The 56,675-nt window shown below is 61.2% G+C and carries 55 protein-coding genes and 1 tRNA gene (2 of these 56 running past the window's edge); 20 read left to right on the top strand and 36 right to left on the bottom strand.

Annotation, left to right across the window (positions count from 1 at the left end; genetic code table 11):
* Positions 1–942, bottom strand: partial view of a DNA sulfur modification protein DndB gene (gene dndB / locus E4S58_RS16725; RefSeq protein WP_136637576.1) — the 5' portion only. Its footprint begins 150 nt before the window's first position; 942 of the gene's 1,092 nt are visible here — the first part of the coding sequence; its start codon is at positions 940–942; the stop codon falls past the left edge of the window.
* 140 nt (positions 943–1,082) lie between these two features.
* Here dndB and E4S58_RS16720 point away from each other — a divergent pair, with 140 nt between their 5' ends.
* Complete coding sequence (locus E4S58_RS16720; protein ID WP_136637621.1) at positions 1,083–2,222, top strand: cysteine desulfurase family protein; 1,140 nt, start codon at positions 1,083–1,085, stop codon at positions 2,220–2,222.
* 357 nt (positions 2,223–2,579) lie between these two features.
* Positions 2,580–3,929 (top strand): hypothetical protein, encoded by a 1,350-nt coding sequence (locus tag E4S58_RS16715; protein WP_136637575.1) that lies wholly within the window; start codon positions 2,580–2,582, stop codon positions 3,927–3,929.
* Between the two features lie 491 nt (positions 3,930–4,420).
* Here E4S58_RS16715 and E4S58_RS16710 read toward each other — a convergent pair whose 3' ends face one another.
* From E4S58_RS16710 to E4S58_RS16685, 6 genes are all read right to left on the bottom strand, one after another.
* Positions 4,421–4,858 carry a DNA phosphorothioation-associated protein 4 gene (locus tag E4S58_RS16710; RefSeq protein ID WP_169052705.1) on the bottom strand — a complete coding sequence of 146 codons (438 nt, stop codon included), beginning with the start codon at positions 4,856–4,858 and terminating at the stop codon, positions 4,421–4,423.
* Positions 4,851–6,893 carry an AAA family ATPase gene (locus tag E4S58_RS16705; protein ID WP_136637573.1) on the bottom strand — a complete coding sequence of 681 codons (2,043 nt, stop codon included), beginning with the start codon at positions 6,891–6,893 and terminating at the stop codon, positions 4,851–4,853. Before E4S58_RS16705 ends, E4S58_RS16710 begins: the two co-directional genes overlap by 8 nt.
* Positions 6,890–7,066, bottom strand: coding sequence for a hypothetical protein (locus E4S58_RS17960; RefSeq protein WP_169052704.1), 177 nt, complete (start codon positions 7,064–7,066; stop codon positions 6,890–6,892). The genes E4S58_RS16705 and E4S58_RS17960 overlap by 4 nt, the downstream gene beginning before the upstream one ends.
* A gap of 7 nt (positions 7,067–7,073) precedes the next feature.
* Positions 7,074–9,167 (bottom strand): DEAD/DEAH box helicase family protein, encoded by a 2,094-nt coding sequence (locus E4S58_RS16700; RefSeq protein WP_136637572.1) that lies wholly within the window; start codon positions 9,165–9,167, stop codon positions 7,074–7,076.
* Positions 9,164–12,259 carry a sigma factor-like helix-turn-helix DNA-binding protein gene (locus E4S58_RS16695; protein ID WP_136637571.1) on the bottom strand — a complete coding sequence of 1,032 codons (3,096 nt, stop codon included), beginning with the start codon at positions 12,257–12,259 and terminating at the stop codon, positions 9,164–9,166. Before E4S58_RS16695 ends, E4S58_RS16700 begins: the two co-directional genes overlap by 4 nt.
* A gap of 620 nt (positions 12,260–12,879) precedes the next feature.
* Entirely contained in the window at positions 12,880–13,320 is a 441-nt protein-coding gene (locus tag E4S58_RS16685) for a hypothetical protein (protein ID WP_136637570.1), read from the bottom strand.
* Positions 13,321–13,377: 57 nt separating this feature from the next.
* On the opposite strand from E4S58_RS16685, the gene E4S58_RS16680 reads away from it, so the two are divergent.
* The 5 genes from E4S58_RS16680 to E4S58_RS18060 all read left to right on the top strand — a co-directional run bounded on the left by E4S58_RS16680 (position 13,378) and on the right by E4S58_RS18060 (position 15,579).
* Complete coding sequence (locus E4S58_RS16680) at positions 13,378–13,836, top strand: DUF2924 domain-containing protein (protein ID WP_136637569.1); 459 nt, start codon at positions 13,378–13,380, stop codon at positions 13,834–13,836.
* Between the two features lie 38 nt (positions 13,837–13,874).
* Positions 13,875–14,411, top strand: a complete 537-nt coding sequence (locus tag E4S58_RS18130; protein WP_338101533.1) for a recombinase family protein — start codon at positions 13,875–13,877, stop codon at positions 14,409–14,411.
* Positions 14,408–15,199: a recombinase family protein gene (locus E4S58_RS18125; protein WP_338101532.1), complete on the top strand. Its 792-nt coding sequence runs from the start codon at positions 14,408–14,410 to the stop codon at positions 15,197–15,199. Before E4S58_RS18130 ends, E4S58_RS18125 begins: the two co-directional genes overlap by 4 nt.
* A complete protein-coding gene (locus E4S58_RS18065; protein ID WP_240789585.1) occupies positions 15,196–15,369 on the top strand; it encodes a hypothetical protein in 174 nt (57 codons plus the stop codon). Before E4S58_RS18125 ends, E4S58_RS18065 begins: the two co-directional genes overlap by 4 nt.
* Before the next feature lie 69 nt (positions 15,370–15,438).
* Positions 15,439–15,579 (top strand): hypothetical protein, encoded by a 141-nt coding sequence (locus E4S58_RS18060; RefSeq protein WP_240789584.1) that lies wholly within the window; start codon positions 15,439–15,441, stop codon positions 15,577–15,579.
* A gap of 12 nt (positions 15,580–15,591) precedes the next feature.
* Here the strand turns inward: E4S58_RS18060 and E4S58_RS16665 are convergent, their stop codons facing one another.
* The 13 genes from E4S58_RS16665 to E4S58_RS16605 all read right to left on the bottom strand — a co-directional run bounded on the left by E4S58_RS16665 (position 15,592) and on the right by E4S58_RS16605 (position 30,412).
* On the bottom strand, positions 15,592–16,536 hold the full coding sequence (locus tag E4S58_RS16665; RefSeq protein WP_240789583.1) for a metallophosphoesterase: 945 nt from the start codon (positions 16,534–16,536) through the stop codon (positions 15,592–15,594).
* A 461-nt stretch (positions 16,537–16,997) separates the two neighbouring features.
* Positions 16,998–17,087 (bottom strand) — tRNA-Ser (locus tag E4S58_RS16660).
* A 178-nt stretch (positions 17,088–17,265) separates the two neighbouring features.
* The gene (locus E4S58_RS16655) at positions 17,266–17,916 is read right to left on the bottom strand and encodes a DUF1236 domain-containing protein (RefSeq protein ID WP_136637567.1); all 651 of its coding nucleotides are present in this window, start codon (positions 17,914–17,916) and stop codon (positions 17,266–17,268) included.
* A 296-nt stretch (positions 17,917–18,212) separates the two neighbouring features.
* Positions 18,213–20,639, bottom strand: coding sequence for a DUF3772 domain-containing protein (locus tag E4S58_RS16650; protein ID WP_136637566.1), 2,427 nt, complete (start codon positions 20,637–20,639; stop codon positions 18,213–18,215).
* Entirely contained in the window at positions 20,636–21,667 is a 1,032-nt protein-coding gene (locus E4S58_RS16645) for a cysteine synthase A (RefSeq protein WP_136637565.1), read from the bottom strand. Before E4S58_RS16645 ends, E4S58_RS16650 begins: the two co-directional genes overlap by 4 nt.
* Before the next feature lie 55 nt (positions 21,668–21,722).
* The gene (locus E4S58_RS16640) at positions 21,723–22,847 is read right to left on the bottom strand and encodes a gamma-glutamylcyclotransferase (protein ID WP_136637564.1); all 1,125 of its coding nucleotides are present in this window, start codon (positions 22,845–22,847) and stop codon (positions 21,723–21,725) included.
* A complete protein-coding gene (locus tag E4S58_RS16635; RefSeq protein ID WP_136637563.1) occupies positions 22,832–23,287 on the bottom strand; it encodes a TrgA family protein in 456 nt (151 codons plus the stop codon). Before E4S58_RS16635 ends, E4S58_RS16640 begins: the two co-directional genes overlap by 16 nt.
* A gap of 48 nt (positions 23,288–23,335) precedes the next feature.
* Positions 23,336–24,544 (bottom strand): SAM-dependent methyltransferase, encoded by a 1,209-nt coding sequence (locus E4S58_RS16630; RefSeq protein WP_136637562.1) that lies wholly within the window; start codon positions 24,542–24,544, stop codon positions 23,336–23,338.
* Positions 24,545–24,634: 90 nt separating this feature from the next.
* On the bottom strand, positions 24,635–26,044 hold the full coding sequence (locus E4S58_RS16625; protein WP_136637561.1) for a cryptochrome/photolyase family protein: 1,410 nt from the start codon (positions 26,042–26,044) through the stop codon (positions 24,635–24,637).
* Positions 26,045–26,197: 153 nt separating this feature from the next.
* Positions 26,198–27,844, bottom strand: coding sequence for a BCCT family transporter (locus tag E4S58_RS16620; RefSeq protein ID WP_136637560.1), 1,647 nt, complete (start codon positions 27,842–27,844; stop codon positions 26,198–26,200).
* Between the two features lie 294 nt (positions 27,845–28,138).
* Positions 28,139–28,648 (bottom strand): DinB family protein, encoded by a 510-nt coding sequence (locus E4S58_RS16615; protein WP_240789582.1) that lies wholly within the window; start codon positions 28,646–28,648, stop codon positions 28,139–28,141.
* Positions 28,649–28,703: 55 nt separating this feature from the next.
* Positions 28,704–29,819 (bottom strand): 3-dehydroquinate synthase, encoded by a 1,116-nt coding sequence (gene aroB / locus E4S58_RS16610; RefSeq protein ID WP_136637559.1) that lies wholly within the window; start codon positions 29,817–29,819, stop codon positions 28,704–28,706.
* Positions 29,816–30,412, bottom strand: coding sequence for a shikimate kinase (locus E4S58_RS16605; RefSeq protein ID WP_276605911.1), 597 nt, complete (start codon positions 30,410–30,412; stop codon positions 29,816–29,818). Before E4S58_RS16605 ends, aroB begins: the two co-directional genes overlap by 4 nt.
* A 76-nt stretch (positions 30,413–30,488) precedes the next feature.
* Between E4S58_RS16605 and E4S58_RS17955 the strand changes: the two genes are divergently transcribed.
* The 5 genes from E4S58_RS17955 to E4S58_RS16585 all read left to right on the top strand — a co-directional run bounded on the left by E4S58_RS17955 (position 30,489) and on the right by E4S58_RS16585 (position 35,263).
* On the top strand, positions 30,489–30,638 hold the full coding sequence (locus tag E4S58_RS17955; RefSeq protein WP_169052703.1) for a hypothetical protein: 150 nt from the start codon (positions 30,489–30,491) through the stop codon (positions 30,636–30,638).
* A complete protein-coding gene (locus E4S58_RS16600; protein ID WP_169052702.1) occupies positions 30,628–32,205 on the top strand; it encodes a hypothetical protein in 1,578 nt (525 codons plus the stop codon). The genes E4S58_RS17955 and E4S58_RS16600 overlap by 11 nt, the downstream gene beginning before the upstream one ends.
* Complete coding sequence (locus E4S58_RS16595) at positions 32,202–33,131, top strand: site-specific tyrosine recombinase XerD (protein WP_136637556.1); 930 nt, start codon at positions 32,202–32,204, stop codon at positions 33,129–33,131. Before E4S58_RS16600 ends, E4S58_RS16595 begins: the two co-directional genes overlap by 4 nt.
* Positions 33,128–33,862 (top strand): hypothetical protein, encoded by a 735-nt coding sequence (locus E4S58_RS16590; protein ID WP_136637555.1) that lies wholly within the window; start codon positions 33,128–33,130, stop codon positions 33,860–33,862. The genes E4S58_RS16595 and E4S58_RS16590 overlap by 4 nt, the downstream gene beginning before the upstream one ends.
* 72 nt (positions 33,863–33,934) lie before the next feature.
* Positions 33,935–35,263, top strand: coding sequence for an HlyC/CorC family transporter (locus E4S58_RS16585; RefSeq protein ID WP_136637554.1), 1,329 nt, complete (start codon positions 33,935–33,937; stop codon positions 35,261–35,263).
* Positions 35,264–35,271: 8 nt separating this feature from the next.
* Here the strand turns inward: E4S58_RS16585 and E4S58_RS16580 are convergent, their stop codons facing one another.
* The 3 genes from E4S58_RS16580 to E4S58_RS16570 form a co-directional block, all read right to left on the bottom strand.
* Complete coding sequence (locus tag E4S58_RS16580) at positions 35,272–35,880, bottom strand: glutathione S-transferase family protein (protein ID WP_169052701.1); 609 nt, start codon at positions 35,878–35,880, stop codon at positions 35,272–35,274.
* Positions 35,881–36,170: 290 nt separating this feature from the next.
* On the bottom strand, positions 36,171–36,776 hold the full coding sequence (locus E4S58_RS16575; protein ID WP_136637552.1) for a biotin transporter BioY: 606 nt from the start codon (positions 36,774–36,776) through the stop codon (positions 36,171–36,173).
* Positions 36,777–36,925: 149 nt separating this feature from the next.
* Complete coding sequence (locus tag E4S58_RS16570) at positions 36,926–37,330, bottom strand: DUF6314 family protein (protein ID WP_136637551.1); 405 nt, start codon at positions 37,328–37,330, stop codon at positions 36,926–36,928.
* A gap of 88 nt (positions 37,331–37,418) precedes the next feature.
* Here E4S58_RS16570 and purB point away from each other — a divergent pair, with 88 nt between their 5' ends.
* The 5 genes from purB (at position 37,419) to E4S58_RS16550 (ending at position 42,139) form a co-directional block, all read left to right on the top strand.
* Positions 37,419–38,726, top strand: coding sequence for an adenylosuccinate lyase (purB, locus tag E4S58_RS16565; RefSeq protein WP_136637550.1), 1,308 nt, complete (start codon positions 37,419–37,421; stop codon positions 38,724–38,726).
* A gap of 55 nt (positions 38,727–38,781) precedes the next feature.
* Complete coding sequence (locus E4S58_RS17950) at positions 38,782–38,937, top strand: hypothetical protein (protein ID WP_169052700.1); 156 nt, start codon at positions 38,782–38,784, stop codon at positions 38,935–38,937.
* A gap of 80 nt (positions 38,938–39,017) precedes the next feature.
* Positions 39,018–40,073 carry a flagellar motor switch protein FliG gene (locus tag E4S58_RS16560; protein WP_136637549.1) on the top strand — a complete coding sequence of 352 codons (1,056 nt, stop codon included), beginning with the start codon at positions 39,018–39,020 and terminating at the stop codon, positions 40,071–40,073.
* A gap of 276 nt (positions 40,074–40,349) precedes the next feature.
* Positions 40,350–41,237, top strand: a complete 888-nt coding sequence (locus E4S58_RS16555) for a DMT family transporter (RefSeq protein ID WP_240789581.1) — start codon at positions 40,350–40,352, stop codon at positions 41,235–41,237.
* Entirely contained in the window at positions 41,237–42,139 is a 903-nt protein-coding gene (locus tag E4S58_RS16550) for a lysophospholipid acyltransferase family protein (protein ID WP_169052699.1), read from the top strand. The genes E4S58_RS16555 and E4S58_RS16550 overlap by 1 nt, the downstream gene beginning before the upstream one ends.
* On the opposite strand, the gene E4S58_RS16545 is transcribed toward E4S58_RS16550, so the two are convergent.
* Positions 42,136–42,849, bottom strand: coding sequence for a DUF1223 domain-containing protein (locus E4S58_RS16545; protein ID WP_136637618.1), 714 nt, complete (start codon positions 42,847–42,849; stop codon positions 42,136–42,138). The two genes, E4S58_RS16550 and E4S58_RS16545, sit on opposite strands and share 4 nt — an antisense overlap.
* Positions 42,850–43,062: 213 nt before the next feature.
* Between E4S58_RS16545 and acnA the strand changes: the two genes are divergently transcribed.
* Positions 43,063–45,837 carry an aconitate hydratase AcnA gene (gene acnA, locus E4S58_RS16540; RefSeq protein WP_136637546.1) on the top strand — a complete coding sequence of 925 codons (2,775 nt, stop codon included), beginning with the start codon at positions 43,063–43,065 and terminating at the stop codon, positions 45,835–45,837.
* Positions 45,838–46,041: 204 nt separating this feature from the next.
* On the opposite strand, the gene E4S58_RS16535 is transcribed toward acnA, so the two are convergent.
* The 10 genes from E4S58_RS16535 to yajC all read right to left on the bottom strand — a co-directional run bounded on the left by E4S58_RS16535 (position 46,042) and on the right by yajC (position 52,913).
* Complete coding sequence (locus tag E4S58_RS16535) at positions 46,042–46,560, bottom strand: DsbE family thiol:disulfide interchange protein (RefSeq protein ID WP_240789580.1); 519 nt, start codon at positions 46,558–46,560, stop codon at positions 46,042–46,044.
* A 13-nt stretch (positions 46,561–46,573) separates the two neighbouring features.
* A complete protein-coding gene (ccmD, locus tag E4S58_RS16530) occupies positions 46,574–46,732 on the bottom strand; it encodes a heme exporter protein CcmD (protein WP_136637544.1) in 159 nt (52 codons plus the stop codon).
* Positions 46,729–47,460 carry a heme ABC transporter permease gene (locus E4S58_RS16525; protein ID WP_136637543.1) on the bottom strand — a complete coding sequence of 244 codons (732 nt, stop codon included), beginning with the start codon at positions 47,458–47,460 and terminating at the stop codon, positions 46,729–46,731. Before E4S58_RS16525 ends, ccmD begins: the two co-directional genes overlap by 4 nt.
* A 40-nt stretch (positions 47,461–47,500) precedes the next feature.
* Positions 47,501–48,157, bottom strand: a complete 657-nt coding sequence (ccmB, locus tag E4S58_RS16520; RefSeq protein ID WP_136637542.1) for a heme exporter protein CcmB — start codon at positions 48,155–48,157, stop codon at positions 47,501–47,503.
* Positions 48,154–48,771, bottom strand: a complete 618-nt coding sequence (gene ccmA, locus E4S58_RS16515) for a heme ABC exporter ATP-binding protein CcmA (RefSeq protein ID WP_136637541.1) — start codon at positions 48,769–48,771, stop codon at positions 48,154–48,156. The genes ccmB and ccmA overlap by 4 nt, the downstream gene beginning before the upstream one ends.
* 118 nt (positions 48,772–48,889) lie before the next feature.
* On the bottom strand, positions 48,890–49,243 hold the full coding sequence (locus E4S58_RS16510; protein ID WP_136637540.1) for an Mth938-like domain-containing protein: 354 nt from the start codon (positions 49,241–49,243) through the stop codon (positions 48,890–48,892).
* A 7-nt stretch (positions 49,244–49,250) separates the two neighbouring features.
* Positions 49,251–50,003, bottom strand: coding sequence for a sulfite exporter TauE/SafE family protein (locus E4S58_RS16505; RefSeq protein WP_136637539.1), 753 nt, complete (start codon positions 50,001–50,003; stop codon positions 49,251–49,253).
* Positions 49,996–50,964 (bottom strand): protein translocase subunit SecF, encoded by a 969-nt coding sequence (secF, locus tag E4S58_RS16500; protein ID WP_136637538.1) that lies wholly within the window; start codon positions 50,962–50,964, stop codon positions 49,996–49,998. The genes E4S58_RS16505 and secF overlap by 8 nt, the downstream gene beginning before the upstream one ends.
* 1 nt (position 50,965) lies before the next feature.
* Complete coding sequence (gene secD / locus E4S58_RS16495) at positions 50,966–52,597, bottom strand: protein translocase subunit SecD (protein ID WP_136637537.1); 1,632 nt, start codon at positions 52,595–52,597, stop codon at positions 50,966–50,968.
* A 25-nt stretch (positions 52,598–52,622) separates the two neighbouring features.
* Positions 52,623–52,913: a preprotein translocase subunit YajC gene (gene yajC / locus E4S58_RS16490; protein WP_136637536.1), complete on the bottom strand. Its 291-nt coding sequence runs from the start codon at positions 52,911–52,913 to the stop codon at positions 52,623–52,625.
* A 283-nt stretch (positions 52,914–53,196) separates the two neighbouring features.
* Between yajC and E4S58_RS16485 the strand changes: the two genes are divergently transcribed.
* Positions 53,197–53,928, top strand: a complete 732-nt coding sequence (locus tag E4S58_RS16485; RefSeq protein ID WP_169052698.1) for an MHYT domain-containing protein — start codon at positions 53,197–53,199, stop codon at positions 53,926–53,928.
* A 57-nt stretch (positions 53,929–53,985) separates the two neighbouring features.
* Here the strand turns inward: E4S58_RS16485 and speB are convergent, their stop codons facing one another.
* Positions 53,986–54,945 carry an agmatinase gene (speB, locus tag E4S58_RS16480; protein ID WP_136637534.1) on the bottom strand — a complete coding sequence of 320 codons (960 nt, stop codon included), beginning with the start codon at positions 54,943–54,945 and terminating at the stop codon, positions 53,986–53,988.
* Positions 54,946–54,947: 2 nt separating this feature from the next.
* Positions 54,948–56,111 (bottom strand): M20 aminoacylase family protein, encoded by a 1,164-nt coding sequence (locus tag E4S58_RS16475; protein ID WP_136637533.1) that lies wholly within the window; start codon positions 56,109–56,111, stop codon positions 54,948–54,950.
* 63 nt (positions 56,112–56,174) lie between these two features.
* Here E4S58_RS16475 and mazG point away from each other — a divergent pair, with 63 nt between their 5' ends.
* On the top strand, positions 56,175–56,675 hold the 5' portion of the coding sequence (gene mazG, locus E4S58_RS16470) for a nucleoside triphosphate pyrophosphohydrolase (RefSeq protein ID WP_136637532.1). It continues 324 nt past the right edge of the window; only the first 501 of its 825 coding nucleotides appear in the window; its start codon is at positions 56,175–56,177; the stop codon falls past the right edge of the window.

Here is a 56,675-nt window from a genome sequence, read left to right as displayed (position 1 = left end):
ACGACCTGCCCATGTCGGACTATTCCGCGACCAGTCAATTTCTGAGAGTGCCCTCAAGCGCTTCTTCCAATCTTTCGGTGCCTCGCGCAATAGTGCCGCGCCTGCCTTGCCAAACGCCTGAAGAACCACGCCATGCGAATGAATTAGATCTTGGCGCACCTCGCCTGATGCCAGGCGGCCACGACGGACTTGGTTCCACTCCGGCAGCTGTTTCCCAACTTCTTCCCAGTAGGCCTTCGCTGTCTTAAGGCTCGCTTCCGAGTCGTCGCTCGCATCGGCCAGGAGTGCGTTGGTTGCATGATAAATCGCGCTGAACGTGAACAGTCGCCGCGAGCGCGCGGAGAGGGTGCTGCGCTCCATCTCTACCAGATCACGAAACGGCTCAGCTTCAAGAACCAGACGCCGTGTCATCTCAGCACCGGTATCGCGGTGGTCATAGAGCAGGGAGATCGAGGTTGAGGGGCGGATCGCATAACGGTTTAGGTCTGCGAACATCTGCTGAGAACGTGCCAAGCCGACATCACTGAAGAAGACGACGGCGATGCTCTCTTCGCCAAGCTTTGGGTTCAATTTCAGCGCCGCCTCAATGGCTGCCCGCCTGTGCTGTCCGTCGTTGATAATGAAGGTGCCTGCCATAGGGATCCGAAGAACCCCCAAGCGGTCGTTTTCTTGCGAAACCGGCTCGAACACAAGCTCAGCATCGACCGACGCAGTAATGGCCGAGAATACGTAGGTGTCTTCCTGCTCGGTAAGGTATCGTGTCATCTCCGGAATCCGCGCCTTGTTCAGAGTACGTTGAGAGCGTAACTCTGGGGTCAGCTCCTCCTCATCAAAGAGAAAAATCTTCGGAATCAGGCGGAGCGGGCACATTGATACGTAGTATTCGCGGCCAGCTTGAACGCCGCGAATCGCAGGAAAAGCGTAATGAAATGCGTCGTCCATGGTCCCTCACAACTTGTCCGGGTTTTGCCAAGTCACAAACAGTTTGTCAAATGGAATAACAAACAGATAACATGCAATTTGAACCGCAAGGAACAACCTGCTAACCCCTCTTGGCAGGCACACTGGAGCTGACGAAGAAGATGCCGATCTACCTAGACAACAATGCCACGACGCCCCTTGAGCCTGAAGTCCGCGAAGTCATGCTGCGCTACTTCGACTTGGAGTATGGCAACGCCGGGAGCCGCACGCATGAATTTGGCTCCCGCGCCAACAAGGCGGTGCAGCTTGCGCGAGAGCAGATCGCTACCTTAGCCAGCGCGGCCCCATCCGAGGTGATTTTTACGTCCGGAGCCACCGAGGCGAACAACCTGGCCATCCTTGGCCTTGCCGACCATGGTCGCCGGACTGGGCGGCAACACCTTGTGACCACAGCAATCGAACACAAGGCGGTCCTCGAGCCAATGAAGGTGCTGGAAAACCAAGGTTTTGAGCTGACTATCGTTGGTGTTGGGAAGTCAGGGCGTGTGTTGCCGGAGGACGTTCTTGCGGCGGTTCGGGACGACACACTGCTAGTCTCTATAATGCACGCAAACAATGAGACAGGCATTCTGCAGCCAATTGGCGAGATCGCGAGCGGTCTAAAGGACCATACCGCCTACTTTCACGTGGACGCGGTTCAAGGCTTTGGCAAGGATCTCGAAGGTCCGCGGCATGCTCGGATCGATATGCTTTCGGTCAGCGCTCACAAGTTGTTCGGCCCCAAAGGTGTAGGTGCCCTCATCGCACGGCGCAGAGGATACGAACGGCCTCCACTTAAGCCACTAATGTTTGGTGGAGGTCAGGAGCGAGCGTTAAGGCCAGGAACACTGCCCGTTCCCCTGATAGCTGGATTCGGTGCCGCAGCCGCCATTGCAATGCGGGATCACTTGTTGCGGCGGAGCGCGTCCTTCACGGAAAGACAATTAGCTCTAAAGGAGTTTGAACCTCTCAAACCCATTCTCATAGGTGATCAATCCCATGCCTTGAGCCATGTCCTGACCCTAGGGTTCATGGGCGTAGACTCCGAGGCTCTCATGCTTGCCCTGCGGGACGATGTGGCAATCTCAAGCGGGTCTGCGTGCACGTCTGCGCGGCGTGAGGCCTCTCACGTTCTGACCGCCATGGGGTTAGATCAAGAAACGATCGAATCGATCGTCCGGCTTTCGTGGAGCCACTTGCAGCCGTCAACGCCCTGGCACGAACTCGCAAAGGCGATCAGGGGTTTGAACATACTGGTATGAATCGGCTCGGGAGTTCGAGGCCCGCGACATGCTAACCTAGCCCGGTGTCCGCGAAGTCGTCAGCAGGCCATCCTGCACTTCCGAAGGCGGATCCACGGCAGGACAGCATCAAGGTTTCTTCTGTCCATGAACATAGGGTGACCCGGGTCCACACTTAGATCGCGAGTCCAAAAAATGCCCTGCACATCATTTTAAGCTATACAAGCGGATTTGGACGTGCTTAAAGACCAGCAGCCAGCCCGGACGGGGTGGCGGTAACTGAAATCTGCCGGAAGGCGGGTTGGAATGCAAAAGTAGGCTCTACAAGCGCCCCGATGCTTCGACCCGTCTCCTGCGAACTCGCAAGGAGACTTTTTTATGTCTAGCGTAATTTTGAAGATTAACGAACCAGCGCACCAGAACCACGGGCTTCGGAAGCTTTTGGGAACGGTGAACCTCTCGAGCCTTGTCGATTTGCTCACAGAGTCAAATCTCGAAGCGAATCCTCGCCTCTCGAAAACCACCAATGTCACTAAGGATATCGAGGAAAGTCTGGAAAAGCAGGGCGAGCTCTTTCACTTCATGTCGAAAGGGATGCTTATCGCAAGTAGCGACGTCGAGGAACTTGAGCGGAACCGCTTCCGATTGACGTTCGACGATCCGGAACTCGAAGGGATTCTCGACGGCGGCCATAATGCACTCGCTGTAGGTCGGTTCATCATTCGCACGGTGGTCAATGCAGTCGAAGGCGAGGAAGCAGCCGAAAATGCCGTAAAGCCAATCAAGAACTGGTCTACTTTCAAGGAACAGTGGGACGTCCTACTGCCGATGATCAAGGATAATAGGGATAAGATTCCCGAGAGCCTCATGCCAGTTGAAGTTATTTTCCCTGCCGATGGACCAGGTGGTTTCGAATTCTTCCAAGATCATATCATCGCAATTAGCGCCGCGCGAAACAACAACGCGCAACTTACAAGTGCGACCATGGCAAACCGGAAAGGCTATTACGAGGAGATTAAAGAAAATCTCGATACCGCACTCATCGATCAGGTCGAATGGAAGTCGAATGACGGTGGTCGCATAAAGGCGCCAGATCTCGTATCTCTGGCGTTGATCCCTCTGTCAAAGCTGGACAATTTTAAAGCATCGAAACGTGTTGCGCAGTCTCCGGCAGTGCTCTTTTCATCTAAAGGTCAATGTGTTGAAATTTTCAACGATCTGATGGCGGAAGATGGCGTCGTAAAGGATGTCAAAGGCAAGATTGTCGAGATCGTGGATCCTGGCGTTAAAAGCGCGCTTGCGCTGATGAAAGACATGCCACGCCTCTTCGACCTCATCTATGAGAAGGTGCCTGAGGCCTACAACGGAGCCGGTGGACGGTTCGGAAAGATCAACGAGGTGAAGAGGCCGAAAACTAGCGTCAAGTTCAAGACCCACTATTATAGGAATCCTTGTGAGTACAAATATGGCGATGGCTACATGTACCCGTTGGTGTACGGGTTGACAGCTCTGATGAAAGTAGAGGAAGGCGAAGTGAAATGGATCACAGACCCTGACGCCTTCGTCAAAGAGAACCTAGAGCGGGTAATGAAAACTTTCAATTCCATGATTTCTGGACAGAACTTTGACCCGGCAAAAGTTGGCAAAGCAAATGGCGCCTATAACGTCGCCGTCAATGAGTTAGCATCCGCCTACAAGGATGTACTTCTTAAAAGTCTCGGCTACTAAACTTGACGCGGTTGGCGCCCAGGCAATAGCTTGGGCGCCTTGCTATTTGCGACGTCATTTAAACTTGCGGGAGGCCATCACTGCAGGCAGGGCCCTTGCCGAGCGCTTAAAGTGAGAAGAGCTGGGCGGGGCTCTTGAACACCCCTTGATATAGGGTTGTCATATGGCCGTACGGGTGTTTGATTATGCAGGTTTGGGCTCGGCCTTGGCCCCTAACATGGCAAACTGCATACAAGCACGCCATAGGCTGAACTAGCACAGGAGATCAGCGCATTGCGCATCAATGCATGATAAATGCATGGGTAAATGAGTTCATTTACCAGAAGTCACAATCACAAATCGCCTTCGGGAAAAACCGCAGATGCTCCCGACGAGATCGGAGGCCGCAGACAGCCCATCACTCCGACCGAAGCCGAAAGAATCTGCTGCCTCAGGTCCAAACATGTAAATAGCGTCACTGGTTGCTGGTGAAGAGTTCAAACGAAGTGAAACTAAACCTCCGACAAGTCAGTAATTTCACTGAGGATGCTGTCATCTTTTTGCTCCTCCAGTACGAGCCTAATCAATCCATCTTCAAGATTAGCCCCCCCCTGGACTACCTCATGGTTAATGATTTCGAGTCCACCACAGGCGTATTCCTCAAAAATCCGAACTCGTTCATCACTACGTTCCGTCGCCATAATCATAGGATCGTCATCTGATGCCGAAATTCCAATTACATCGATCGTCATTTGATCGAATTCATCCCCAAAAGTCTGCATATTGATTGGCTCGGAAGTTTTATCAAATGACACACGTTTATCTCGGCTCAATCCCAAGCAAGCTGCAAACACAATAGCGTCTTTGAGCGTTGGAAAGATGTTCGTTTGCTCCTTCAGCAACCTGAGCAATTCATCGTACTGTTTGGGCCTCCGCACTCGATCAGCCATGATACCCCTCCTCAACTTTTGTATACTCATATTCTGATCCTGGCCGAGCGTAATATGAGTCCAAACCCTCACGAACTTTCGGAGCAAAATAGATTAGAGATTGATGCTTCCCGACACGCTTCTCACATTCTTCCTGAACTTCTCCGTCCCATTGTGACTTTGAAACGAACAAGATAATTTGCTGTGCCAACTCCGGAATGTGCCTCGCAATCAACGTACGATAGTCTGGGTCGAGTGCGCCAAATGGTGAGTCCATAATAATGGGAAAGACGCCACCCTTAAAAAAAGTTGAATCTTTCAAGGACTGTTCATGTGCCAAGCTCACAATGCTTGCAACAAAGCTTAAACTCGTGACTTGGCTTTCTCCAGTCGACTTTTCGTGCACAATCTGAGGACCTACACCGGGTACGTCTTTAATCACCCTAAGGCAATAATCGTCGTCAATTTCCGCTCTGTAATCCTTCTTAAGAATATTCTGGAAGGTTTGGTTTACGCGTTTGCTCAACTTCTGTTTCGTTTGTTCAGCTAGTGCATCGTGCAGTTCTTCCACAACTCGTGCAGTCTCTTCAACGACAGTGTGTCGTTTGGAGGCCAAAGCAACTTTTCCAGACTTTTCTTCCTGGTCTTTTCTTTCCTTTTGAACTTGCTCCAGCTCGGTTTTCGCCTCTTCAAGCCTTCCTCGCAGAAGCCCTCGATGCCCGACGGCGTTGTCACGGTCGATTTCGCATTGTCTCCGACGAGCTTCAAGTTGGGTGACATCTTCAAGTTCGGAATCAGAAACCTTACCACTGATTTCACTCAGGGCGCCTTCGAGTTCCTCTCTTGTGTCATCCAGACTTTTGCGGTCTGCAAGAAGACCCAAAAGCGACTGATACATGTCGTTTCGCGCCCAGCCGAACTGACCTAGAGCTCCGGATGTCCTGGTGAAAGCCTCTTCAATTCCTTCGGGTGAAGCCTTGTCTCGATACCTGTGGACATTTTGGTATGGCTCTTCGCCCTCCACCAAATCGGTGCTACAGATACAGCTCCCCTTATCAAGTAGATCGTCAATAAATTGTCTCTTGATCGCGTATGGAAGCTCACCTTTCTGACGGCGCTCCTCCAAAATTTCGCTCACATGAGGTGCTGCGTCATGCAGGAAAGCCAAGAATCCCCGGGACCCTATAACCTGCTTGATTTTTCGAGAGGCCTCCTGGAAAGCCTCCCTATTTGACGACAGACTTTCATTCAGTCGATTTCGTTCTTCTTGGAGCGCCGCCACGTCCTTGATCGATAGCAACCGCTTTTCGACCACCTGTATAGTATCTTCAAAACCGGTTATATTGTCATCTTCCGAAGTAATATCATTCTTGATTTTCTCAATTTTCTCATCCAGCAAACCTTCCTTCTCTATCAAATCCTTTAAAAGTCCGGATGCTCCTTCACTCATCTGCTTATTAAAATGTTTTCGAACACGTCCGCTCAGATGTGTGCGGCCACGCTCCATAATCTCCAAACCCATCAAATTCCGAATTGCATCTCGGATTTCATGAGAGGCACTCTCATAGGCAAGCTTTTCAATCCGTTCGCCGTTGAAAAAGAAATAGCTGTGCATTCCTTCGGGCAGAATTTGATTGATTTGCGTGCCAGGGTTCTTCGACTTTTCGAAACCACCTCCGGCCGCAATCCAGGATAACTCGAAAACATTACCACCGACTGGTTCAACACTATTGTTTCCCAGCTTCCTATACTCCTGAGATCGATCGGCTTTGTAATTTCGCCCATCGTGCTCGAATTCGACTATAACCCGCAACGAGATAACGCCGCCATCATCATAGGTTGAAATGGCATGCTCGTTTAATATATTTTTCTCACCCGTATCAAAGTCCGTCCTGCCGTAGAAACACCACTTGAAAGCGTTGAGAATTGACGTCTTTCCAGCACCATTTTCACCATGAACAACAGAAATGTTCTCATGCTCATCAACGCTAAAGCTCAACTTCTGCGAACCAACAAATTGTCGGAAATTGGTGATGTCTATCGAGGAGATCTTCAACTTTTTACCTCCTTCTCGACCAAACTAATGATACGATTGCAGATATCGCTTTCCTGGGTGGAGCTAAGCTTTCTGAAGTGCTGATACTCCCTCTCATTTTTCAGTACTTGCTCAACAATCGACCTTATCTGAGGAGTAGTTTCACTAAGGATTTCTTTTGGTGATTTGCTCATGTCATTCTCACAGATGTAGGAGGTGTAGCTTGGACTTTATGTCATTCAGCTGGCTAAGTGCTTCACCTTTGTTTAACGCCATATTGGCAAATTCGTTTACTCGGTCCATTTCTTTGGCCACCAAGTTCCTTTCTAATTTTGAGACCGCACCGTTGCCATCTCTAAGTTCTTCAAGATCCGGCACAGCAATGAAGTCGTATATTGCAGCCTCAGTTTTTCCCGGAGATTTCCTAAGCACTCGCCCTCTTCTTTGGATAAACTGCCGAGGATTTGTCGAAGATGCCAGAATGTAGGCGGTTTCTGTCCGGGGCACGTCAACACCTTCATCAAGGCATCGAATGGCGGCGAGCACTTGAAGCTCGCCGCTGGTAAACTCTTCGAGAAGGACCTTGCGTTCGTCCGTGTTTTCGTCGGCAGTAAACTTGTTTGCCCGCATCTTAAGATCACGACCAACGAGCCTAACCACTTGCTCGATCTGCCGCTCTCCATCCTCTTTGGCATCGCCACAATAGACCAAATTGTATGAAGAGTCAGACCTCTCTGCGAGCAAGCCTTTGAGCAAATCCGTTTTGCTACTTAACTTTGAAACAAGCCTCGCTCTTTTTATCAAGAGAGTCTTGAGAACGTCATTTAGCTCATTGTCGTCACTCGCGCTTCGAGCGTATGCTTTCGCGATCTTATCAGATAAGTCTTTGTACTCAGCCATTTCGTCTTCAGAAAACGGCGAAAGAATCGGATAGTAACGATATGGACAAAGAAATCCACGGCCAATGGCATCCCTCAGACTAAACTCGAAAATTGGTTTTCCAAAGAAGTCTTCAATGGCCTTTGTTCCCACCTCGTCTCCATGGCGAACCGGCGTCGCAGACAAACCCATACGAAACGAACAATTTTCTGGCAGGTGTTGGCTGTAGTAGGGCGCGCCTAAATTGTGAACCTCATCCGCGATCAACAATGAATTTCGAGGTAGTTTTTCGAGAAGTTCTTGAAAAGCTAGGCTTGAAAATGTGTCGTTAACGGCGACAAATACGACAGTGTTTTCAAGATTGGCTTTTTGATTTATGATTTTTTTTTCGGCAGCCCGGATCCATTTATTCACCCCCCCGTAGCATAGAACTGGTGAAAAATTGAAACTTCGTGCCTCCTCGATCCATTGGTCGGCCAAATGCTGATAAGGGACTGTTATGACAATAGCCAAACTATTTCTCGTATCTTCCGCTCGGTTGGCGATACGGGAAGCAGCGGACAGAGCCGTAACAGTCTTTCCTGAACCAGTTGCCATGGCGAACAAGCCGCGCCCCTTGTTTTTTAGCCAAGCATCGACTGCATCTTCTTGATAGTCGCGCAATTTGTCATGTTCGTCTAACAAGTAGCGCGGGGGGCCATAGTGCGGCCAACGTTCTGATCTTATACGATACGGCCTAGATGCCGAGTGGGTATGCTCAATGTATTTTGAGAGCACCTTCTCTGAAGCCAAGTAGATTTGAATGTTAGGGTCCAGTCCAGACCACATATTCTCGAAGTCTTGCTCAATCTCTTCGATCCGCGCAGTAGCCTCTTCAGACCTCTGTCCATCGTATATGTCGATTTTTTCCCAATTGGTTTTTGCAGCAGCGGTGTGGTTATAGCTTCCGCTGAACCCGATTTTGCTACCTTGAGAGTCCGAGAACACCCCCATCTTTGCATGCATCATTCCAGAGAGAGATGATTTTGGGATGGCCACTCGAAATTCCATAATGTAGTCTCGTATCATCCAGGAGATCACGGACCGAGTATCCGATTGGAGCTCTTCAAAAAGGCGCTCAAACGATTGTTCGATAAGACTCTCAGTGTGCGCTTCAGAGTTCCCCGTCTGGAGAACGGAAAAGTCTTCTTCACTCAGAATTGGAGAGACTATCCATCTTACTTTTCCTCCATTTAGCGCGAATTTCGCTATACCGGCTGCAGCATCTCGCACCCAGTTGCTGGAGAAAAAGCCTACCGCCACGTCGTAGGTTTGCGCACACGACAGCACTGGATTGAAGAACGTCACTATTGGGTCCGAGCTGGTCGTTCGAACGGACAAGGGAAGCTGCAGATCTTGAAATAACCGATTGCTCATTCAAAATCCGACAAAATATCCGAAATTAGATCCAGTTCCCCGTCGACAACGTCGCCAGAACTATCCCACTCTTCGCGAGGCATCTTAAAGCGAAAATCGACTTTCTTTAGGCGCTTCTCAAATTCCGAAAGGTTGCTTTCGGCGAGTAAGCTCCCTGAAAAGCTTCCGTTGATTTGGTCCTCAATTGCGTCTTGAAACTTTCGCTCGTACGCAAGCGTAAGCTCATCTACGTCAAGCAGGCTAATCCGGTCTTCGTTTCTAGATATGCAATGTTGTTTTTGAACGAACGAGATCAAAGTTGGCATTGGTATATCGATCCCGATTGAACGCAAGCGCACATTCAAAACAGGGAATGTAGTCTCCCCAGGCAAGAGAGATAGTATGATTGCATTGAGCAGTTTGGTTGCTTTCTCCTCACCTCCCAAGACACGGTCTTGCATGTCAAAGTGCCCACGCGATGAAGCAATAATTTCTGGGTTTTTAATAAGCGAGAATGAAATTGATGTATCCATAACCTCGCGAGTTGACGAAATTCGCCTCTTTATTTCTGAGATGGATAGTGGGCCGTGCGTTCTGACTAGATCTTCGATGGTGTCATCAAGAAGCTCAAACTGCCCCTGAAATTGTGGGTCGAGAAGCCCAATCATTAGGCCACGACGGCAATCAAATCTCTTGTCATCTTGGCAGATGCCTAGAAGCATATAGGGACTTAACACGTTGCAAATTTGATCATCCATGCGCGGCAAAATTAATCGAAACAAAACCTTGGCTGAAATGAAATTGTTTTCCCCTAGAAGAACAGCTTCGCTTGCATCTCGGACTTCTACAATTTCACTGGGCGAGAGTTTGATGTTTTCATAGAGATCATAGGCCCCTCTATCTACGATAAGAGCCTCTTCTAATCTTTGGAGTGACGCGCTTATCGCATGTACGGATATTTTTTCTCTGAATACAATGTTGTGTCGGGCTTCTAGTTCATTCAATTGCAGTGCATGTCCGGCGGTGCGCAACAAGATGACGAGACGGGTAGAGGCGGACAAGCCTGATATTTTTTCAATTTTGTCCCCGAATATTACTGCATTGAAGTTAGTCTGCAATTCTCTTTGAATGGCCTCCCTCGACAAATGTGGGAGGACATTGCTTAGGTAGGTCACGGTGATCGGCCACTTCGCTCCTTGGATTGCCTGCTTAATGCCTTGACTAACTGAGACATCAAGGGAGCTATGTTTCGAAAGATCAGAAACGGCTTCCTCAACCTCGTCCTCAGTAAGTTCAGAAGAAACCCAGATGAGAAGACCACTGGGGAGAGTGCGTTGAGTGGAAAACGCCTGAAGGTATTTTTCAATCTCGTTGAAGACAACGTCTATGGCCAATATCGTTCGGCCAGACAGCTTCCACTGCCAACCTTGTAGCATCTGCTCGGTGACAACATCGCCTGAAGTAGAGAGCTCATTCCAAATACCACTTGACTTAATCCCCAAATACAATTGCATGGCATAAACAATCGCGGGCGTTTCTAGCTTGTGCTTTGCTTTAACTTCAATTTGCCGTATCCTTTCTCGTGTGACGTCATACCGCTCGGCAATTACTTCCAGTGTTTGTTTGGATTGGGTTCTGATGCCAAACCTGCTTTCAAGAATGTCCAATTCTCTGTTAGTCAGAGCATCGTTCAATAGCCTGTCGAAAGTGGCGTTAGGGCGTTCGACCAGTTCAGTATGAACATCATAATCAAATGACGCACGCTGAGCTACTTCGAGGGTTGAGATTTTTCCGTCTTCCCACGCCCGCGAAACTTTGTTTGCTGCGTCCTCAATGATGTCTGGGCTTACACCTGTCGCACTGTTCAATATGATGATTTCGCAGAGCACTTCTGATTGGTCGTCATCAATTCCAACCAATCTGAACACTACAGCGACTGCCTGTTTTACGCGACTTTTCAATTCCCTGACAGTAGACCTTCCGGTACCTTGATGCTGAAGAGCTTGATGCTCTAATTCATTGAGATTTCTAATTGCCCAACCAAGACCTCGATTGTAAGGGGCCAAAGTTTCATCCATTTTTTTTAGGAGCGTCTTAAGTCGTGGTGAAGATGGGGTGCTACTTACTAAATGCAAAAAATCAAATGAATTTAGGGATTTCATCAGGCCTTCAACATTTCCTGTTTCCCGCGCCCCTCCTGCCAGAAGATGAATTTCCCGTTCAGAATCGGCGGCTGGGGTTGGGATGAAATTCGTGAGGACCTCCTCGAGCTCATTGACGGATCTATTGCCTATGTTCTTCAACCTTCTGAAACGCTCGCGACGTACCGATGGTGGTAAATTCAGATAATCCTCCACTGTGCTTACTGGAAGACTGTTCGCATCCGAGGCGAGATTCAACGCATTGCTAAGCCGTACGGACACTCCGTATGCGAGCACATACTCCAGTAGGTTTGTATTTCTATCCGTTTCACGCGGACAGGATGAGGCATCAGGTTTCATTACCCGTTCATTTTGAAAATTTTCCTCAAGTTGATCTCGCTTGTCGTGTTCAGCATCGATTGCTCTTTGGGGCTGAATTATACTAGCGGCCTCACCAGCTTCTTTTTCCGAGGCCTTTCTTAAGATTTCGACCGTGGCCTCGTCTGCCTCGCAAAATACCCTATCTTGATCTTCCAAAGGGAGAGCAGTCGTCACTTGAGCAACATGTTCTCCTTGGATGAGATCACCTCGAGCGGATCCCGGCGCTTCGTCACGAGTGTGGCAGTCACCTACATTTGTCTCGTTATCATCAATTTCCTCCGGGTCCCCAGCATATGATTCAGCAGCATCGAGTATTTTCCTCACGCGCATGCGGAGCTCGCGCGCTCGTATAGTTTTGCGGTTTTCCAGTTCTTCAAATAAGGTTTTGAGCGTTTTTTTATCGCCCTGAATGGTCGGCAGTAGTCTCTCGAGATCTTCGATCTTTTTGTTAAAGAAAGGGCGCGATGGCTTGTCTGGTTCGACCACCTCATTGGCGGTCCGTATGTGGGCGTGAGTGCTTTCTGCCTTCTCACCCAAGGTCGAAGAGCTTTCAGATTTCCTGATACCAAAAATCCGTTTCCAAGCCTTCAAGCGAGCTCTCCTTAAGTGCCTTCCTTCCACTAAACTACTTCGTCGTCAGCGAAGGTGCCTTGATCTACTACAAGTAACCCACAAGTGGTTGGGTCGCTACCGCATTTTTTTGCCAACTTTCTGGTGAACATATCATTTTTTCCCTTCTGCCCTTGACCTAGTATCAGTGCGTACTGAGTTCAGCTGGATGGCGCCGATCCGGCGACCGAAGCTAGATGCTTTCATGGATCATATTGATTATTGGCTTGCCGCGGATATCCACGGCACCCACGCACCTGTTCTCGCAAGACAGCGTAGTCACCCATCATCTCGACGAGAGCCGACTCCTCCGGCAGCGTCACAAGATCCTCGGCCGCACGCGCTTGAAACACCCTGCTGTATTCCACAACCGGCGGACACGCTGCCACGCCAACAGCATCAAAACCCGCCGTTGCGCAGCCGGTCAAGCAGCTCGTTGCGTTTACGAGGACGGCGAACCGCCGCCCCGAGCGTCTGAAAGCAGGTCGACTCCATTCTTCAGATACGCCACAGATGCATCAGCGACTTCAGTTTCGCTCAGTTCGCCTGTTCGTTTAATTGCAGATCCAGGCTTGGCGATCCACGCCGTAAGCTGATCATCTTCACTCATTTTTTTCATTTCTGGTTAGCCTGCGTACTGGATGCAATTTCTCGATGCTTAACCACTGCAGAGCGAGGTAGCCTTTAGTCATAGCTAACCGCTTGTCATAAGCGCTGCCAAGATTGCATTTGGGAAAAGACTGATTTCGTTTAGTTCCGCAGTCCCGATCTCCGACATGCACGCCCTCCTGCGCAGGAACACGACAACTCGTTGTTTTAACTTGAAATCCCTTCCGCATCGCGGCCACCACCGGACAAAACAGCTCCTGAGGTTCGCCCGCCATGCCAGACACCAACGTCAATTTTGCCCCGCCAGCTGAAACGCTCACCACCAATGAGCGGCTAGCGGAACTCGCCCAGATCCTCGCTGCAGCCGTGGATCGCGCCAACCCTCCGACAATAAACGACAATTCTGCGAACGACGGAGACAGTTCGCTGGACATTCTCGCCCCTGTTCGCCGTCGTCGTCACCAGTTGCGAACCCGAGTTGGATACGAGAAATGACGAAAACCAAAACGAAATCAGTAGGAAAGAAAGCAGGCTTTGGCCCTGCGCAGGTCCGCGCTGTCCTGGCGGACTTGGTAGCGCTGAAGGCCATGACCGTGCCGAAACTGCGCGAGAAATGGGCGGCGATCTTTGACTCGCCCGCGCCAAATACAAGCCGCCAGAATCTCGAGTTGCGGCTGGGCTACCGCATCCAAGAACTGGCCCTTGGCGGCATAGGACGCGATGCGCGGCGGACGCTGGTCGCTCTGGCATCGGAGGTGGCCTCCGGCGAACCCGGACAGATGGTGTCCGATCCGCGCCGCCCAATGCCGGGCACCAAGTTGGTCCGCGAATGGAACGGTGTCGAGCACACCGTCACCGTCTTGACGAAGGGCTTTGAGTGGCAGGGTCGCCGATTCAAATCGCTTTCCGGCGCGGCGCGAGCCATCACCGGCGCGAACTGGAATGGCTAGAAGTTCTTCGGCTTTACCCCACGCCCGAGGATCAGCAAATGACGCGCCAAACACAGCCACAATCGCCCCGTCGCCTGCGCTGCGCGATCTACACCCGCAAGTCCAGCGAGGAAGGGCTCGACATGGAGTTCAACAGTCTCGACGCCCAGCGGGAGGCTTGCGAGGCCTATATCGCCAGCCAGAAGGCCGAGGGTTGGGTCTGCCTGCGCGACAAATATGATGACGGTGGCTTCTCCGGCGGCACGCTGGAGAGGCCCGCGCTGAAGGACCTGATCGCCGACATCGAGGACGGGCTAATCGACATCGTCGTGGTCTACAAGATCGACCGCCTCAGCCGCGCGCTGATGGATTTCTCCAAGCTTGTCGAGATCTTCGACAGGCACGGCGTCACCTTTGTATCCGTCACGCAGTCCTTCAACACCACGACGTCCATGGGACGGCTGACACTGAACATCCTGCTCAGCTTCGCCCAATTCGAACGCGAAGTCATTGGTGAGCGGATCCGCGACAAGGTCGCGGCGTCCCACAAGAAGGGCATCTGGATGGTGGTCCGGTGCCGCTGGGTTACTACGTGAAAGACCGCAAGCTGATCGTGGACCCGGACGAGGCCGAGGCGGTGCGGACGATCTTCGCGCTCTATGCCCGGTCCATTTCCACGGCGCAGGTGGTCCGCGAGTTGGACGCACGCGGGATCCTGACAAAGACCGGCAGACCCTACGACAAGACCTCGCTGCTCAAGACGCTGCACAACAAGGTCTATCGCGGCCTCGCGGTCCACAAGGGCACCGCCTATCCCGGCGAGCACGACGCGATCATCGACGAAAAGCTCTGGGACGAGGTGCATGCGGTGATCGCGAACAACCGGTATCTTAGGAAGGCTGCGGCTCAGGAACCTTCACCGGCGCTGCTGCGCGGGCTGATCTTCACCGAGACCGGCGTGGCCATGACTCCGCATCACACCAAGAAAGGCACGCGCCGCTATCGCTACTATGTCTCGATGGACGTGATCAAGAAACGCCCCAAGGCCGAGCTCCGTGGACCGCAGCGGTTGCCGGGCGGCATGGTCGAGGATGCCGTGGTCGGCGAAATCCGCCGCCTGCTGCGCACGCCAGAGGTTACCGCGCGGGTATCGCGGACCCTGCGCAAGGATCGGCCAGACCTCGGCGAGGCGGACATCAGCGCCTCGCTCACCCAGTTCGACGAGATGTGGAACGCGCTGATCCCGGCCGAGCAGGCGCGCGTGGTCAAACTTCTGGTGACCCGGGTCACCGCCAGCGAGGCCGGATTGGCGGTCGACCTCCAACATGAAGGCTTGGGCGCGATTGCCGCGCTGATGGCCCCGGCCAAGCCGGAGGTGGCGTGATGGCAGAGCCAGAAACCCTGCGCGTCCACATCCCGCTCACAATGCGTAATCGCGGCGGCCGCCCCCGCATCCTGCCGCCCAAGGAGATCGAGGTGGCCATGGATCGCGGCCAGGACGCCCGCCTGCTGCGCGCTATCGGCCGCGCTTGGGCCTGGCGGCATAGGCTCTAGTGCGGCGACGTCAACACCATCGCCGATCTCGCCAGAGAGGAAGGCATCTCCGACCGTTATATCAGCCGCGTGATCCGGCTGGCATGGCTCGCACCCACCGTGCTGGAACGGCTGGTCCTGCGGCGCGAACCCACCGTGCTGTCGATCTTCGACCTCTGCAGCGTCGCGGAACTGCCATGGATTGAGCAGCCGGAAAAGGTTTTCGATTGAGGGCCACCCGCTCTAACTGATCGCCGGATGCACCCGGATCTTGTCCCTCGAAAGCGGTCGGGCCGGGTCGGACAGATCATAAGACACCAATGGGCCGTCCTTACCTGCAGAATAGTCGAGACAAAGCGCATTCGACGCCTGCAGGACCGGGTTGCCACTCAGCCAGTAATGCCCGAAGAACACCGGTCGCGCAGTGGCTGGATAGGTCTGTGCCGAAAGCGTCTCCGGCAAGTTTTCGTCAGGCAGGTCCTCAATTGATGGCACAGAGATCGCCATGTCGCGCCAGGTGCGAGCGGTCGCGTTCCACCATTGCAGGCGCACATGATACCGCTCCGTCCCGTCCTTGTCCGTGAACGACCAGCCATCGGGTAGCTGCTGCTCCGGCCCTTTGGTGATTTGCTCAGCCAGTAAGAACATCTCGTCGGCCTCTTTGCGATCTGCAGCCCGGATCAGCTGATCCTCGGTCAATACACCATTCCCGGTCAGCGTCTTGAGCCGATCCATTGAGGCGTCAATCCAACAGGTGTGCACGGCACGAAACCCCTCCACCTCCAGAAACAGAGGCAGGCTGCGCATCCAGTCCAGAACGTCACGCGTCTGCGGATCGCCGGGCGGGAACTGGTCTAGGAAAGTCTTATGCTGTCTGATGTTCTTGGGCGAATGCGCACGAAGCGGTTGGCCATCGTCGGGGTGCGTCGTGTGGAAATTCAGCGCGTTGAGTTCATGATTACCCATGATCGCCTTGGCCTTGCCAACATCGACAAGTTCACGGACGGTCTTGAGAACAGCCCGATTGTCCGGCCCACGGTCGATGAAGTCTCCAAGAAAGACAATCTGTCGATCCGGCTCCGGATGGGTCCATCCGAGCGAGCGCCGCCGCCACCCCAGTCCAGCGAGGGCAGCTTCGAGTTTGGCGGATTGGCCGTGGGTGTCTGGAATGATGTCAAATGGGTTCATGCGGTCATTCTGGGATTGTTCTCGGCTTTTGGTTTGGCGCAGCCTCCGCATCGACCTGAACCAATCTGAGGTTCTTGAACGCTAGCGGTGCCAAAATCGTTTGTCATCAGCGGTTTCGGTGAGTGAATGGGATGCGAACCAACCCCAGCAATCCGCCTGCTTACGCTGGCATCCCGAGCAACGCGCCTACCGCGTGTTCCGTCTACGTTGCCATTGTTACCTTTCGGATCGCCGATTTGGGTTTTGGCGGGGCTCAGAAGCAGGTCATTGAAAAGTGATGGCAAAAATGGACCGAACCGGAACGGGCGAGTTTCGCCCAAACTGAGACTGAGGGCCATTCTGAGCCCTACTTCGGCCATGCCGCTCGTCTATGAGGTTCGGTCGGTTCCCGCAAACCCCTTTGATAATACGGAAAAATCCGTGCCCGTCAGGGCGGTGTCACTGGTTCGCAATGTGTATAATGGCGGAGAGGAAGGGATTCGAACCCTCGAGACGGTTCCCCGCCTACACACTTTCCAGGCGTGCGCCTTCGACCACTCGGCCACCTCTCCGACGCCGCTCTTACACAAAGCGCAGCAGGGGGTTCAACCCGATTTTTGCCCCGATCGCCCAAAGTGACAAAAAATATTCATGCAAGGCCGCGCGCCCTTCGGCCAACCTGCCCCCGTACACCAAAAAAGGCCCGCCCCCCGGGATGGGGACGGGCCTTCGTCATGGTGTCAGCCAGGTTTACCGGACGACTTGAACGATGGTGCGGTCCTGGTCGACCAGCACCGGGTTGCCGTTCAGGTAGACATAGCGGTAGTCGCTGTCCGGCACGGTCACCAGCTCGACCTCCTGCGGGATACCTGCGCCCACAGCGACTTCACCGTTGACGTAGACGGTCGGCGTCGGGTTCGAGGTGACGTAGGTCACGGTCTTCTCGGGCACGGTCGCCGCGGCCAGCGCGCCACCAAGTGCGGCGGTGCCGGCAACGGCGACGGGGCCACCGATCACGGACATGGCCAGCGCGCCGGCGGTCAGACCACCAATGGCAGCGGCCTTTTCACGGTCGCCTTCGTTCACTTCGACGGTCTCCACGGCGATCTTGTCGACGTTGTCGTAGATCACGACGGGCTGGCTATCCAGCGACGCGGTCAGGTAGGGGCTGTAGGCCCAGCCCTCGGTGCCTTCGTAGTTCACCTTGCACCAGGATGCGTCGGTCGTGCATTCGTTGACCTGGACCATGGCTTCGGCCGGGATCACGTCGACGATTTCGCCGCGGACGTCGGGCAGCGACCGCAGGTTCAGGTCGGTCGTGGCGGTTGCGTCGGTGGACGCCAGGGCCGTGGTGGCGGTCAGGATGGCGGCAGTGCTGAGGCCGGCGATCTTGGTATACATGGGTCTTTCTCCTGTTCTGATGCGGCACGCGGGGGGCGTGCCGGGCGCGGGCCGCAGCCCGTCGCGTCTGGCCTGAACAACCGGAGAGAGTGGCGGAAGTTCCGGAGAAAACTTTTCTTTTCAAGGCATGAGCAGAGTTCGGCTCATATCGGCAAGGCCACGTCCGCCAAGGACGGAACCCCGCGGATAAACCGATTTTCGCAATAAGATCAGAATACTAATATGGCCAGCCGCCAAACAGATGCCCCGCGGCGCCGCATGGGATGTCGCCGGACACACCGAAAACCGACGTGCGCCTAACGGTCGGCGTCACCGCCCGCATCGCCTGAATCCCCGCCCTGCCCCGGCAGATCTTCGGGCGACAGCTGCGCTTTCGCAGCGCGTACCTCGCTTGGGGCGGGCGGCGTCGGATCCGAGGGAGGCGGCGCGCCGCGCAGCGCCTCGGGGTTGCGCAGCCAGAGGTCGTGCTGGGCAAACGGGATCTCGATCCCCTCGGCCGCCAGACGTTCGTAGATCTGGTGGTTCATCTCGGTCTGCACGACGAGGATCGCGGTGACATCGCGCAGGATCGCCCGGACCTCGAAATCCAGGCTCGAGGCCCCGAACCCCTTGAACAGCACGAAGGGCGGCGGATTGAGCAGAACCTGCGGCTGCGCCTCGGCGACCTCCTGCAGGATCTGTTCGACCTTGCGGGTGTCGACACCATAGGCCACGCCCACGGGCACGATGATCCGCCCGACCATGTTGCCCCGGGTCCAGTTCGTGACCGTGCCCGACACCAGATCGGCATTCGGTACGATCACGTCGGTCCGGTCGAAGGTCTCGATCCTTGTCGAGCGGACCGAGATGTCGCGCACGAAGCCCATCTGGCCGCCGACCTGGATCCAGTCGCCGATGGCGATCGGCCGTTCGATCAGAAGGATGATGCCGGAGACGAAGTTCGACACGATGTTCTGAAGGCCAAAGCCGATTCCGACCGACAGCGCACCGGCGACGATGGCCAGCGACGACAGGTCGAGCCCCGCAGCCGTCACCGCGATCAGCGCGGCGATGAAGATGCCCACGTACCCCATGCCCGAGGCGACGGCATTCTGCCCCCCGGCGTCCAGCCGCGTCTTGGGCAGGACCGAGGTGCGCAGCGCGCTCTGGATCAGGCGGGTGGCGACGTAGCCGATGGCGAAGACGATGACGAAGGTCAGGAAATCCGCCGGGCTGATCCGCGTGCCACCGATGCTGAAGCCTTCGGTGAAACGCGACCAGATCTCGATCAGATCCGTGACCCGTGCGCCCCAGATCAACGCGAAGACCGGGATCGACAGCAACACGATCGCAAAGCCTGCCAACACCGGCGTCAGCGCCTCGTTCACGCCTTCGCGGTTGCGGGTGAAGAGGATGTAGACCTCGTTCACAAGGCGCTGCAGCACGACGATCAGCGCCAGAAGCATCAGGGTCGAGATCGTCGGGAAGACCAGTGCCTCGCCCGCGTTGAAATAGCCGATCCCCGCCAGCACCGGCCCGGCAATGGCCAGAACCACCACGCCGCGCGACAGCAGCGACAGGATGCGCGACCGGAAATCGGGCTCCTCTCCGTCCGTTCCGTCGCTGCGGGCGTGCCGCATCAGCAGCAACGCCAGCCGGACCAGCGCGACACCGGCCAGAACGATCAGCGGAAAGTTGACGACGCTGATGACCTCGGGTGGCCAACCGGCCTGATCGGCGATCGACCGGACCGGCACCGACAGGAACAGCACGAAGCCCAGCATGGACGCGTGGAACCGCCCCTCGACCCGGCCCGCGCCTTCGACAGCGATCGGACCCTCGTAGACGGTGGTTCGGGGGAACATGCGCCCGCCCAGCCAGCGGGCCGCGAAGAACAGGAAGCCGGCCGCGGGCAGCGCCTGCATCAGGGTCTCTCCGCGTCGTCCAAGCATCCCGGTCATCTGGGCGGCCATCGACAGCAGCAGAAGCCCGAGAACCGGCAACAGGATCTGGCCAAGCGACACGGCCAGACCGGCCAGCCAGCGTTCGGCGGTCCGTTCGCGTTCCTGCAGCCGCGTGGCCAGCGTTTCGACCCAATGGCGCCCGCGCAGCACAAGAATACCGGCAAGCACCAGAAGCCCCAGGACCATCGGCAGGTTGCGCTGGAACAGCGTGCGGCGCGTTTCGGTCGTCCAGTTCGACCGGATGTCCGTCACCATGCGGTAGAAATAGTCGACCACCGCCTCGGCCGAGGACGGCCAGTTCACCGGGTTCAGCGGCGACGGTCCGATCTCGAACAGCTGGTTGGTCTGGCGTTCGCGCAGCACCTTGTCGATCTGCTGGATCAGCGCGTCCGCCCGGCTATAGGCGACCTCGGCCCGCTGCACCGGGGCGCGCAGGTCATTGAGCCTGCTGGTCAGCGTCTCGCGCTGCCGTGCGGTTTCGGGCGGTTCGTCCCCGGTTTCCGGCTTTTCGCCAAGTGCCGCGATCTGGGCCTGCGCCGCCGCGATCTGGGGCGCGTTGACCGACTGGGCCGCCTGAAATCGGCCGCGCCAGGCATCCAGATCGGCCCGCAGAGCCTCGAACGCCTGGTCCGAGGCCTGGGCGTCTTCCACGGCACTTTCGGCCCGCAGCGCGACGGTATTCCAGGCGTCGTAATCCGGGGTCGTCTGCGCAAGAACGGCCCCCGTCAGGAAAACGAGGGCCGCAAGAATTTGGAAAAGCCGGAGAACGGCGCGCATCATTCGGAAAAGACGCCGGGGATCGACTTTGGCGACTGGGTCAGCCAGCCCGGCACCGGAAGGTTCTTTTCGCGCAGGAACGACGGATTGAACAGCTTGGACTGATAGCGCGTGCCATAATCGCACAGGATCGTCACGATCGTGTGGCCCGGCCCCATCTCTTTCGCCATCCGCACCGCGCCTGCGATGTTGATGCCAGAAGATCCACCGACGCAAAGTCCTTCGTCCGACAGCAGGTCGAAGACGTAAGGCAGCGCCTCTTCGTCCGGCACCTGGTACATCATGTCGGGCCGGAAGCCTTCGAGGTTGGCGGTGATCCGCCCCTGCCCGATGCCTTCGGTGATCGACCCGCCTTCCGGCTTGGCCTCGCCGTCGCGGTACAGCGAATAGACCCCCGACCCCATGGGATCGGCCAGCCCGACCTTCACGCCCTTCGGCTGAAGCGCCATGCCGACGCCGGCCAGCGTCCCACCAGACCCGACCGAGGCGACAAAGCCGTCGACCTTGCCGCCGGTCTGATCCCAGATCTCGGGACCGGTGCCGTCGATGTGGGCCTGCCGGTTCGCGGTATTGTCGAACTGGTTGGCCCATACGGCGCCGTGCGGTTCGGTCTTGGCCAGTTCGGCCGCCAGCCGTTCGGAATAGCGGACATAGTTGTTGGGGTTCTTGTAGGGCACGGCCGGAACCTGCACCAACTGCGCCCCGGCCAAGCGGATCATGTCCTTCTTTTCCTGGCTCTGCGTTTCCGGAATCACGATCACGGTCTTGAACCCCATGGAGGCCCCGACCAGCGCCAGCCCGATCCCGGTGTTCCCGGCGGTGCCTTCGACGATGGTGCCGCCCGGTTCCAGCTGACCCTTGGCGATGGCGTCCTTGATGATCCACAGCGCGGCGCGGTCCTTGACGGACTGGCCGGGGTTCAGGAACTCCGCCTTGCCCAGAATGGTACAGCCCGTTTCCTCGCTGACGCGACGCAGCTTGATCAGCGGCGTGTTCCCGACGGCATGAGCCAGATCCTCGGCGAATTGCATGGACTGTCCTTTCCAGATCATATGCAAAAACACATAGACTTAGCCCGAAGGCAACTCAACCCGAGGCGCGCAGATGAGGACGTTCGCGCGAAAGCCAGGTCAGGGCAAGAACAAGCGGAATGTTGTTCGCCTCTCCTCTGGACAGAAGGTCCTCGGCCTGCGCCCAGGTCAGAACATGGGTCCGGATGTCCTCGTGCTCCGTGGCCACGCCATGGCGCCCTTCGGACCCGTCGGGTAGATCACACAAGCCGCAGTAAATGTGGAAATATTCGGTCGAATAGCCCGGTGTCGGATAGCCCGACCCGATCTTGATCAGGCGACCAAGCGTGATCCCGGCCTCTTCCTCGGCCTCGCGGCGCATGCAGTCCTCGGCACTTTCGCCCGGATCGATCCGTCCTGCGACGGGCTCCAGCATCCAGGGATAGCGCGCGCCCCGCGCCCAGGGCCCCATGCGGAACTGTTCGACCAGCAGGATCCGGTCGCGCACCGGGTCATAGGGCAGCACGATGGCCGCATCGGCCGACAGGAAGACCTCGCGGGTGATGGCGTCGGACATGCCGCCAGAAAACGTCGGATGCCGCAGGTTGACCGTCTCGGTCACGAAATACCCCGCATGATCCGCAGCCCGCTGGTTGACCACGACCTGATCCCCGGTCTGATCCCAGCCGACCTTCGGCGCAGACATCTGCCCCGCATCGACCCGGCCATGTGCCCGCGCCTCGACCTGGCCGCGTCGGAACTGCAACGCAGGTCCGGCGAAACGCCCCATGTAGCCCATGATCTCGGCCGCGCCAAAAATCGCCCGGGCCGACGCCTTTTCGACCCAGGTGTCCAGCGACCATTCCCCCGCGGGCGACCAGTCCTGCACCTCGGGCACGAACAGTTTGGCGGGATGGTCCGCCCCGTCGATATGCACGGTGACATCCCGCAGGACATAACCGAAGGCATCCTCGTAATGGACCAACCGGTCCAGCACTTCGGGCGTCACCTCAACCACTTCGCCCTGGGCGACCTGTCCGGGTTCTTCGATCAGGATGGGAAAGACCTGCCCCGCGACACCATGCACCTGCCACCCTGGCAACTGCGCGGGACGCGTCGGCACCGCCTGCCCCGCCACCGCCTCAAGCAGCGGAGGATGGCGCAGCGTTCCGAACAGGAAGACCCTTACCGGCCCGGCCATTTCGACCCTGCCATATGCGCGATGATGCCGGTGATCGCGCCGCCGAAGACCAGCCAGACGATCACGTCGGTGTCGGACATCGTCTGCAGATGTTCCGTCACGATCGGATACAGGCCATAGATCACCCGCATCGGGTCATGGAAGGTCCGGTGCATCGCGATCTCAAAGCTTTCCCAAGCCGACACGATCAGCAGAACCCAGAACACCGTCATTGCCATGGCCGACAACCCCACGCCGATCGCATTGGCATAGCCCAGCCTTCCGCGATCCGCCCTGAGACCCAGGATCTTCCAGCCGCAGAGCGCGCCGACCACGACACACAGCGGCACGAAGACACCGAAGTCGGGCTCGTCAGGCATGAGTTGTTTGATCAGACCGCTTACAACCCAAGCGATAAAAGCGATGCACAGGGCAGAGATGATCCGCGCAGCCGTTGGCATTGTGACCTCTTTGGTTCGGAGGGCCTGGCCAGGCTGCTCGGGGCCGGATCAGGCGGGGCGTGTTATGGTTATTTGTGTGACATCACAATTACCTCCCTCGAACGCGGCCGCGCAAGAGGTAAGGTAAAAGTTCCACATCCGCCGGAACCGGTCATCGAATCCCAGCTTCTGGATCCCGTCCCACTTCTGGTTGAACGTCTCGTGCCACCGGCGCAGCGTCTGCGAATAGCTGGGCCCGAATTCGATGGACTTGACGACCTGCATGCCCGCCCGCTCGACCTCGGCGCGCAGAACCTTGGGACTGGGCAGCATGCCGCCCGGGAAGATGTATTTCTGGATGAAATCGACACCCCGGCGATAGGTTTCCCACCTGCGGTCCTGCACGGTGATGATCTGCAAGGTTGCCGACCGCCCCGGCCGCAGCCGGTCGCGGACGGTTTCGAAATAGACGGGCCAGTACTTCTCGCCCACGGCCTCGAACATCTCGATGCTGGCGATGCCGTCATAGCTGCCGGTTTCGTCGCGATAGTCCTGAAGCTTGAAATCTACCATGTCGGAAAGCCCCGCCTTTTCAATGCGGTCCCGGGCATAGCTCAACTGTTCCTTCGACAGGGTCAATCCGGTGACCTTCAGCCCCCGTTCCTTGGCCGCATATTCCGCAAACCCGCCCCAGCCACAGCCGATCTCAAGCACATGATCGCCCGGCTGAACGCCCATCTGGTCGACCATGCTTTTGTATTTTGCGATCTGCGCCGCCTCAAGGCTCTCCTGCCCGGTGCTGAACAGAGCCGAGGAATAGGTCATCGTATCGTCCAGCCACATCCCGTAGAAATCGTTGCCGAGGTCGTAGTGGTACGAGATGTTCTTCTTGGCCTGCGCCCGCGTGTTCGAATTCATCCAGTGCCGCAGCCGTTCATAGGCCCGCACCAGGCCCATGCCCGGGAACCCGTCGTAAAGTTCGTCATTGCCTGCATGCAACAGGTCGAGAAAGGCCTGCAGGTCCGGGCTGGTCCACCATTCTTCCAGGTAGGCATCGCAAAACCCAAGGTCGCCCTCGCGGACAAGCCGCGCGAAGATCTCGGGGTTGTGCACGTGCAGCTCGGCCACGGGACCGGGGCGCGCGCCCTCGGCCCGAAAGATGCGACCGTCGGGAAGATGGAAATCCAGCCGCCCCACGGGCATGTCCGAGGCCATGTCAAAGACCCGCGCGAAGTAGCGGGGAAGGTCTTTCTGGCCGGTTGTTTCGGTCAGGATCATCGCGGGAACTCCCTGATTATTGGGAAAAGTGTACCCCGATCCACTGTCCGGGCAAGCTTTTGGTTAAGAATTCGTGAATGTGACAGGCGTTCAGTCTGATTTCAGGGCCCCGTAAGCCTCGAGCGCCCGCTCGCGGCCCACGTCCAGCGCAACGACCGGATCGGGGTAGTCGTCGCTGGCCGACATGCCCCAGCTTGCCGGGATGGCGTCGAAATAGCTCAGCGCGGTCTCGGTCGGGCTGGTGTCGCCCTCGGCGATCCAGCGGCGGCGATAGACGCCCTCGGGGTCGAACTTCTCAAGCTGCGTCGCGGGGTTGAATACGCGGAAATAGGGCGCCGCATCCGGGCCACATCCCGCCACCCACTGCCACCCCATGGCGTTCGACGCCGGATCCCAATCAGTCAGGCAGTCCTCGAACCACGCCTGCCCGACGCGCCAATGCACCATCAGATGCTTGGTCAGATACGACGCCACGACCATGCGCGCACGGTTGTGCATGCGGCCGGTCACATACATCTCGCGCAGCGCCGCATCGACGAAGGCCACCCCGGTCCGCCCCTGCTTCCACGCCTTGACCTCGCGCTTGCGCTCATCCTCGTCCCAGGGGAAATCATCCCACTCCTCGCGCCAGTTGGCCTCGACGATCCGGGGGGTGTGGTACATCAGGTGATAGGCGAACTCGCGCCAGACGACCTCCTTGCGGAAATGCTCGGCCCCCGCCTTGCCATCGGCTTCGCCACGCAGCGCGGAATGCCACAGCTGCCGGGGCGATATCTCTCCATAGGTCAGGTATTCGGACATCCCCGAGGTCGCCTCCTCGCCCGGGAAATCGCGCCGTGCCTTGTAGTCCTCCATCCGGTGCGCCGAAAACGCCGACAACCGCGCCCGCGCGCTCTGCTCTCCGGGGTCGCAATGCGCCGCCACGATCGCCGCCCCCCGCCGCATCGCAGCCCCCATGGCCCAATCGTCCAGCGCGTCGCTGTCGGGCCAGCTCTCTGGCGCCTGGAGCTCCGGCGCCGACAGAACCGCCGGAACCTCACGATCCTTCACCGACCGCCAGTAGGGGGAATAGACCTTGTACATGCCACCCTGCTGCGTCTCGACCTCCCAGGGTTCAAAGATCAGGTGGCCGGCAAAGCTCTCGGCCTCGATATCCGCCTCGCGCAGCGCCGACTTGACCCGGGTATCCCGTTCGATCGCCTCTGGATCATAGAGCCGCGACCAGTAGACCGCGCCCGCGCCCGTCTCCGCCACCAGCTCCTCCAGAACCTCGCGCGCCGGACCCCGCCGCAGGATCAGCCGCGATCCCGCCGCCTTAAGCGCCGCCGCAAAGGCCCCAAGCCCCTGCCCCAACCGCCACTTCGGGGCCGCGCCAAGGTTGGCCACGCTGTCGTCATGGATGAAGACGGGAATCACCGCGCCGCGCTTTGCCGCCGCAACAAGCGCCGGATGGTCGGTCAGCCGCAGATCGCGCCTGAACCACAGGATGGTCGGGGTCATTCGTCGTCCTCTTTATCATGGTACGTAGCCCGCCTCGGGCCGGATCAACGAAAAACAGGGGGCACCTGGCCCCCCGCTTCATCTTGCCGGAAATACTCCGGGGTGCCGGGATCGAAGGTCCCGGCAGGGGCAGAGCCCCTTCGCCGGTTTGCCTCAGCTGCGGCGTTCGGACATGAGCCCACGCCAGATCGCCCAGCACATCAGCAGCAGCACGATCGTGAAGGGCAGCCCCGTCGAAATCACCATGGATTGCAGCGACGAAAGCCCGCCCGCCGACAGCAGCAGCACGATGGCCACCGCGCCTTCGAAGACGCACCAGAACACCCGCTGCGGCACCGGCGCATCGACCTTGCCGCCTGCCGTGATCGTGTCGATCACCAGCGACCCGGAATCCGACGAGGTCACGAAGAAGACGATGACCAGGATGATCCCGATGAACGAGGTGATCGAAGCCAGCGGCAGTTCGTCCAGCATCTTGAACAGCTTCAGCTCCAACGGTGCATCCTGCGCCGCGGTGTAGCCGTCCTGCACGACCTGCTGGATCGCCACGCCACCGAAGACCGACATCCACAGAACGCAGACGAGGCTCGGGATCAGCAGCACGCAGATCACGAATTCCCGCACGGTGCGGCCCCGCGACACGCGCGCGATGAACATGCCCACGAACGGTGACCAGGAAATCCACCAGGCCCAGTAGAACGAGGTCCAGCCCTGCATGAAGTTGACGTCCTCGCGCCCCACGGGGTTCGACAGCGCCGGCAGGTATTCGACATAGGCCACCAGGTAATCGGCAAAGCCCGTCAGGATGGCCAGCGTCGGCCCGGCGATCAGCACGAAGATCAGCAGCAGGAAGGCAAGCCCCATGTTGATTTCCGACAGCACCTTCACGCCACCGTCCAGGCCCCGCAGGACCGAGATCAGGGCGATGGCGGTGATGGCCGAAATCAGGATCACCTCGGTCGAGGGGCCGACCGGCACGCCGAACAACTCGTTCAGACCGGCGTTGGCCTGCGTCGCCCCGAAGCCAAGCGACGTCGCGAGGCCAAAGAGCGTGGCAAAGACCGCCAGCGTGTCGATGACGTGACCCCACCAGCCCCAGACGCGATCCCCGAGGATCGGGTAGAAGGCCGACCGGATCGTCAGCGGCAGACCCTTGTTATAGCTGAACAGGGCCAGCGCCAGCGCCACGACCGCATAAATCGCCCAGGGGTGCAGACCCCAGTGGAAGATCGTCGCCGCCATGCCCAGGCGGATCGCCTCGGCCTCATCGCCAGCCGCCGCGCCAAGCGGTGCCCAGTCGGTGCGCACGCCGCCTTCCGAGGCGACGCCGCCCAGGGAGGAGGAGAAGTGGCTCATCGGTTCGGACACGCCGTAGAACATCAGCCCGATGCCCATGCCGGCCGCGAACAGCATCGCGAACCAGCCGATGTAGGTGTAATCCGGCGTGGCATCCGCCCCGCCCAGCCGCACCGATCCGACGGGTGTCACGATCAGCAGCAGGCAGAACAGCACAAAGATGTTGGCCGCGCCAAGGAAGAACCAGTCAAAGCCCTTCGTCACGGCGCCGAACATCCACGAGAACGCCGCCCCCGCCTGTTCCGGCAGCGCCAGCGTGTAGAAGACAAAGGCCACGATGGCGAGGCCCGAGACAAGGAACACCGGGTTGTGGATGTCGAAGCCGAAGGGCCCGACCGATCCACCGATGTTGTCCTGTCCTATTTCGTAATCCGTCTCGATGACATCCGCCGCGCCCTCTGGCGCGGGTATGCCCTGAGCGGTGGTTTCCTGTTCGTCTGACATTGATATCCCCAGTTCCACCGGGACTATGCCCGGAATGTTTGGTGCCCAGCCCGGATCTCTGCCCGGGTCAAAGGGCCTTGCGGACGGCCCCGGAACAGGGCCGACCGCACCGGGAATGCTAGGGCAAAAGTCCCTGATTTCACAGGTGAGAGCGGCGAAAAACGGCGATAAAGCGACATTGCATGTCGCAACTAGGACACAACATCCGGGCCCGCGCGCAGCTGCATCAGCGGGTCACGCGTCCTAACAAGACGCCTTAAAACCGAACCACAAATATCTGATCTAAAACGACATTCAAAGATCAGGCATCAGGAAAAGATCGGTCGCTTCCGTGGTCACGCCCGCCGCCGTCAGCATCGCGTGGATCTGCCCGCGGTGGTGGGTCTGGTGATTGAAAAAATGCGTCAGGATCAACGCCATGGGCTTGCTCAACTCGGCCTTGGCGGCCCCGGAATACCACTGCAGGTTTCCTTCAAGGTCCACGCGCGTCAGCCGTTTCGCGTAAAGCGTCAGGCGGGCGTCCACCCGGTGCCGTTCGGCCGCCCAGGCGGCATAGGTCGGGCACAGGCGCAGCCCCTCGGCCGCGGAACAGCCCGGCCCTTCGCCGCCGTCGAGCCGGGCGAGCCAGGTCAGATCACCCCACAGAAGGTGGTTCGCCGTCGCCAGGATCGACCCGAAGAAAGCGCCCCTGTCCTCGGTCAGCGCGGCGGCCGGCAGGCTTTCCATGCCACGCGCCATCGCCGCGTTCTGCCAGCTGTTGTAACGGGCCATCATGCGGACCCAGTCGGTCGTAATCAGGCTCATTCCGATCCCCCTGTTCCCGCGCAGTCTGCCCTTGCGGAAACGGATCTGGCAAGCCTCAGTGACGGGCAGAGAGTTGATCTTGCAGCACTTGCACAACCATGTCGCGCGGCGCCCCCTTGGTCACGAAGGCATCCCCGATACCCCGCGCCAGGATGAACCGGATCTCTCCGTCGACCACCTTCTTGTCCTGTCCCATGAGGTCATAAAGCGTCTCGGCCGTGGGCAGATCGCCGGGGATGTCGGCCAGATCGACCTTCATGCCCATGTCCCGCAGGTGCGCCCGGACCCGCGACGGATCTTCCTGCGCGCAAAGCCCCAACCGCGCCGACAGTTCGAACGCCAGCGCACAGCCGATCGCCACCCCTTCGCCATGCAGCAGCCGGTCGGAATAGCCCGTCGCCGCCTCGAGCGCGTGACAGAAGGTATGGCCCAGGTTCAGAAGCGCCCGGTCGCCCTGTTCGGTTTCGTCCCGCGCGACGATGTCGGCCTTCATCTGGCACGACCGGGTGACCGCCGCGATCCGCGCCGTCCTGTCCCCCTGCGCCATCGCGGGCGCATTGCCTTCAAGCCAGTCGAAAAACCCCGCATCGCCCAGAAGTCCGTATTTAACGACCTCGCCATACCCGGCAAGAAAGTCCCGCCTGGCCAGGGTTTCCAGCGCCCCGGTGTCCGCCAGCACAAGCGAGGGCTGGTGGAACGCGCCGATCAGGTTCTTGCCCTGGGGCGCGTTGATTCCCGTCTTGCCGCCGACCGAACTGTCGACCTGCGCCAAAAGCGTCGTCGGCACCTGCACGAAACGCACGCCCCGGCGCAGCACGGCGGCGGCAAATCCGGCCAGATCCCCGATCACCCCGCCACCAAGCGCGACCACGACATCGCGACGTTCAATCTTTTGCTCAAGCAGCCATTCGACCGCGCGCGAAAACTGCGGCCAGCCCTTGGTCGCCTCGCCCGCAGGCAGCGCCAGCGCGACCGAGGCGATGCCCGCCGCCTCAAGCCCGGCCTGAAGCGCGGGCAACTGCGCCTGCGCCACGGTCTCATCCGTCAGGATCGCAACCCGGGGGCGCGGCAGCAGCGGCGCGATATGCGCCCCCGCTTCGGCCAGCAGCCCCTCGCCAATCAGGATGTCGTAGGATCTGTCACCCAGATCGACATGCACGGTCTCTCTCATGCGTCCTCCATCACGTCGGCCCGGGCCTTGATCGCGGCGATCACCTTGTCGGCCATGTCCTGCACGGCCAGCCCGGGTTCCGACCGGACCGTCAGATCGGCCTGCGCATAGACCGGCACTCGGGATTCATACAGCGATTTCAATGTTCCGTAGGGATCGGGCGTTTTCAGAAGCGGTCGGGTCTCGCGATGTTTCACCCGGCTCCAGAGCAGGTCGAGATCGGCATTCAGCCAGACCGCCAGACCGCGTTCGGTGATCAGCTTGCGGTTCTTCGGCGCAAGATAGGCCCCGCCGCCGGTCGACAGCACGCAGGGCGCGCCATCCAGAAGACGCTGGATCACTTCGCTTTCCCGGGCACGGAAAAAGGCTTCGCCATCGCGTGCGAAGATCTCGGCGATGGTCATGGCCGCCGCCTCTTCGATCTCGTGGTCGCTGTCCAGGAAAGGCACGTCCAACGACGCGGCCAGCGCGCGCCCGACAGCCGTCTTGCCCGCCCCCATCATGCCGACCATGACAATGGTTTTCTTAAGCCGTCCGCCCATGACCGCCCGGTGTGCCTCCTGCCCCTGTCCGCAGCAATTTCCGCAGTTCACAGTTGAATGACGTGATCTTGTGGAAAAGGCCAGCTATATTGCCGGAAAAAGACCGGGCGAAAGAGGCAGTCCCATAATGCTTAGAATACTGAAGTGGTTGTTCTTTCTGATTGTTCTCGGGGCAATCGGCCTGACCGGCTACGCCTATGTCGGCCCCTACTTCGGCGTCGACTTCACCCCGGACAAGGTCGAGATTCGCGAACCGATGGTTCTGGATGCGGAATAGATCGGCAGCAATCCACCGATACGCCCCGGCCCTTGTCCTTGCCATGCTGCTGGCCCAATCGCCGATCGCGGTGCAGGCCGAACAGCCGATGTCCGCCATCGACTGGCTTGAGCCCGGCGCAGGCCTGTCGGCCCTGTCGGCGCCGCCCCGCATCACGGGTCCGGGCACCGATGAACCCGCCGTGGCGGAATCGGTCACGATCCCGCAGGTGACGACCTCGGCGCTGGATGCGCCCCGTATCGGTGCCACCGGGCTTCTGCCACGTTCGGTCACCGGCCTGCCCGCCGACCTCTGGCAGGCATCGCAGGGCGCGCGGCTGGCCCGCCTGCTGGGTCGCATGGACGTCGCCCCCTATCCGGCGATGCAGTCGCTGTTCTATACCCTGTTGCTGGCCGAAGCCGATCCGCCGATGGACGATGGCGACGGCCTGTCCTTCCTGGTCGCACGTATCGATGCGCTGACCGTGCTGGGTGCCGTCGATCCGGCCCTGGCCCTGGCGGAACGCGCCGATCCCCTGTCCGACCCGCTGCTTTTTTCGCGCTGGTTCGACCTCACCCTGCTCAGCGGCGATGAAAACCGCGCCTGCACCGCCATGACCGCCCGCCCGACGCTTGCGCCGTCGGTCGCCGCGCTGGCCTTCTGCCGCGCGCGCCTGGGCGATTGGGACACCGCCGCGCTGACCTTCGGCAGCGCCGCGGCCCTGGGCGACATGCCCCAGGCCGAGGAACGCCTGCTGCGGCTCTATCTCGATCCCGACCTGGCCGAGGAAACCCCGCCCCTGCCGCCGCCCGCGCGCATTACGCCGCTCGCCTTCCGCCTGACCGAATCGATCGGCCAGCCCGTGCCCTCGACCGGGCTGCCGCGCGCCTATGCCATGTCGGACCTGCGCGGCATTTCCGGCTGGAAGGCCGAGATCGAGGCCGCCGAAAGGCTGGCCCGCAGCGGCGCGCTGGCCGAGAACCGGCTGCTCGGGATCTACACCGCCCGCGATCCGGCCGCGTCAGGCGGCATCTGGGACCGGGTCGACCTGGTCCAGAAACTTGATGCGGCGATCGGCGCCGGGGATCCCGCCCGCATCACCGAGGTCCTGCCCGACGCCTGGGCCGCCATCGCCGAAGCACAGCTTGAGCTGCCCTTCGCCCGGCTCTGGGGGGCCCGCCTGGCTGCTATGACGCTGGACGGCCCCGCCGCACGGACCGCCTTCGACATCGCGCTGCTCAGCCCCGAATACGAAACCCTGGCGCGCAGCCTGACCCCCGCGACGGACCGCGACCGGTTCCTGCTGTCCCTGGCCGCAGGCACACCGTCCGAGGCGACGGACAGCCAGTCGGCCGCCGTGGCACGGGGTTTTTCTGCCGAAACTGACGTGCCGCCCTCGCTGCGCCTGACCATCCAGCAGAACCAGCTGGGCGAGGCGATCCTGGCCGCCATGGACCTTTACCTCTCTGGCGCCCGCGGAGAGACCAAGGACATCGCCCCCGCACTGGCCACCCTGCGCGCCGTCGGGCTTGAGGACGCCGCGCGCCGGGCCGCCCTGCAACTGCTGATCCTGGAACGTCGGGCATGAGCGCGGACCGCTGGATTTCCACCTTCCTCGAGGCGCAGTCGGCCGAGGCCGGGGCCGCCCGCAACACCCTGCTGGGGTATGGCCGCGACCTGACCGACTATGCCGGATGGCTCGATCACCGGGGCGGCTGCGTCACCCGGGCCGTGCGCGCCGACGTCGAAGCCTACCTGACCGATTGCGACGCCCAGGGCCTGTCCGCCGCAACCCGCGCGCGGCGGCTCTCGGCGATCCGCCAGCTTTACCGCTTCGCTTTCGAGGAAGGCTGGCGCACCGACAACCCGGCCATCGAGATCCGCGGCCCCGGCCGGGCCAAGCGCCTGCCCAAGACCCTGACCGTCGAAGAGGTCACCCGGCTGCTGGACGCCGCGCGCAACCAGGGCCGGACCGAGGCCGACCGCCTGCGCAACACCTGCCTGATGGAACTGCTCTACGCCACCGGCATGCGCGTGACCGAGCTTGTCTCGCTGCCCCTCGCCGCCGCCAAGGGCGATCCGCGGATGTTGCTGATCCGGGGCAAGGGCGGCAAGGAACGCATGGTCCCCCTGTCGCCGCCGGCCCGCGATGCACTGGCGCAATGGCTCGCCGAACGCGAGGCGCAGGACGATGCCCTGCCGCGCGGCGCCCAGCCCTCGCGGTTCCTGTTCCCGACCAGCAGCGCCCAGGGCCACCTGACCCGCCACCGCTTCTACATCCTGATCAAGGAAATCGCCGTCGCCGCCGGGGTCACCCCCGCCAAGGTCACGCCCCACACCCTGCGCCACGCCTTCGCGACGCACCTTCTGGAAAACGGCGCCGACCTGCGCGCGATCCAGACTTTGCTTGGCCACGCCGACCTCGCCACGACCGAGATCTACACCCACGTTCTGGAACATCGCCTGAAGGAACTGGTCGAAACGCATCATCCGTTGAACCGGGGGGTACCATGATCCGCCGTCACCTACTCCGTGCCGCTTTCGCCGCTCTTTTTCCCGTGACGGCTTTGGCCGACACTGGCGAGCTACGGATGTTCGGCTGTGTCGTGAACGGCCGAGCCGAAACCTTCGCTTTTCACGAAACGGCGGGAAAACCGCGCCTGTACGGCGCCCCGCAGGCCATCGTGACAAGCGAGCACGGCACTTTCTCGGTGATGGACGGGTCGACACTCATGCAGATTGAGGGCGCGGATCTCTTGGTGATCGACGACGGCGAACCAATGCGGGGAACCTGCGCCGAGGTCACAGGGCTGTTCGAGAAAATTTTTTTAGAGAAGCTTGTTCAGGCTGCGGCGGGTGAAGGGCCGGATGCGAATAGTGCCATGAATGTCTTGGATCGACTTGCGAGGCTAAGAGCCTTCAACCGACGGCTAATGAGCCAACTGGACACGCTTCGAGAGCAGAATGATACCAAAGAGACTTCAAATGCATCGCTTCTGGCAGAACTCGCAATTCTGGCTGATAAGCATCTAGATGAAATTGCGCGTAAAGACGCGGAGATCGAACGCCTACGTGACGTCGGCTCTGCACCCGCCAATTGCGGATCAAACTTTCCAGAGATCCTCAGGATGATTGAAACGAGCGTTGCTGCCAGTCTTCAAGGTGAACCTACCCGCTCCAAGTCGGAAACCACGGCTGCGGCAGTCCGCCGACAGATCGACAAACTTCGCGACACTTGCAGCTGAGGTGTCGTAACCACACTTGTCGATACCTCCCGAATTGAGGCATCTAAGCCCCGACCCACCACTCCAGCGCGAATGATCCCAATGACCCCGACCCTCGATTCCGCATTCTGGTTCACCTCCGGCGCGATCATCTTCCTGTTGATCCTCTCGGCCTTCTTCTCGGGCTCGGAAACCGCGCTGACCGCCGCCTCGCGCGGGAAGTTGCGCGCGCAGGCCGACAAGGGATCGCGCGGGGCGCAGCGCGCGCTGGTGATCACCGAGGACAACGAACGCCTGATCGGATCGGTTCTTCTGGGCAACAACCTGGTCAACATCCTGGCGACCTCGCTGGCCACGGCGCTTTTCACCCGGGTCTTCGGGGATGGCGGCGTGGCCCTGGCGACGCTGGTGATGACCGCGCTCGTGCTGATCTTCGCCGAGGTGCTGCCCAAGACCTATGCCATCACCAACTCGGAAAAGGCGGCGGCGGGCGTCTCGGGCCCGATCAGCCTGATCATCACCATCTTCGCCCCGCTGGTCAGTGCGATCCGCGTGCTGGTCCGTGCCGTGCTGCGGGTCTTCGGGGTCAAGACCGATCCCGACAGCCATATCCTGGCCGTGCGCGAGGAAATCGCGGGCGCGCTGCAACTGGGTCATTCCGAAGGCGTGGTCGAAAAGGAAGACCGTGACCGGATCCTCGGCGCGCTCGACCTCAGCGACCGCTTCGTCGAAGAAATCATGCTGCACCGCTCACGGATCGAGATGATCGATGCCGATATCCCGGCGGAAGAAATCCTGTCGCAGTGCCTGCAGTCGAACCACACCCGCCTGCCGATCTACCGGGGCGACCCGGAAAACATCATCGGGGTGATCCACGCCAAGGACCTGCTGCGCGCGCTGCACAAGCTGTCGCAGGAAGCCAACCGCCCGCTGGTCGAGGCCTTTGCCGACTTCAAGGTCACCGACGTGATGATGAAGCCCTATTTCGTGCCCGAGACGACCACGCTGGACGAACAGATGCGGCAGTTCCTCAGCCAGCGGACGCATTTCGCCCTGGTCGTCGACGAATACGGATCCCTGCGCGGCCTGCTGACGCTGGAGGACATCCTGGAAGAGATCGTGGGCGAGATCACCGACGAATTCGATCCCGCCGCCGAACACGCCGTGCGCCATACCGAGGATGGCCAGTACGTCGTCGACGGGGCCATGACGATCCGTGACCTGAACCGCGCGATGGACTGGTCCCTGCCGGATGAAGAGGCCAACACGATCGCCGGCCTCGTCATTCACGAGGCGCAGACCATCCCCGTGCAGGGACAGGTCTTTTCCTTCCATGGCTTCCGGTTCGAGGTCATGGCGCGCAAGGACAACCGCATCACGCGCCTGAAGATCCGCCCCCTGAAACCCGCGCTCGCCGACTAGGCCGCGGATCAGGCCTCGGCCATCATGGCCGCATGGGCCGGGCGCGCCTTCAGCCTGTCGTGACAGGCCTTCAGGTTACCCGGCACGGGCACCTCAAGCCGATCGGCCCAGTTCAGCAGGAAGAACAACGCGGTATCGGCAATCGAGAAATCGCCCAGCAGGTAGTCGCGATCACCCATGGTGGCCGACAGCACCTCGAACCCCTTCGCGATCTCGGCCCGGCCATAGGTGGCCAGATCCGCCTGCATGGCCTCGTCCGGGTGGAACCGCTTGGGCACCAGCACGAAGGTGAAAGCGCGCATGTGCACGGTCGCGATCAGGTAATCCAGCATCTCCTGCAGCCGCATCTGCGCCATCATGTCTTCGGGCCAAAGCCCGGCCTCGGGATGACTGCGCGCCAGGTACTGCGCGATCACGGGAAATTCGGTCAGCGTCTGACCATCATCCAGCACCAGCGCCGGCACCTTGCCCTTGGGGTTCATCGCCTTGAACTCCGGCGTCTGCCCGTCGCCCTTGGCCAGCGTGATGGTGTTCAGCGTGAACTCCGCCCCCAGCTCGTGCAGCAGATAGAGGATGCCATCCGAACAGCTTCCCTTGGAATGATAGAATGTGAGCATGGGCCCTCCTCCGACCTTGGTGTCGCGGGGAAGATTGACCATCCGCCCCGCGTCCGCCAGCGAAATCGGCGGGGTCGGGGAAACGGGGGCGCTGCCCCCGCTTGAGGCCTGCGGCCTCAATTCACCCCCGGGATATGAAACCAGAGGAAGACCGGACCCGCCGCCCGCTTCCTCTGGTCGCGTATCCCGGGGTCTGGGGCAGAGCCCCAGTCTGCCCTGTCCGCCAGACGCAGATGCGAAAAAGGCGCGCCCCCGGGGGACGCGCCTTTCGAAAGGTCGTGGTGCCGGGATCAGCCGCGGGCGCGGCCAACCAGCTTCCAGGCCAGCGGCAGGATCAGCGCGGCCAGGGCCAGCTTCAGCGCATCGCCCAGGATGAAGGGCGTCAGGCCCCAGGCCAGGATCGGCTTGTCCCAACCATAGAGCGTACCCAGCCACAGCAGGCCGGGGATGTAGAGCAGCACGTTGCCCGCGAGCATCGCCAGCGCCATCCACAGGACCGACCGGTCCCAGCCGCGCTGCGCCAGCACGCCCAGCAGCGCCGTCGCCAGAACATAGCCGACCAGGTAACCGCCGGTGCCGCCCATCATGTAGGTCAGGCCGTTCAGCTCGTTGGTCGAGGACTGGAAGATGTCGAAGCCCAGCATGCCGATCAGCATGTAGCCCATGATCGTGACAAGGCCGAGCCGTGCGCCATAGGCCGCGCCGATGCCGAGAACCGCGAAGGTCCCCATGCTGACGGCGACCGGCGATCCGGGCACCGGAACCTTGATCTTGGCACAGATGGCGAGAAGCGCGATGCCGGCGATGACGAGCGCCGCCTGCTTGAGGCGCAGGGCGGCCCCTTCGGTCGGCCCGATCGCGTCGGTCAGGACGCGTGCAGTCATGGTCTGGGACATAGAAATCCTCCGATCCCCGTAATGTTCATTGGCACCTGTGATGCCCCAGCCCGGCTTGAAGCGCAAGCGGCACGATCGGGTCAGCGGACGGGAAGTTGCAAATTCAGATTTTGCAAACCGCACCTATTTGCAAAGCCGCAAAGCCAGTGTCAGCCGCGCGTGAAGTGGCTGTGCATGGCGTAATCCTTGCGAGGACCGGTGACGCGCCAGACCGACGACCACACGGGCCAGCCGCTGAAGTCATAGGAGACGCGATAAAGATCCGGTGCGCAGTCGTGGCGGTCAGCGGGCCGGGTGTCCGGCGCGATATGGTGAAAGTACCGGCCATCGTCGAAGAAAACGTCAATGCCCGTCGCGGCGGCCCGCCACAGGTACCGGCGACTGGCCCGCATCGGTGGTGCGCCGTCCATCCGCATCTCGCCCTCTTCCTCCATCAAAAGGCCATCATCCCTGGCCGTGAACCGCGCCGTGCCCGTGAACACCGCATCCGGCCCGACCGCATTGGTGATGCGCCGGTCGATCCGCCAAAGCCCCTCGAAATCATTCAGATCCATTTGCGCCCGCCCCGCGACACCTCACCCGCTTGCCCCCCTGATGCCCCGGCGTTAAGAGGCGCGCAACCCGTGCACACAGGAGCCTGACATGATCCCGCGCTATTCCCGCCCCGACATGGTGGCCATCTGGTCGCCCGAAACCAAGTTCCGCATCTGGTACGAGATCGAGGCCCATGCCTGCGACGCCATGGCCGATCTGGGCGTGATCCCGCGCGAGAATGCCGAGGCCGTCTGGAAGGCCAAGGACGTCGAATTCAACGTCGCCCGCATCGACGAGATCGAGCGCGAGACCAAGCATGACGTCATCGCCTTTCTGACCCACCTGGCCGAACATGTGGGCAGCGACGAGGCGCGGTTCGTGCATCAGGGCATGACGTCTTCGGATGTGCTGGACACCTGTTTCAACGTGCAGCTCGTGCGCGCCTCGGACATCCTGATCGAGGATATCAAGGGCTTGCTCGCCGCGCTGAAGAAACGCGCCTATGAACACAAGGACACCGTCCGCATTGGCCGGTCCCATGGCATCCATGCCGAACCCACCACCATGGGCCTGACCTTCGCGCGCTTCTACGCGGAAATGGACCGGAACCTCTCTCGCATGCGCGACGCCCGGGCCGAGATTGGCACCGGCGCGATTTCCGGCGCGGTCGGCACCTTTGCCAACATCGACCCGGCGGTCGAGGAACATGTCTGCGACAAGCTGGGCCTCGTGCCCGAGCCGATCAGCACCCAGGTGATCCCGCGCGACCGTCACGCCGCCTTTTTCGCCACGCTCGGTGTCATCGCATCGTCGATCGAGAATATCGCGATCGAAATCCGCCACATGCAGCGCACCGAGGTGCTCGAGGCAGCTGAGTTCTTCTCAATGGGGCAGAAGGGCTCTTCGGCCATGCCGCACAAGAAGAACCCGGTGCTGACGGAAAACCTCACCGGCCTGGCCCGTCTTGTCCGCATGGCCGTCGTGCCGGCGATGGAGAACGTGGCGCTCTGGCACGAGCGCGACATCTCGCATTCCTCGGTCGAACGCAACATCGGCCCCGACACCACGATCACGCTGGATTTCGCCCTGCACCGCATGACCAACGTGATCGAGAACCTGCTGGTCTATCCGCAGAACATGCTGGACAACATGAACAAGTTCCCCGGCCTCGTGATGTCGCAGCGGGTGCTGCTGGCCCTGACGCAGGCCGGTGTGTCGCGCGAGGACGCCTATCGCCTGGTCCAGCGCAACGCGATGAAGGTCTGGGATCACCGCACCGATTTCCGCGAGGAACTGCTGGCCGATGACGAGGTCCGCAAGGCGCTGAGCGAGGATGAAATCAACGAGAAGTTCGACCTTGGCTACCACACCAAGCATGTCGACACGATCTTCGCCCGGGTCTTCCACGAGGATTGACCCTACGGAATGGCGCCGGATCATGCTAGGATCGCCCCGCAACAGGGAGATCGCCATGATCCGGACGCTATTCGTGACTGCCCTTCTGACCCTTCCGACACTCGCCACGGCGCAATCCACCTGCGCCGACAAGCATCAGGCCCAGACCTGTGCCGAAGGCCACCAGTGGAACACCGAAACCGGGGCCTGCGAACAGATCGTTTCAAGCTGATCTTTCGCCCGGGCTTCAGCCTTTGTTCACCTCTTCAGGGTTAACTGCCGGGAACCGAAGGCAGAAACCCCGGGTAAGACATGGGCACACTCACTCCGCTGGCGCAGATCGCGCCCTCGGCGCAGGGCCGCATTGGCCTGACCAGACGCCAGAAAGCCGCGATCATCATCCGGCTCGCGCTCTCCGAAGGGGCGGACGTGTCCTTTCAGGACCTTCCCGATGACCTGCAGGCCGATCTTACACGGATCCTGGGCGACATGCGCCCGATCACCCGCGACACCCTGAACGAGGTGGTCGAGGAATTCGCGCAGGAGCTCGAATCGCTTGGCCTTACCTTCCCGCGTGGCGTGGCCGGGGCGCTGTCGGTGCTGGACGGCCGGATCAGCCCGCATACCGCCGCCCGCCTGCGCAAGGAGGCCGGGGTGCGCCAGACCGGCGACCCGTGGGAACGCATTCGCGGGCTGGACCCGCAGAAGCTGTTGCCGATCGTCGAAAGCGAAAGCCTCGAGGTCTCGGCGATCATCCTGTCGAAGCTGGATATTTCCAAGGCGGCAGAGCTGCTTGGCCTGCTGCCCGGCGACAAGGCGCGGCGCATCGCCTATGCCGTCAGCCAGACCACCGGCGTGACGCCCGACGCGCTGGAACGTATCGGTGTTTCGCTGGCCACGCAGCTGGACAGCCTGCCCATTTCGGTCTTTGACCAGGGGCCGGCCGAACGGGTTGGCGCGATCCTCAACTATTCCACTGCGGCGGCGCGGGATGACGTTCTGACCGGGCTGGACGAACAGGACAAGGATTTTGCCGACAGCGTGCGCAAGGCGATCTTCACCTTCGTCAACATTCCCGACCGCATCGCGCCGCGCGACATCCCCAAGGTCGTGCGCGTGCTGGACCAGTCCGATCTGGTCCTGGCCGTCGGCGGGTCGGTATCCGAGGCCGAGAAACGCGCCGCCGAATACGTCCTGTCCAACATGTCGGGTCGCATGGCCGACGCCATCCGAGAAGAGGTCAAGGACGGCGGCAAGGTGAAAGCCAAGGACGCCGAGGCCGCGATGACCAATATCGTCAGCGCCGTCCGGGAAATGGAGGCCAGCGGAGAGCTGCTGCTGATCGCGGGCGAGGAGGAGGATGAGTAGAGATTGCGTACTGTGAGATATGTGATTGCGCAACGGGTGAGGAATAGTCTGCAAGCCACTGAAAATAGGTAAATTGAAGCCAATCCAAAGCCCTGTCAGGTCGACATCCACAACTATCGCCTGCCGGGCCTGACCGCGACGCCCCCCGCGATCCCCCGGTTGCGCACACCCGCACCGACCCGCCCGCGCTATGGACACCGCCAACGCGGCCTCCTAATGCTCTGGCCATGACCCATTGCCTGCCCCCCGTCGGACCCGCCTGAGATGCTGGCCCGGATGACCCAGAAGAACCGTGCGATCGTCTACATGATCGGCGCCATCTTCTTTTTCACCTGCATGGATGCCCTGGCCAAGGGCATCAACCTGCGATCCGGCCCCGCCATGGCGCTTTGGGCCCGCTACACCGGTCAGATGGTCTTTGTGCTGATCCTCGTGGCGCCGCGACTGAAGACCGTTGCGCGCACCAAGTATCCCGGCTTCCAGTTCCTGCGCTCGATGTTCCTGTTCGGCGCGACCGCCAGCTTCTTCACCGGCCTGGGCTACATGGGCCTGGCCGAGATCACTGCGATCATGGACATCAACCCGGTCCTCATCACCCTTGGCGCGGCGATCTTCCTGGGCGAAGCGCTTGGCCCCCGCCGGATCCTGGGCATCGTCGTCGCCATGATCGGTGCGATGATCATCATCCGGCCCGGCACCGGCGTCTTCTCCTGGACAGCGATCTTCCCGTTGATGGCGGCGGTCTGCTATTCCGCCTACAGCCTGGCGACGCGCCACATCGGCAACCGCGAGGACCCCTGGACCTCGCTTCTTTACGCGGCGCTGCTGGGGTCCGTGGTGACCTCGGGCATCGTCGTCTGGAACTGGCAGACACCCGATCTGGTGGCACTGTTGCTGATGCTGGGCCTGGCCATGGTCGGCACGATCGGACAGCTGTCCTTCATCCGGGCCTTCACCGAAGGCGAGGCCGCGATGCTGGCCCCCTTCGCCTATACCGGGCTGATCTTCGCCACGCTCTGGGGCGCGTTGATCTATGACGAATACCCCGACCTCTGGACCGTCGTCGGCGCGATCGTCGTGGTGGGCGCCGGCCTTTACGTCTGGTACCGCGAAACCAAGACCGCCCCGGCCGTCGCCGAGGCCAAGGGCCAGGATCCTGTCTGATGGAGCCGAAGGACCTTCCCCTGCCGACCCGCATCGGCCAGTACCTTGTCAATCTCGTGCTGGGCGGGATGGTGAAACTGGCGCTCGCCCTGCCCTACAAGGCGCGGCTGGCCCTGATCGGCGGGTTTTCGACCCGGGTCCTGTCGCCGCTGGCCGGCTGGCCCAGGCGTATCCGCGCCAACCTGGCCCACGCCTGGCCCGACCTGCCCGAGGCCGAGGTCGACAGGATCGTCCGCGCCGTGCCCGACAACGCCGCCCGCACCCTGATCGAGATCTATTCGGGCGAGGAGTTCAAGGACCGCCTGCGCGACATCACCCCCGAAGGCCCCGGCTGGGCCGCGCTGGAAGACGCCCGCGCCAAGGGCCGCCCGGTCTTCCTGATCTCGGGTCATTTCGGCAACTACGACGCGGTGCGGGGCTTCGTGTCGATGAAGTTCGGCGATGTCGGCGGGCTCTACCGGCCGCTCAACAACGTCTATTTCAACCGCCACTACGTGCGCGCCATCGTCCAGACCTCTCCGCCGGTCTTCGAACGCGGGCGGCGCGGGCTGGCCGAGATGATGAAATTCGTGCGTGAAGGCAACATCATGGCCATGCTGTCGGATCAGCACTTTGGCCATGGCGCACCGCTGACCTTCTTTGGCCAGACCGCCTATACCGCCCTGTCCGTTCCCGAAATCGCGCTGAAGTACGACGCGCTGATCCTGCCGTGCTATGGCATCCGGCAGGACGATGGCGTGTCGTTCCGGCTGTGGTTCGATGATCCGATCCCGCACACCACGCCCGAGGTGATGGGACAGCAGCTGAACGATTCACTGGAACGGATGGTGCGGCAGCACCCCGGGCTGTGGCTGTGGCTGCACCGCCGCTGGAAGGACGACCAGGGCCGGTCCGAAGCCTAACGCAACCGCGCCGCCGCCTCGATCGGGCCCGGGCCCTTGTGCTGGATCAGGACGACGACGGGCTTTTCGCCCTTGGCGGGCACTTCGGCCTGGAACGGCGCCGAGGCATCCCATTCCCCCAGCACGCGCCAATCGGTCACGACGTTGGAATAGGTCAGTTTCTGGCCCGCGTTCTCGCCCCGTGTGATGTCGACGTGCGCTTCGGGATCATAGCGGATCAGCTGGATCACCAGCGGTCCGCCCGGGTTGCGCACGGCCTTGGCCGAGATGCGGATCATCCCGTCACCGGCCCGCTGCAACTGCAGCAGCACGTCCTGCGGGACCTCGCGATAGGACGAAATCAGGTCGGTCACATCCATCGGGTGGGTGCCGACCACGTCGCTGTCGCCCTGCACGATCATCTGCGGCGTATAGATCGACCGCCGCCCTGCGGTCCGGGCATAGCCCTTCTGACGTGCCGAAAAAGCGGGCGACCCGAAGACATCCCGCCAGCCGATGTAATCCCAGTAATCGACATGGAACCCCAGGGCGATCACATCCTCACGCTCGGCCAGAAGGGACAGGAAGGCATCGGCCGGCGGGCAGGATGAACACCCCTGAGAGGTGAACAGCTCAACCACCACGGGCGGCTCCTGATCGGCCTGCGCAGATGCGCCGACGCTTAGAAGCCCCAATGATATCAACGCGGCAATCCCGATCCGAGCGAGCATCGTCACCTCTGTCCCTGCATCTGTCCATCATAGCTAGAGGCGGCGGCATGAAACAACCAATCAAGGTTTCGCGACCACCCGTAGCGTGCCTTGCCTGCCGCACCACATGAGGTATACAATTGCATACAATATCGCCGGATCTCTTGATCGCCCCCTTGCAATCGGGCAGAACCGGGACAGCTATAACCCTCATGATTATGGAAGGGAGCCACAATGCCCATTACCGTCGGACAGGATACCGCCGAGGCGCGCCGCACGCTGAAGGTCGGATCGTCAAGCTACGCCTATTATTCCATCCCCGCCGCTCAGGATGCGGGTCTGGGTGATTTCGCCAACCTTCCCGCCGCGCTCAAGGTCGTGCTTGAGAACATGCTGCGGTTCGAAGATGGCAAGACCGTCACCATCGACGACATCAAGGCCTTTTCCGAATGGGGCAGGAACGGCGGCAAGAACCCCGGTGAAATCGCCTATCGCCCCGCGCGCGTGCTGATGCAGGATTTCACCGGCGTCCCGGCCGTGGTCGACCTGGCCGCGATGCGCGACGGCATCAAGGGTCTGGGCGGCGACGTCCAGAAGATCAACCCGCTGAACCCGGTTGACCTCGTCATCGACCACTCGGTCATGATCGACGAATTCGGCAACCCCCGCGCCTTCCAGATGAACGTGGATCGCGAATACGAACGGAACATGGAACGCTACCAGTTTCTCAAGTGGGGTCAGGGCGCGTTCGAAAACTTCCGCGTGGTTCCCCCGGGCACCGGCATCTGCCACCAGGTGAACCTTGAATACCTCGCCAAGGCCGTCTGGTCCGACACCGACCAGAACGGCGACGTGGTCGCCTACCCCGACACGCTTGTCGGCACCGACAGCCACACCACCATGGTCAACGGTCTTGCCGTCCTTGGCTGGGGCGTCGGCGGGATCGAGGCCGAGGCAGCCATGCTGGGCCAGCCGATTTCCATGCTGATCCCCGAGGTCATCGGCTTCAAGCTGACCGGCAAGATGGTCGAAGGCACCACCGGCACCGACCTTGTGTTGAAGGTCGTGGAAATGCTGCGCGAAAAAGGCGTGGTGAACAAGTTCGTCGAATTCTACGGCGACGGGCTGGACGCCCTGCCCCTGGCCGACCGTGCGACCATCGCCAACATGGCGCCGGAATACGGCGCGACCTGCGGCTTCTTCCCGATCGACGCGGAAACCCTGCGCTACCTGCGCAATTCCGGTCGCGACGAAGACACGATCGCGCTGGTCGAAGCCTATGCCAAGGAAAACGGCTTCTGGCGCACGCCGGACTACGACCCGATCTACACCGACACCCTGTCGCTTGACATGGGCACCATCGTGCCCGCGATCTCGGGCCCCAAGCGCCCGCAGGACTACATCGCGCTCGACCGCGCCGCATCGGAATTCGGCAAGTATATCAAGGGCCTGCGCGCAGGCAAGGATGCCTCTGCCAAGGAAGAGGTCCGTTGGGAAGGCGAAGGCGGCGCGCCCGAACCCCGCGACATCCCCGGCGACGAGGGCAGCCACAAGAAGGGCTGGTACCAGGCCGAGGACGCGGCCCATCAGCTGCACGACGGCTCTATCGTGATCGCGTCCATCACGTCGTGCACCAACACGTCGAACCCCTACGTGATGATCGGCGCGGGCCTTGTCGCCCGCAAGGCGCGTGAACTTGGCCTGAACCGCAAGCCCTGGGTGAAGACGTCGCTCGCCCCCGGCTCGCAGGTCGTGTCGCACTATCTCGAGGCCGCGGGCCTTCAGGAAGACCTGGACGCCATCGGCTTCAACCTCGTGGGCTACGGCTGCACCACCTGCATCGGCAACTCCGGCCCCCTGGCCGAGCCGATCTCGAAGGCGATCAACGACTACGACCTGGTGGCAACCTCGGTCCTGTCGGGCAACCGCAACTTCGAAGGCCGCATCAGCCCCGACGTCCGCGCCAACTACCTCGCCTCGCCGCCGCTGGTGGTGGCTTATGCGCTGGTGGGCGACATGAACGTCGACATCGCAAACGATCCGATCGGCACCGACAAGGACGGCAACGATGTCTACCTGAAGGACATCTGGCCCAGCCAGAAAGAGATCGCGGACCTTGTCGAAAAGACCGTGACCCGCGAGGCCTTCCAGTCGAAATACGCCGACGTCTTCAAGGGCGACGACAAATGGCGCGGGGTGGAAACCACCGACAGCGAAACCTACGACTGGCCGACCTCCTCGACCTATGTCCAGAACCCGCCCTACTTCCAGGACATGTCGACCGAACCCGGCACGATCGAGAACATCGAGGGCGCCAAGGTCCTGGCCGTGCTGGGCGACATGGTCACCACCGACCACATCAGCCCCGCCGGGTCATTCAAGGATACGACGCCCGCCGGCCAGTACCTGCTGGAACACCAGGTGCCCGTGCGCGAATTCAACTCCTACGGCTCGCGGCGCGGCAACCACGAAGTGATGATGCGCGGCACCTTCGCCAACATCCGCATCCGCAACGAGATGCTGGATGGCGTCGAAGGCGGCTACACGCTTGGGCCGGATGGCAAGCAGACCTCGATCTACGACGCCGCCATGGCCTACGAGGCCCAGGGCACGCCGCTGGTGATCTTCGGCGGCGAACAATACGGTGCCGGATCTTCGCGCGACTGGGCGGCCAAGGGCACCGCACTTCTGGGCGTGAAGGCCGTGATCGCCGAGAACTTCGAACGCATCCACCGCTCGAACCTCGTGGGGATGGGTGTGATCCCGTTCGAATTCACCGGCGGCGACACGCGCAAGACGCTTGGGCTGAAGGGGGACGAAACCGTCTCGATCTCGGGCCTCGACACCATCAGGCCGCTGCAGGAGGTCCCCTGCACGATCACCATGGGCGACGGATCGACCAAGGAGATCACGCTCAAGTGCCGGATCGATACCGCGATCGAAAAGGAATACATCGAACACGGCGGCGTGCTGCACTACGTGCTGCGCGACCTTGCCAAGGCGTCGTAACCTGCCGCCAAGAACGACAAAGGCCGGTCCCCGTGACCGGCCTTTTTCAATGGGGGCTCTGCCCCCGGTACTGTCATTGGGGGCTCTGCCCCCGGTGCTTCGCACCTCCCCCGAGGTATTTCAAACCAGAAGAAGCACACACGCCGCGCGCTTCTTTTTGCTGAAAATATCCCGGGGGAGTCCGCAGGACGGGGGCAGCGCCCCCTACTCTCCGCGCGCCTTGGCCAGCGCCGGGCGGATGTCATTGTCGATCACCCGCTGCGTGATCGGACCGGCGAAACGCAGAACGACATTGCCATCGCCGTCGATGACATAGGTCTCGGGCACGCCGTAGAGGCCCCAGTTCAGCGCCATGCGCCCCTGCGGATCGGCTCCGACAGCGGCATAGGGATTGCCAAGCTCCTCAAGAAAGCCAAGCGCATTGTCGGGCTGGTCCTTGTAGTTCACGCCCAGCACGGTGATGCCCTCCTCGGCCAGGGCGGTCAGATTGGGGTGTTCCACCCGGCAGGGCGCGCACCAGGATGCCCAGTAGTTGACCAGCTTGACCTCGCCGTCGCGCAAGGCGGCATCGTCGAACGCCGGCAGATCGCCAAGCGACGTCAGCGCCACGGCCGGTGCGGGCCTGCCCGCAAGCGCCGTCGGCAGTTGATCGGGGTTCTCGCGATAGAGGCTGACATAGAAGGCCCCTGCCAGACCGGCGAAGATCAGCGGTGGCAGGATCATGAGTGGCGAGATCCTAGCCATTGCGCTTCACCCTCTCCTCGACCTCGCGCAGCGCCTGTGCGGCGCGACGGGACCGCCAGAGGCTGACCGCCACCAGCAGAACGATCAGCGTGATCGACACCGCGTAGGACGACAGAACCGCGCCCGCGTATTTGCCCAGATCGGGGATCATGTCATCCGTTCCCTCGCCAGAAGCGCCCGGGTCCGGCGGGCGCGGATTTCGGTCCGCGTGCGCAGCAGAACCAGCGCGACGAACAGCAGCACGAAGCCCCCGATGCACACCAGCAGCGGGAAATAGAAGACGTCCGCCACGTTTTCTTCCTTGTCCAGGCTCAGCGACGCACCCTGGTGCAGCCCCTGGTTCCAGAAGTTCACCGCATAGCGCGACAGGATGGCGAACACCGACCCCACGAGGCACAGCACCGAGGTCAGGTCGGCGGCAGTGTCGTCGTTTTCAATCGCCGACCAGAGCGCGATGTAGCCCAGGTAGAAAAGGAACAGGATCAGGAACGAGGTCAGCCGCGGATCCCAGGCCCACCAGGTCCCCCACATCGGCTGGCCCCAGATCGCACCGGTAACCAGCGCAATCACCGTCATCACTGCGCCCACGGGGGCCGCCGCACGCGCGGCCAGCGCCGAGACATGGTGCCGCCGGATCAGCCAGATCAGCGACGCCACCAGCATCATCAGCCAGGCATTGATCGCCAGCAAGGCGGAAGGAACATGCAGGTAGATGATCTTGACGGTCGAGCCCTGCTTGTAGTCGTCCGGCGTGAAGAAGAAGCCCCAGACAAGCCCGGTGACCAGCGCCAGCACGGCCAGCACCGCGACGGGTGGCAGCAGCACGTCCACCGTGCGGGTGAACTTCTTCGGATTGGCATATTCCCAGATCGAGGCCATGCGTCCTCTCTACCTCCTCCGCGAGGGGCGGCAAATCACGTTACCGCAGGTTCATCCTTAGTACCGCCGCCGAGGCGAACGGCAAGAGCGCCACCGTGACGCAGGTCACCGCGCCCAGCAGCACCAGCGGGGTCTCGACATCCAATCCGGTGGCCCCCGCCCGCGCGACCTCGGCCCCGAAAATAAGCGTCGGCACGTATAGCGGCAGCACCAGCAGCGACAGCAGCAACCCGCCGCGCTTGATCCCCACGGTCAGCGCCGCGCCGAAGGCCCCGATCGTCGACAGCGCCGGCGTGCCGACCGCCAGAGAAATCACCAGCCAGCGGAAGCCCTCGACCGGCAGCGACATCAGCACCCCCAGCACCGGCGCCGCCACCACAAGTGGCAGGCCGGTGGTGATCCAATGCGCCAGCGCCTTCATCGCCACCACCCCTTCGAGCGGCACCGGAGAGGTTGCCAGCAGGTCGAGCGAGCCGTCCTCGCGATCAAGCGCGAAGATCCGGTCCAGCGACAGCAGGCAGGCCAGAAGCGCGCCGATCCACAGGATCCCCGGCGCGATGGTCGACAGCAGCCGCACCTCGGGCCCCACGGCGAAGGGCACCAGCACCACGACGATCAGGAAGAACGCAAGGCCAAGGCCAAAGCCCCCGCCCGCACGCACCGCAAGCCGGATGTCCCGGGTCAGGATCGCGATCACAGGAAGGCCTCGTCATAATCGCGCGATACCTTGGCGCGGGCGCGATAGGGGGTGAGGTCGATCACCCGCACCTCGAGCCCCATGTCGATATGGCTGGCGATCACCGCCGATCCGCCCTGCGCCAGATGCGCACGCATCACGTCTCCGAACAGCGTGACCGAGGCCTTGTCGAGACTGACGGTCGGTTCATCCAGAAGCCAGATCGGCCGCCCGGTCACCGACAGCCGCGCCAGCCCCAACCGCCGTTTCTGCCCCGCGGACAGGCTGCCCGCCGGGCGGTCGGCCAGGTCGCGCAGGTTGAAGGCCTCCAGCGCGCCGTCGATGCCGTCGGTGCCATGGATCTTCGCCCAGAACATCAGGTTCTCGGCCACGCTCAGCACGGCCTTGATCCCGTCGGCGTGGGCGGCATAGGTCATCGCCTCGGGGTCCGGCACGACGATCTTGCCCCCATAGGCCGGTTGCAGCCCCGCAAGGGTGCGCAGCAGGGTCGTCTTGCCGACGCCGTTCGGTCCGGTCAGCACGATGGCCTCGCCCGGATCGACGGCGAAATTCACGCCCTCGAGCACCGGCACGCCGCCCCGCGACACCCCAAGATCCAACACCTTCAAAGTCATGAATTTGGCCTAACCGATTTGACGGATTACCGGAAGCGGCAACTTGGTCGGAGGGGTCCATGGGGGCTTTGCCCCCCGCCCTGCGGGCTCCCCCCAGGATATGGGAACCAGGGGAAGATCAGACCGGCAGCAGCGCGGCGGCCACGCGGCGCCCTTCCGAGAGCAGCACGTTGTAGGTGCGGCAGGCGGCGGCCGAGGCCATGGGTTCGACGCCGATCCCGGCGGTGTCGAGGGTGGTGCGGAACGCGGGCGGCAGATAGGCCATCTCGGCCCCGGTGCCGATGAACAGCACGTCGATCTGGCCCGCCAGCGGCAGCAGCGCGGCGGTGTCGTCATACCCGCCCCAGGCCTGCGCGCGGTCAGCCGTGATCAGGGCCGGGCCGGTGATGACCTCGCCGCCGATCCGGAAGAAGCCGGGGCCGTAGCCCTCGATCGGGCGGGCGCGGCCATAGTCGATCTCGTTCAGCTGCATGGGTACCTCAGGTGTCGAGCGGCAGCCCGAGAAGGACCGCCAGGGCAATCAACGCATAGGCCGCGCCACGGTAGAGCCCTTCGAATTGGGGCCGGAACAGCCAGTGGCCAACCTGCGTGCCCAGACCGTAGGGCACCAGCATGGCAAGGCCAAGGGGCACAACCGCCCATGTGATCAGCCCCTGCGCCGCCATCAACGGCAGGATCAGGACCGAGCTGACGGTCAGGAAGACCAGGGTCGTGGCCCGGCTGCGCGCGGCGCTTTCGGTCCCGGCCAGTTGGAAGATCACCACCGCCGGGCCCAGCAGACCGACCGCGCCACCGAAGAACCCCGCCAGCAGGCCGACGTAGCCGCGCATGCGCAGGGTCGGTTCGGCTTTCAGCCGCCAGCCCGCGATCAGCGCGATCAGCGTCGCGGCAATCAGCAGTACCATCGCCCATTTCAGCCAGGTCACGTCGACCGTCCGCAAGACGAAGATCCCAGCCGAGGCCGACAGGCAGGCGCAGAGGATCTGTACCCAGACGGCCCGTCGGTCGACCTGCTTCCAGGCCTTGGGGACAACCGTGACAAGCGAGGCGACGGCAGACAGGTTGAAGGCGGCAATCGCGACCTCAAGCGGGACGACCCGCGCCGCGACCGGCAGGAAGATCAGCGCCGCCCCGAAGCCTGCGAAGCCATAGACCACGCCGGCCACGAAGACGGTCACCAGAAGGACGATCAGCCCGAAGGAGGAGACCCCCTCGGGCAGCCAGTCAGGCATCGATATTGGCAAACTGGTTGCCGGTCGTATCCGTGGGCTTGGACCAGTCACGCTTGACGCCCATCCACAGCACGATGTTCTTCGCGACATAGACCGAGGAATAGGTGCCGATCACGACGCCCCAGGTGATCGCGAAGACGAAGCCCCGGATCACGTCGCCGCCCAGCACCAGCAGTGCGATCAGCGCGATCAGCGTGGTGCCCGAGGTCATGAGGGTCCGGCTGAGGGTTTCGTTGACCGAAAGGTTCATCACGTCCTGCAGCGGCATGGTCTTGTACTTGCGCAGGTTTTCGCGAAGTCGGTCAAAGATCACCACGGTGTCGTTGATCGAATAACCGATGATGGTCAGCAGCGCCGCGATGGTCGCCAGGTCGAACCGGATCTGCAGCAGGGAGAAGATACCGATCGTGACCAGCACGTCGTGGAAAAGCGCCACGACCGCCCCGACCGAGAACTGCCATTCGAACCGCAGCCAGATGTAGAAGAGGATCGCCGCCAGCGCGGCCGCCACGGCCAGCACGGCGGTGGTGATCAGCTCTCCCGAGACCTTGGGGCCGACGGATTCGACCTGCGTGAAACGGATCGTGTCGTCGATCGATTGCAGCGCGGCCTCGACCTTGGCGATGGTGTCGCCCGAGGCGCTTTCCTCACCGTCCTGAGCCTGGATGCGGATCATCGCCACGTGATGGTTGCTGTCGAACGAGGGGTCGAACACTTCGGAGATCGACACATCGCCCAGTTGCAACGGTGCGATCGCATCCCGATAGGCGCCGACATCGACCGAGGATTCGGACTGGGTCCGGATCGTGGTGCCGCCCCGGAAGTCGATGCCGAAGTTCAGCCCGACCGTCAGCCAGATCGCCAGGGATGCGATCATCAGGAAGACCGAGAACCCGAAGGTTGCGTAGCGGTACTTGAAGAAATCCCAGTTGGTGTCCTGGGGAACCAGTTTCAGCCGCATCTCAAACCTCGATTGTCTTGGGCCGCGCCCGGTCGAACCATGTCACGATCAGCAGGCGGGTCACCCAGATCGCGGTGAAGACCGACGTGATGATCCCGATACCAAGCGTGACCGAGAACCCGCGCACCGGACCCGAGCCCAGCACGAACAGGATCAGCGCGATGATGAACGTGGTGATGTTCGCATCGACGATCGCCGACAGCGCCCGTTCATAGCCCAGTTCGATCGCGCGCGCCGGACCCTTGGCGGTCTTCAGCTCTTCGCGGATGCGTTCGAAGACCAGCACGTTGGCGTCGACCGCCATACCGATGGTCAGCACGATGCCCGCGATGCCCGGCAGGGTCAGCGTCGCCCCGACCAGGCTGAGCAGCCCGAAGATCAGGCCGACGTTCAGCACCAGCGCGATATTGGCGAAAAGCCCGAACAGCCCGTAGGAGGCGAACATGAACAGCAGCACCGCCGCCCCGGCCACGATACAGGCGATCTTGCCCGCCTGGATGCTGTCCGCGCCCAGTTCCGGCCCGATCGTCCGTTCCTCGAGGAAATCGAGGCCCGCAGGCAACGCACCGGCCCGCAGCAGCACGGCCAGGTTGGTCGATTCCTCGACCGTGAAATTGCCGGTGATGATGCCCGAGCCGCCCGCGATGTGGCTTTGGATGACGGGGGCCGAGATGACCTCGTTGTCCAGCACGATGGCGAAGGGGTTGCCGATGTTGTTGGCGGTATAGTCGCCGAACTTGCGTGCGCCGCCGGGATTGAACCGGAAGCTGACCGCCGGGCGGCCGTTCTGGTCGAAGGACGGTTCGGCATCGACCAGTTCCTCGCCGGTGACGACCGGCGTGTCCTCGAGGACATAGAACTGGCCTGCATCGTCCAGGGCGGGCAGCACGGCCTCGCCCGGGCGGGCCACGGTCTGATCGTCGGTGGTGCGGCGGATCACCGGCTGGAAGGTCAGCTGCGCGGTGGTCCCGATGATGGCCTTGAGCTCTTCTGCCGATCCGACGCCAGGCACCTGGATCAGGATCCGGTCCGCGCCCTGGCGCTGGATGGTGGGTTCGCGCGTGCCGACCTCGTCGATGCGGCGGCGGATGATTTCCAGCGACTGGCGCACGGTGCGGTCGTCGGTCGACAGGCGCTCGGCCTCGGACAGCTGGACGATCACCACGTCGCCTTGCGCGCTGACCACCAGATCGGTCTGACCGGCCCCGGTCAGGCTGGTCACGGGCCTGGCGATTTCCCGCACGATCCGGACGGCTTCATCGATGGCGTCGGCGTTGCCGATCTTGACCCGCAGTTCGTCTTCGGGCCCCTGTTGCAGGCGGATGGTGCCGACGGTGTCGCGCGCATCACGCAGGCGGGTCCGCACGTCGGGCCAGAGGCCCTTCATCCGCGTGGCATAGACCTCTTCGACCTTCACTTCGGCCAGAAGATGCGCCCCGCCCCGCAGGTCGAGGCCCAGGTTCACAAGCCCGGACGGAAGGTAGTCCGACCAGCCCTCGGCGGGCTGACCGGCCGCGACGGCGTCATTGTACCGTTCGACCTTGCCATAAAAGAGGTTCGGCGCGGCCAGCAATAGGCCAAGCACGACGGCACCCCAGATGAGAATTCGTTTCCACAGCTCGATCTGCAGCATCGCGCGGCCCCTTCGCGGTCTTGGTTCAGCTGGCTTCGGCCGGTTCCGTCTTGGACTTCACGTCGGCAAGCGTGGACTTGATCACCCGGATTTTGACGCCATCGGCGATCTCGACCTCGACTTCACCGTCTTCGCGGACCTTGACCACTTTGCCGATGATCCCGCCCTGCGTCACCACCATGTCACCCCGGCGCACGGCATTGACCATCTTCTGGTGGTCCTTCAGCTTCTTCTGCTGCGGACGGATCAACAGGAAATACATGATCGCGAAGATCAGGATGAGGGGGAGAAACTGGGCGATTGCGCCACCTTCCATGGGGGGATTCCTTCTTGTATGGCGGGCGTCCCGCTGAGTTTGGCGGAACCTATGAGCGCGCCGGGGGGATTGCAAGACCATGTGGCCGCGCGCCGCACCGACCTATCCCTTGTCATAAGGCCCGCAACTGGCGCGCTTGGGCGTCACGTCAGGACGCTGACGTTCACGTAAGGTCACACCAAACGTGCAACGCCGACCTCTCGGAAACATGCATTCCAAGGACCTGTTATGTTGGATATTAGGGTCAGCAAAACATACCTATAAAGAATGCAGGCAACTTCAAATGATCGGACTTCTTCTGCAGGGGATCCTTGAAACCAAGGTGAACTTCATCGCAGCCGCCGGGGCCGTGTGTCTTCTGACCGCCGTGACCCTTGCTCTTCTGACCCGCAACCTTCAGCGCGCGACCGCCGCGCAACGCCGGTACGCGGCCTTCTGGGTTGCGGTCGTATCGGGCGTGGGCGTCTGGACCACCCATTTCGTCGCGATGATCGGCTACCGCCCCGATGCCGCGCTGACCTATGACTTCCAGCTGACCGGGATCTCGATCCTCGTCGGCATTCTCGCCGTCGGCCTTCCGGTGGCGGGCAGCGTCTTCTTCAGCGACACCAAGATCCGCCTGGGCCTTGGCGTCATCGCGGGCTTTGGCGTGGCGGCCATGCACCTGACCGGCATGTCCGCGATCGAGAACTGCCTGGCGACCTACAATCCCTTCGTGCTGCTGCTGGGCATCATCGCGGGCGTGCTGGGCTTTGTCGTGGCCCTGATGCAGGACCCAACGGACCCGACCCGCAACCTGCAGCGCGTGCTGGGTTTCGTCGGCGGCGTCTGCAGCCTTCATTTCGTGGCCATGGCCGCCGTGTCGCTTGAACGTCTGAACGGCACCGAACCGGGCATCGGCGGGTCGTTCCTGTCGATCATGGTGGCCGTCGTGTCGCTTGGCGTGCTGTCGGCCTCGGTCGTGGCGACGTTCAACCACCGCCGCCACCTGGCGCAGCAAAGCCTGATGGCCTGAGCACCACCATTCCCCGATGCATAAGGGCGGGCCACAGGGCCCGCCCTTTTTCATGGCTCAGCGCCGGGTCCAGGCCCAGAGGCACAGGATCTCGGTCGCGACATGCGCGCCCGCGACGGCCGTAATCGCGCCATGATCGAACGGAGGCGAAACCTCGACCACGTCACCCCCCGTGAGGTTGACCCCCGCGATCCCGCGCAGGATCGCCGCCGCCTGCGCCGAGGACAGGCCGCCCCAGACCGGCGTGCCGGTGCCGGGCGCATAGGCCGGATCAAGACAGTCGATGTCGAAGGTCAGGTAGGCCTTGGCGTCCCCGACGATTGTCTTCACCTTCTCCGCCACGGCCTCGGGTCCGGTCCGGTGCACCTCGGCCGCGTCGATGACGTGGATGCCGCAATGATCGTCACAGGTGGTGCGGATGCCGATCTGGACCGATCGGTCCACGTCGATCAGCCCAAGCTTTGCGGCCTTGTAGACAAAGGTTCCGTGGTCGATCCTTTCCATGTCGTCGTCGGCCCAGGTGTCCGAATGCGCATCGAACTGGATCAGCGCCAGCGGCCCGTGCTTCGCCACATGCGCCTTCAGGATCGGCAGAGTGATAAAGTGATCGCCCCCCAGCACCAGCGTGCCCACGTCCTGCGCCAGCATGCCCGCGATATGCGCCTCGACCGCGGCGGGAAATTCCCAGACCTTGGCATAGTCGAAGGCCAGATCACCGTAATCCGCCACGGCAAAATCGCTCAGCGGATCGAACCCCCAGCCATAGGGCGGATCATAGGGCTGCAGGGTCGAAGCCTCGCGGATCGCGCGCGGACCAAAGCGGGTGCCGGTGCGGTTGGTCACCGCCTGGTCGAAGGGCACGCCGGTCACCGCAAGGTCGATCCCGGTCAGATCCTTGGTGTACTTGCGCCGCAGAAAGGACGTGGCCCCGGCAAAGGCGTTTTCATACGACAGCCCCCGGGGATCGGTCCGGGTGAAGGCGTCGTCGATCTTGGTCTTTGCGTCTTCCAGTGCCATGTTCAGCCCTCCACCGGTTGCGCGGTTTCCACCAGCCGCACGAAATAGGATGCGCCGATCGGCGCGATGTCGTCGTTGAAATCGTAATCGGGCTGATGCAGTCCGGCGCCGTCCTCGCCCGCGCCAAGAAAGATGAACGCCCCCGGCCGCGCCTGCAGCATGTAGGAAAAATCCTCGGCCCCCATCTCGCGTCCTTCGCGATAGACCACCTGCCCCGACACGCCCCGCGCGACCTCGGCCGCGAATTCGGACTTGGCGACATCGTTGACGGTGGCGGGATAGTGGCGGTCATAGCGCAGCACGGCCTTGATCCCGAAGGACGCCGCCTGCCCCGCCACGATCTCCTCCATCCGACGATTGACCATGTCCTGCACCTTCGGATCGAAGGTCCGTACCGTGCCGTTGATATAGACCTTGTCCGGCACGATGTTTTCCGCCGACCCGGCGTGGATCTGCGTGACCGAAACCACAAGGTCGTCCTGCGCATAGTGGTTGCGCGACACGATGGTCTGGATCGCCTGCACGATCGACACGGCGCAGGGGATCGGATCGCTGGTTTCGTGCGGGTTGGCGGCATGGCCACCGATGCCCTTCACGTCGATATGGAAGGTGTCGACCGCCGCCAGCACGGGCCCCGGCCCCGTAACGAAGGTGCCGACGGGAAAGCCCGGCGCATTGTGGATGGCATAGACCTGATCGATGCCGAAGCGGTCCATGATCCCTTCGTCGACCATGACACCGCCGCCGCCGCCTTCTTCCTCGGCGGGCTGGAAGATCAGCGCGACCGTGCCCGCGAAATTCCGCGTCTCGGCCAGGTGGCGCGCGGCGCCCAGCAACATGGTGGTGTGCCCGTCGTGGCCGCAGGCATGCATCTTGCCTTGGACGGTCGAGGCATGCTCGGCCCCCGTTTCCTCGATGATCGGCAGGGCGTCCATATCGGCGCGCAGCCCGATCACGCCGCCTTTGCCGCGCCCGTGGATCAGGGCCACAAGCCCTGTCTTCGCGATGCCTTCGTGGATCTCGTCCACGCCGAAGTCGCGCAGTTTTTGCGCAACGAACCCGGCGGTTTCCACGCAGTCGAAGCCCAGTTCGGGGTGCTGGTGCAGATGCCTCCGCCAGGCCGTCATGTCCTCGGCGAAGCCTGCAATTGAATTGATCACCGCCATCTCTGGACTCCTTGGGTCTTGCTCGTCACCTTGGCACCAAATCCGAAAGAGAGAGAGGCCGCAATGCCCCGCGACCCCATTCATGACCTGCCCGAGGGCATGGAGCAGCTGCTGACCATCATGCGCCGCCTGCGCGATCCCGACACCGGCTGCCCCTGGGACATCGAACAGACCTTCGCCACCATCGCCCCCTACACCATCGAAGAGGCCTACGAGGTCGCCGATGCCATCGAACGCGGATCCCCGCAGGAGCTGAAGGGAGAGCTGGGGGACCTGCTGTTCCAGGCCGTCTTCCACGCGCAAATGGCGGAAGACCAAGGGCTTTTCACATTCCAGGACGTGGTCGCCGAAATCAGCCGCAAGATGATCGACCGGCATCCGCATGTCTTCGGCGACGAAAGCCGCGACAAGTCCGCCGATCAGCAGACCGTCGACTGGGAAACGGTGAAGGCCGCCGAACGGGCCGCCAAGGGCGCACAGGGTGTTCTGGATGACGTGGCGGTAGGCCTGCCGGCCCTGCTGCGCGCCCTGAAGCTGCAAAAGCGGGCCGCCCGGGTCGGGTTC

The sequence above is a fragment of the Pseudooceanicola onchidii genome (assembly GCF_004959925.1).
In the GTDB taxonomy this organism is placed as follows: domain Bacteria; phylum Pseudomonadota; class Alphaproteobacteria; order Rhodobacterales; family Rhodobacteraceae; genus Pseudooceanicola; species Pseudooceanicola onchidii.
The sequence above is the reverse complement of the archived record's forward strand: the minus strand, read 5'-3'. Positions and strand labels throughout refer to the sequence as shown.

Bases quoted from the DNA above. Each gene is read 5' to 3' on its own strand.
- E4S58_RS16720 (WP_136637621.1), top strand. From the start codon at position 1,083: ATGCCGATCTACCTAGACAACAATGCCACGACGCCCCTTGAGCCTGAA.
- E4S58_RS16715 (WP_136637575.1), top strand. From the start codon at position 2,580: ATGTCTAGCGTAATTTTGAAGATTAACGAACCAGCGCACCAGAACCAC.
- E4S58_RS16710 (WP_169052705.1), bottom strand. From the start codon at position 4,858: ATGGCTGATCGAGTGCGGAGGCCCAAACAGTACGATGAATTGCTCAGG.
- E4S58_RS17960 (WP_169052704.1), bottom strand. From the start codon at position 7,066: ATGAGCAAATCACCAAAAGAAATCCTTAGTGAAACTACTCCTCAGATA.
- E4S58_RS16700 (WP_136637572.1), bottom strand. From the start codon at position 9,167: ATGAGCAATCGGTTATTTCAAGATCTGCAGCTTCCCTTGTCCGTTCGA.
- E4S58_RS16685 (WP_136637570.1), bottom strand. From the start codon at position 13,320: ATGTCCAGCGAACTGTCTCCGTCGTTCGCAGAATTGTCGTTTATTGTC.
- E4S58_RS16680 (WP_136637569.1), top strand. From the start codon at position 13,378: ATGACGAAAACCAAAACGAAATCAGTAGGAAAGAAAGCAGGCTTTGGC.
- E4S58_RS18130 (WP_338101533.1), top strand. From the start codon at position 13,875: ATGACGCGCCAAACACAGCCACAATCGCCCCGTCGCCTGCGCTGCGCG.
- E4S58_RS16665 (WP_240789583.1), bottom strand. From the start codon at position 16,536: ATGAACCCATTTGACATCATTCCAGACACCCACGGCCAATCCGCCAAA.
- E4S58_RS16655 (WP_136637567.1), bottom strand. From the start codon at position 17,916: ATGTATACCAAGATCGCCGGCCTCAGCACTGCCGCCATCCTGACCGCC.
- E4S58_RS16650 (WP_136637566.1), bottom strand. From the start codon at position 20,639: ATGATGCGCGCCGTTCTCCGGCTTTTCCAAATTCTTGCGGCCCTCGTT.
- E4S58_RS16645 (WP_136637565.1), bottom strand. From the start codon at position 21,667: ATGCAATTCGCCGAGGATCTGGCTCATGCCGTCGGGAACACGCCGCTG.
- E4S58_RS16640 (WP_136637564.1), bottom strand. From the start codon at position 22,847: ATGGCCGGGCCGGTAAGGGTCTTCCTGTTCGGAACGCTGCGCCATCCT.
- E4S58_RS16635 (WP_136637563.1), bottom strand. From the start codon at position 23,287: ATGCCAACGGCTGCGCGGATCATCTCTGCCCTGTGCATCGCTTTTATC.
- E4S58_RS16630 (WP_136637562.1), bottom strand. From the start codon at position 24,544: ATGATCCTGACCGAAACAACCGGCCAGAAAGACCTTCCCCGCTACTTC.
- E4S58_RS16625 (WP_136637561.1), bottom strand. From the start codon at position 26,044: ATGACCCCGACCATCCTGTGGTTCAGGCGCGATCTGCGGCTGACCGAC.
- E4S58_RS16620 (WP_136637560.1), bottom strand. From the start codon at position 27,844: ATGTCAGACGAACAGGAAACCACCGCTCAGGGCATACCCGCGCCAGAG.
- E4S58_RS16615 (WP_240789582.1), bottom strand. From the start codon at position 28,648: ATGAGCCTGATTACGACCGACTGGGTCCGCATGATGGCCCGTTACAAC.
- aroB (WP_136637559.1), bottom strand. From the start codon at position 29,819: ATGAGAGAGACCGTGCATGTCGATCTGGGTGACAGATCCTACGACATC.
- E4S58_RS17955 (WP_169052703.1), top strand. From the start codon at position 30,489: ATGCTTAGAATACTGAAGTGGTTGTTCTTTCTGATTGTTCTCGGGGCA.
- E4S58_RS16600 (WP_169052702.1), top strand. From the start codon at position 30,628: ATGCGGAATAGATCGGCAGCAATCCACCGATACGCCCCGGCCCTTGTC.
- E4S58_RS16595 (WP_136637556.1), top strand. From the start codon at position 32,202: ATGAGCGCGGACCGCTGGATTTCCACCTTCCTCGAGGCGCAGTCGGCC.
- E4S58_RS16590 (WP_136637555.1), top strand. From the start codon at position 33,128: ATGATCCGCCGTCACCTACTCCGTGCCGCTTTCGCCGCTCTTTTTCCC.
- E4S58_RS16585 (WP_136637554.1), top strand. From the start codon at position 33,935: ATGATCCCAATGACCCCGACCCTCGATTCCGCATTCTGGTTCACCTCC.
- E4S58_RS16580 (WP_169052701.1), bottom strand. From the start codon at position 35,880: ATGCTCACATTCTATCATTCCAAGGGAAGCTGTTCGGATGGCATCCTC.
- E4S58_RS16575 (WP_136637552.1), bottom strand. From the start codon at position 36,776: ATGTCCCAGACCATGACTGCACGCGTCCTGACCGACGCGATCGGGCCG.
- E4S58_RS16570 (WP_136637551.1), bottom strand. From the start codon at position 37,330: ATGGATCTGAATGATTTCGAGGGGCTTTGGCGGATCGACCGGCGCATC.
- purB (WP_136637550.1), top strand. From the start codon at position 37,419: ATGATCCCGCGCTATTCCCGCCCCGACATGGTGGCCATCTGGTCGCCC.
- E4S58_RS17950 (WP_169052700.1), top strand. From the start codon at position 38,782: ATGATCCGGACGCTATTCGTGACTGCCCTTCTGACCCTTCCGACACTC.
- E4S58_RS16560 (WP_136637549.1), top strand. From the start codon at position 39,018: ATGGGCACACTCACTCCGCTGGCGCAGATCGCGCCCTCGGCGCAGGGC.
- E4S58_RS16555 (WP_240789581.1), top strand. From the start codon at position 40,350: ATGACCCAGAAGAACCGTGCGATCGTCTACATGATCGGCGCCATCTTC.
- E4S58_RS16550 (WP_169052699.1), top strand. From the start codon at position 41,237: ATGGAGCCGAAGGACCTTCCCCTGCCGACCCGCATCGGCCAGTACCTT.
- E4S58_RS16545 (WP_136637618.1), bottom strand. From the start codon at position 42,849: ATGCTCGCTCGGATCGGGATTGCCGCGTTGATATCATTGGGGCTTCTA.
- acnA (WP_136637546.1), top strand. From the start codon at position 43,063: ATGCCCATTACCGTCGGACAGGATACCGCCGAGGCGCGCCGCACGCTG.
- E4S58_RS16535 (WP_240789580.1), bottom strand. From the start codon at position 46,560: ATGATCCTGCCACCGCTGATCTTCGCCGGTCTGGCAGGGGCCTTCTAT.
- ccmD (WP_136637544.1), bottom strand. From the start codon at position 46,732: ATGATCCCCGATCTGGGCAAATACGCGGGCGCGGTTCTGTCGTCCTAC.
- E4S58_RS16525 (WP_136637543.1), bottom strand. From the start codon at position 47,460: ATGGCCTCGATCTGGGAATATGCCAATCCGAAGAAGTTCACCCGCACG.
- ccmA (WP_136637541.1), bottom strand. From the start codon at position 48,771: ATGACTTTGAAGGTGTTGGATCTTGGGGTGTCGCGGGGCGGCGTGCCG.
- E4S58_RS16510 (WP_136637540.1), bottom strand. From the start codon at position 49,243: ATGCAGCTGAACGAGATCGACTATGGCCGCGCCCGCCCGATCGAGGGC.
- E4S58_RS16505 (WP_136637539.1), bottom strand. From the start codon at position 50,003: ATGCCTGACTGGCTGCCCGAGGGGGTCTCCTCCTTCGGGCTGATCGTC.
- secF (WP_136637538.1), bottom strand. From the start codon at position 50,964: ATGCGGCTGAAACTGGTTCCCCAGGACACCAACTGGGATTTCTTCAAG.
- secD (WP_136637537.1), bottom strand. From the start codon at position 52,597: ATGCTGCAGATCGAGCTGTGGAAACGAATTCTCATCTGGGGTGCCGTC.
- yajC (WP_136637536.1), bottom strand. From the start codon at position 52,913: ATGGAAGGTGGCGCAATCGCCCAGTTTCTCCCCCTCATCCTGATCTTC.
- E4S58_RS16485 (WP_169052698.1), top strand. From the start codon at position 53,197: ATGATCGGACTTCTTCTGCAGGGGATCCTTGAAACCAAGGTGAACTTC.
- speB (WP_136637534.1), bottom strand. From the start codon at position 54,945: ATGGCACTGGAAGACGCAAAGACCAAGATCGACGACGCCTTCACCCGG.
- E4S58_RS16475 (WP_136637533.1), bottom strand. From the start codon at position 56,111: ATGGCGGTGATCAATTCAATTGCAGGCTTCGCCGAGGACATGACGGCC.